This window comes from Methylobacterium sp. P1-11 (assembly GCF_008329595.1).
In the GTDB taxonomy this organism is placed as follows: domain Bacteria; phylum Pseudomonadota; class Alphaproteobacteria; order Rhizobiales; family Beijerinckiaceae; genus Methylobacterium.
Window position 1 is genome coordinate 1 of record NZ_NPKS01000011.1, and the last position, 55,438, is coordinate 55,438.

Consider the following 55,438-nt stretch of genomic DNA (forward strand, 5'->3'; position numbering starts at 1 on the left):
CTGGTCGAAGACCCGGGTCGGCAAGGCCAAGACCGACGGCCAGTTCGAGATCGTCTACACCAGCCCCGAGCTGATCAAGCCCGACCCGTTCCCGAAGGGCTATCAGTGATCTTGATGACCGATCATCCTGGCGAGGACGGGAAGGCCTCCCCTTCCCCCATCCCAGCTCCTGCCCCGTCGACCGCCCGATGCAGAACTCAACGACCGGGATGCGCGAGCGCCCGGTGCGGATGGTGCTGAAGGACCGGCTCGACGCCGGGGAGGCGCGGAGCGGGGCGGCGGCGGGACGTCCGCGTCGCGCGGAGACCGGGTCTCGCAGGCGCTGACGCGACCGATCGGTCGCTCCTGTCAGCTCTGCTCCGCGCGGTCCGCTCCGTCGCACGATTCGGCCTCCCGGCGGGCCGCGCGGGCCTGGGCGATCAGGTCGACGGCCGTCAGCGCGGCGTTCGTCCCCGCACCGCCGGCCAGCAGCAAGCCCGGCGGGACGGTCCGGATCTGGGTGCGGGCGCCACGCAGGCCGCGGCGCCCGGTTCTGCGATCCGTCGCGTTCGTCATGACGCCGCGCCGCCTGTCAGCGCGGGCCTGATTGCGGACGAGGCCTCGGTACCGCGATGGTGACCAGCTCGCCGGTGATCGGATCGAGGATCGTCATGGGCCCTCCCGTGATTGAACCCCCATGGCGAACCCGAATTGTGGTTTAACATGGGCCAAGCGGGGCATGTGCACAGATTTGGAGGCCGATGATCTGAATGGCCGCTCTCTGATTGCTGAGTATCCACCCCAATATATGTGTTAAGGGGCCGCATTCCCGGAGCGGGGCGTTGCGGCGGTCGCGCCCTAAACCGACATCCACCGGAGCACGTCGGCCTCGACCATCCCGGCCCGGGGGCCGGCCAGCACCACCTGCCCGCGATCCATCACCGCGTAGGAATCGCAGAGGTCGCGGGCCCAGGCGAAATACTGCTCGACCAGCACGATTCCCATCTCGCCCTTGCCGCGCAGGTAGGTGATCGCCCGGCCGATATCCTTGATGATCGAGGGCTGGATGCCCTCGGTGGGCTCGTCGAGCACGAGGAGCTTCGGCCGCGTCACCAGAGCCCGGGCGATGGCGAGCTGCTGCTGCTGGCCGCCCGAGAGGTCGCCGCCGCGCCGGTGCAGCATGTCCTTGAGCACCGGGAACAGGTCGTAGATCTCCCCGGGGATGTGGCGGTCCCGGCGCTTCAGCGGCGCGAAGCCGGTCTCCAGGTTCTCCTTGACGGTGAGCAGCGGAAAGATCTCGCGGCCCTGGGGCACGAAGGCGATCCCGGCGCGCGCTCGGTCGTAGGGGGCAAGCCCCTGGATCGGGCGGCCGTCGAGGCGGATCGCGCCGCCGCGCACAGGCTGCTGGCCGACGATCGCCCGCATCAGCGAGGTCTTGCCGACGCCGTTGCGGCCCAGCACCGTCGTGACCTGCCCGGCCTCGGCGGTCAGGGAGACGCCGCGGAGCGCCTGCGCGGCGCCGTAATACAGGTCGATGCCCTCGACGCTCAGCATGGTCATCGGCCCAGATACACTTCGACCACCCGCGGGTCGGCCGAGACCGCGTCGATCGAGCCCTCGGCCAGCACCGCGCCCTCGTGCAGGCAGGTGACCCGGCAGCCGAGGTCGCGGACGAAGTGCATGTCGTGCTCCACCACCAGGACGGCGTGCTCGCCCGCGATCCGCCGGAGCAGGCGGGCGGTCTCGGCGGTCTCGGCATCGGTCATGCCGGCCACCGGCTCGTCGACCAGCAGGAGCTTCGGGTCCTGCGCGAGCAGCATGCCGATCTCCAGCCACTGCTTCTGGCCGTGGCTGAGATCGGCCGCAGGGCGGTCGCGATGGGCCAGGAGGCCGACGGTCTCCAGGAGGGCGTCGATCCGCTCCCGCGCCACCCGGTTGCGCCAGCCGAACAGGGACGCGAAGGCGGCCCGCGGCCCCTTGAGGGCCAGCAGGATGTTGTCGGCCACCGTGTGGCTCTCGAACACCGTCGGTTTCTGGAACTTGCGGCCGATGCCGAGGTCCGCGATCGCCGGCTCGTCGCTCTTCAGGAGGTCGTGGGTGCCGTCGAACAGGGCGATACCGCTATCCGGCCGGGTCTTGCCGGTGATGCAGTCCATCATGGTGGTCTTGCCGGCGCCGTTCGGGCCGATGATCGCCCGCAACTCGCCGCGGGCCAGCGTCAGCGACAGGCCGCGCAGGGCCTTGTAGCCGTCGAATGTCACCCGCAGGTCGTCGACATAGAGGAGTGCGTCCGTCTCGCGCTTCCGGTTGGCGGGGCCGCGGGCATCCGGGTGTTCGAGGAGGTCGGTGCTCACGAGCCCTGCCCTTCTTCCGCGAGTTTCGGGGCGATCTCGGGCTCCGGCGGCAGCTTGGCGGCCGCGCGCCGGCCGCCGAACCGCTCGATCGCGGTGCCGACGAGGCCGCGGGGCAGGAACAGCGTCACGACCACGAACAGGCCGCCGAGCGCGAACAGCCACGCGTCGGGCATCGCGCCGGTGAGCACGGTCTTGGCGTAGTTGACCAGCACGGCGCCGAGCGCCGCGCCGACCAGCGTGCCGCGGCCGCCCACCGCCACCCAGATCACCGTCTCGATGGAGTTGGTGGGGGCGAACTCCCCCGGGTTGATGATGCCGACCTGCGGCACGTAGAGGGCGCCGGCGACGCCCGCCATCATGGCCGAGACCGTGAAGGCCAGCGTCTTGAAGTGCTCCGGCCGGTAGCCGAGGAAGCGCGTGCGGCTCTCGGCATCGCGCACCGCGATCAGGATCTTTCCGTAGGCCGACACGGTCATGATCCGGGCGATCAGGTAGCCGAGCGCCAGCGCGATTCCGGTGGCGACGAAGATGCCGACGCGGAAGCCCTGTGCCTGGACGGAAAAACCCAGGAGATCTTTGAAGTCGGTGAGCCCGTTGTTGCCGCCGAGGCCCATGTCGTTGCGGAAGAAGGCGAGCATCAGCGCGTAGGTCAGCGCCTGGGTGATGATCGACAGGTAGACGCCCGTGACCCGGGACCGGAAGGCGAGCCAGCCGAACACGAAGGCGAGAAGCCCCGGCACCAGCAGCACCATCAGGGCCGCGAAGGCGAAGTGGTCGAAGCCGTACCAGTACCAGGGCAGGGCCTTGTAGTTCAGGAACACCATGAAGTCGGGCAGGATCGGGTTTCCGTAGACGCCGCGCGAGCCGATCTGGCGCATCAGGTACATGCCCATCGCGTAGCCGCCGAGCGCGAAGAACGCCCCGTGACCGAGCGAGAGGATGCCGCAATAACCCCAGACCAAGTCGAGGCTGACGGCGAGCAGCGCGTAGGCGAGATATTTTCCGAAGAGCGAGACGAGGTAGGTGGGCACGTGCAGGCCGGAGCCTTCCGGTACGGCGAGGTTCAGCACCGGCACGGCGAGGCAGAACGCTGCCAGCACGGCGAGGAAGATCCAGCCCTTCAGGTCGATGAGGGGGGTGCGGGGAGTCATAGGACAGATCCGTACACGCGGACGCGCATCCCCTCCCCCTTGCGGGGAGGGGTGGGTGTGGGGGTGGTCCCGGATCGGGCGCGGCGGTGCCTTCTGCGCCACCCCCACCCTCGGTTCCTCCCCGCAAGGCGGAGGGAAGGACGCTGGTCCCTCACGATTCCACCGCCCGGCCCTTGAGCGCGAAGAGGCCGCGCGGGCGCTTCTGGATGAACAGGATGATGAAGATCAGCAGGCCGATCTTGGCGAGCACCGCGCCGATATACGGCTCGGCGAGCTTGTTCACGACGCCGAGCGTCAGCGCCGCCACCAGCGTCCCCCAGAGATTGCCGACGCCGCCGAACACCACCACGAGGAACGAGTCGATGATGTAGCCCTGGCCGAGATTGGGCGAGACGTTGTCGATCTGCGACAGCGCGACTCCCGCTATCCCGGCGATGCCGGAGCCGAGCCCGAAGGTCAGCGCGTCGACATAGGGCGTGCGGATGCCCATGGCGGCGGCCATGCGCCGGTTCTGGGTGACCGCGCGGGTCTTCAGGCCGAAGGACGTCCTGCGCAGCACGAACAGGAGGCCCAGGAACACGGCCAGCGCGAACACGATGATCCAGAGCCGGCCCCAGGTGATCGACAGGCCGTAAAAATCGAAGGCGCCGCTCATGAAGGCGGGGGCGCCGACCTCGCGGTTGGTCGGGCCGAAGAGCGAGCGCACCCCCTGCTGCAAGGCGAGGCTGACCCCGAAGGTGGCGAGCAGCGTCTCCAGGGGACGCCCGTACAGGAAGCGGATGATGAACCGCTCGATCAGCACGCCCATCAACCCGGCCACCAGGAACGCGCAGGGGATGCTGATCGCGAGCGACCAGCCGAACAGGGCCGGCGCCTTGGTGCGGATCAGCTCCTGCACGCCGTAGGTCGTGTAGGCGCCGAGCATCACCATCTCGCCGTGGGCCATGTTGATCACGCCCATCACCCCGAAGGTGATAGCAAGCCCGATGGCGGCGAGGAGCAGGACCGAGCCGAGCGAGATGCCGTACCAGACGTTCTGGAGGGCGCCGAGGATCGCCAGCCGCGTCTCGATCGCCGCGACGCCCCGGCCGGCCGCCGCCCGCACCGCCTCGCTCGGATCCGCCGCGAGACCGCGCAGGATGCCCATCGCGTCGCCATCGCCCCGGGCCTGGAGGGCGGAAATTGCGGCAATCCGGTCGGCCTCCGCGGTTCCGGGCTTGGCGAGCAGCACGGCGGCGCGCGCCTCGGTCAGCGCCCGCCGGATCCCGGCCTGCGTCTCGCGCGCCAGGGCCGCGTCGAGGGCTGCGAGCGCTGCCGCGTCCCGGGCCTTGAACACCGCGTCGGTGGCGGCGCGGCGCTTGGCGGGATCGGGGCTCGCGAGGTCGAGCTGGCCGCGGGCGGCCTCGATCGCTCGGCGGACCCGGTTGTTGGCCCGCACCGGCTTGAGATCGGAGCCGTCGGCGGCGGGAGAGCCGGTCCGGGCATCCACGACGGCGTTGCCCTGCCGGATCAGCAGGGTCTTGTCCGGGCCCACCAGCAGCCGTCCGTCCGCCAGGGCCGCGAGGATCGCGTCGGCGCGCGGATCGCCGGAGGCGGCGAGGCCGGCGACGCCCGCCTCGATCTCGGCATAGCCGTCGCCGGCGAGCTGGCCGTAGGGATCGGGCGCCTGGGCCAGCGCAGGGGCGGCCAGCAGCAGGACCAGGAGGGTGAGGAGACGGAGCATCGAGACTTTCGTTGCGCCTGGAAACTGGGACGGGGACGCATGCAGCACCCGGGGTCGCGGTCCGGCGGCTGCGGCCTGTACGGACCGTTCAATGTTTGGCGCGCCAGGCCCCCTCTCCCGAACGGGAGAGGGGGCCCGCGCTGATCCTGAGCCGGGAGAGTGACCGCTTAGGCGCCGCCGCAGGTCTTGGTCTTGGTGTTGTAGTTGCCGCACTTGAGCTTGACCCAGTCGGCCTCGAGGTCCTTCGAGCCTTCCAGCTGCTTCGACCACGCCTCGCCGGGGATCAGGCCCTCGGTTTTCCACACCACGTCGAACTGGCCGTTCGACTCGATCTCGCCGATGAAGACCGGCTTGGTGATGTGGTGGTTCGGCAGCATCGTGGCGGTGCCGCCGGTGAGGTTCTTCTGCTCGATACCCGGGAGGGCGGCGATGACCTTGCCGGGGTCGGTGGTGCCGGCCTTCTCGACCGCCTTCACCCACATGTTGAAGCCGATGTAGTGGGCCTCCATCGGGTCATTGGTGACGGCTTTGGGGTTCTTCTTGAACGCCTGCCACTTCTTGATGAACTCCTCGTTCTCCGGCGTCTTGATCGACTCGAAGTAGTTCCAGGCGGCGAGGTGGCCGACCAGCGGCTTGGCGTCGATACCGGCGAGTTCCTCCTCGCCCACCGAGAAGGCGACGACCGGGATGTCGGTGGCCTTGATGCCCTGGTTCCCGAGTTCCTTGTAGAACGGCACGTTGGCGTCGCCGTTGATGGTCGAGACCACGGCGGTCTTCTTGCCGGCCGAGCCGAACGCCTTGATCTTCGACACCTCCGTCTGCCAGTCGGCGAAGCCGAACGGCGTGTAGTTGATCAGAATGTCCTCGTCCTTGACCCCTTTCGCCTTGAGGTAGGCTTCGAGGATCTTGTTGGTGGTGCGCGGATAAACGTAGTCGGTGCCCTCCAGCACCCAGCGCTTGGCGCCACCGCCCTCCTCCGACATCAGGTAGTCCACTGCCGGGATGGCCTGCTGGTTCGGGGCGGCTCCGGTGTAGAACACGTTCCGCTCGCTCTCCTCGCCCTCGTACTGGACGGGGTAGAACAGGATGTTGTCGAGTTCCTTGAAGACCGGCAACACCGACTTGCGCGACACGCTGGTCCAGCAGCCGAACACCGCCGCGACCTTGTCCTTGCTGATGAGTTCGCGGGCCTTCTCGGCGAAGAGCGGCCAGTTCGAGGCCGGATCGACCACAACCGGCTCCAGCTTCTTGCCGAGCACGCCACCCTTGGCGTTCTGCTCGGCGATCAGCATCAGCATCGCGTCCTTGAGGGTGGTCTCGGAGATCGCCATCGTGCCCGACAGCGAGTGAAGGATGCCGACCTTGATGGTCTCCTGCGCCCGCGCGGCCCCCGCCCCGAGGGCGCCCATCGCGAGTCCGGCGGCCAGCGCGGCGGCCGAGGCCCAAGTTCCAAATGCCTTCATGGCGGTCCCCTGCGTCGTCTTCCTTGCGACGGGTCGGAGCTTTGCAAATCACGTGCCAATTATTTAGGCAGGTCGGGTCGGACGGCTGTTTCGTGGCAGTCGACGCATAGAAGGGCGGCGTTTCGCCTTTCATGCCGGCAGATGCACGAGGCAGTTGGATCAACCGATGGGCATCGCGACCGGAAATGCGCCGGCACGTTGATCAGGCACCGATCGGTGCCACTTACCTCAGCCCGCGGCGCGAGCGGAGACGTCGCCCGACGGGCGGCATCCATGCGGCGTGTCGAAGTCGGGTCGGGGCCCGGTGCAGCAGGATAATATGGCAGAGCGCTACTATTTTCGCCTGAGCCGCGATGGCGAGACGATCGAGGACGAGGCGGGAGTCCCGGCCGCATCGCTCGCGCATGCGGAAGCGGAAGCGCTGGTGCTGATCGAAGAGTTCCGGCGCTCTGGCGAACTCCCGGACCCCGCGGCGGGCTGGCGCATGGAGATCCATGACGGGAACGGCACCGTCCTGCGGACGCTTCAGCTCTCCTGATGCGCCCGCCTCATCTTCCGACGGCCCGACCGGGCGCATCCCGACGGTCCTGAGCGGCTGCCGGCAGGGACGTCAATCCGCGTCCCGGCATCCCTTGCGGTGTCCGCCGCGATCCGGGGCATTCTGGCTCTGGGCGGGTTCCGCCGGACGTCCCTTGGGGCGCCGACACGGGTGATCGTCGCATGTTTCCGCGGATGAGGGCCGTCGGAAGATGGGGCGGGACGAGGCGGTAATTTGATGACCCCGAGGAGTAAGGATAGACGGTCGCGCGTTAAGCTTGCGCGGCTCCGTGCGCGGGGCGGTACCTGCGGGAGATCCCTTGAACCCCTTCCTTCGCAAGTTGGCGCTGCGCGCATCTTTGGACGACGGTGATGTGGCCGCGCTGGACGCCGCGACGCGCGATGTCGCGCAGGTCGATGCCGGCCGCGACCTGGTCTCGGAGGGCGAGCGGCCCGAAGCCGCCTACGTGATCCTCGACGGGTTCGCCTGCCGCTACAAGCTCCTGCCCGACGGTGGGCGATCGATCCTCGCCTACCTCGTTCCCGGCGACGGCTGCGATCTGCACGCATCCCTGCTCGACCGGGCGATCCACTCCGTGGCAACGCTGACGCCCTGCACCGTCGCCTCCGTGCCCTACCGGACGATCAAGCAACTTGCCGCTGTCCGGCCCAACATCTACCGCGCCCTGTGGTGGTCGATTCTGGTCGACGAGGCCGTGCTGCAGGAATGGCTGGTCGGGGTGGGGCGCCGGTCCGCCGACAGACAGGTCGCCCACATCATCTGCGAACTTTTCGCCCGCCTGAACGCCGTCGGCCTCGGCCTGGAGCCCGACTATCGGCTTCCGCTGGCGCAGTCGGAACTGGCCGACACCGCGGGACTCTCGAACGTCCATCTCTCGCGGGTCCTCTCGGATCTGCGCCGGGCCGGGCTGATCGAGAGCGGACGCAAGAGCGTGCGCGTGCCGAATCTCGAGCGTCTGCAGGAATTTGCCGGCTTCACGCTCGACTATCTGCTCCTGCCCGGCCCGAACCGGGCCATGGAGGCACTCGGTGCGCTGCCCCAGATGACCGGACAGGTGCGGGCGGCGTCGGCATCGTGAGGGCGCCGGCGGGCGCGCGGGGCGCGTTTCGTGCCGGATCGCGCCGGACCTCACCGGGTATCGCTGTCCCAGGCCGTCTCCGGCTCCTCAGCCACGTGGCATCCGATCCGAGCGGTGAGCGGCAGGCGGATCGTGCAGCGCAGCCCGTCCGGCTCGTAGTGCAGGTCGACCGCCGCGCCGAGATCGTCGGCCAGCATCTCCGTCAGCACGTCCGTGCCGAAGCCGCGCCGGTCCGATGCCCGGATGCCGCTGCCGCCGGTCTCGGCCCAGTCGAGGGTGAGGACGGGCGGTTCGGCCTCCCGGCTCACCCGCCACGCGGCGCGGATCCGGCCCTGCGGGAGCGCCAGGGATCCGTGTTCGACGGCGTTGCTGGTCAGCTCGTGCAGGGCCAGCGCGACGACCTGGGCGGCCTTGGGGCGGAGGCGCACCCGCGGGCCGGCGAGGGTGGCCTGCTCGCCCTCGCGCGCGAGGTGGAACATCAGCTCGTCCGAGATCAGCGTGTGCAGGTCGGCCTCGCCGAACGCGTCCGTGGCGGCCTGCACGCGCATCACCGCTCCGAACCGGCCGTCGAGATGCGCCACGTAGCTCTCGACATCCGCGGTGCGCTCGGCGGACCGGTGCATGACGGTGCGCATCATCGCCATCGTGTTGCGCATTCCGTGGCGCAGGCCGTCCGGCAGGCCCGCGGCGTCGAGCTGCCGGCGCAGGCGTGCATTGTCGGCCTCAAGGGCCGCGAGGCGCTCCGCCGGATCGCGAGGGTCTGTCATGCCGGGCCACTCCGGATGTCGTTCAACCTGGCTCAATCGCCACGGGGCGGGCAGGGTTCAGCGCGCGGCGGCGCGCTCGGTCTCCGTGAGGTGGAGATAGGCGATGTCGAAATGCGCGAGCCGGGCGAGCGCGACCGGATCGTGGATGGTCAGGCGCCGGCTGCGCAGGGTGATCAGCCCCATGCCGCGCAGCTCCTGAAGCGTCCGGTTGATGTGCACGCTGGTCTGGCCCATTGCGTCGCCGAGATCATTCTGCGTCATCGGCATCGCGCAGGTGTTCCCGTCCGTCAGCCCGATCGCCGCCAGCCGCGCATGGAGCTCGCAGAACAAGTGGGCGAGGCGCTCGATCCCGGTGCGGCTGCCGAGGCTGACCGTCCACTCGCGCTGGATCGCCGCGGTGGCCAGGGCCTCGCGATGGAAGGCCAGATCGAGCCGCGGGTTTCGGGCGGTCAGATCCTGCATCGCCGTGCCGGAGATCTGGCCGAGGAGCACCGGCGTGATCGCGCCGATCGCGTGATCCATCGCGTCGAGGAGGAAGACATGCGGATCGCACGGATCGCCCGGAAGCAGGAGCGAGACGATCTGGCGGCGCCCATTGGCGAATTGGCGGTACCGGCAGGCCCAGCCGTCGAGGATCACGTTGATGGCGCGCGGATCCTCGCCCTCGTGGATGATGTCGGTGCGCGCGGCGACCATGCGGCTCGGGCTCATGATATCGGCCAAGCACATCCGGTCGTCTTCGGAGAGCCGAACGTAGCGATTTAGCTTGTGCGCGAGCGGGTTTGGCATGGCGGCTTCTCCACGACGGCGTGGGAGCGCGAGCCTACATTTAGTTTCGCTCCAATAATACTTATGTAGATTAGTTTGCGCTACCGCAAGGTGTCCTTCGGCCCTCATTGCCCGCCTGACGGGCCTGAATCCGGATCCGGATTGAAGCCGCGCCGCCACGCCTGACCGGCACGATCCGGCAGTGCCGAACGGCCCGTCGGCGCGGCGGTGGAAGTGATTTCGTCACCCCGCCATGTGACGGGATAATGTTCGCGTGTCGTCTCGAAATTGGAAAGACTGTGCTTTTGACTTCAATGCTGCCCCAGAGCAGGATTTGACGAACGGGAGCAGCAAGATATCCGTTCAAGGCGGGTTCTCGTCCTGCGTATCATCTTTTCTCAACGGGGCCCGTCGGTTCGCGCCGATCCGGGCGGCCTATCCTGGACGGAGTCCGGATCATGCAGCCTGCGCTGCGCCCTGTTCGACCGGGTCGGGAGGGGCTACGTCCCCTCCCCCGTTCCGCCGCCCGCCCGGCCGCGGTCCCTGTCGCCGGCGGCAGCCCGCGTGGCGACCGGGCGGGGCTGGTCCTGTCGATCGAGGGATTGTCCCTCGCCTTCGGCGGCACGGTGGCCTTCGCGGAGATCGATCTCGCGGTCGGCGCCGGCGAGATCCATGCGGTGATCGGGCCGAACGGCGCCGGGAAATCCTCGCTGATCAACGCGGTCACCGGCCTCTACGCGCCGCAGGCCGGGCGGGTGCGGATCGGCGCAGAGGCTTTCGCCCGGGTGCCCGCCGGGCGGCTCGCCGCGCTCGGCGTCGCCCGGACCTTCCAGAACCTCGCCCTGTTCGCGGGCCTCAGCGTCCGCGATAACGTCCTGTCGGGGCTCGCGGCGGCGCGGCGCGCCGGGCTCGGGGCTCAGATCCTGGGCCTGCGCTCGGCCCGGCGAGAGGCGCTGGCGCATCGCGACGCCGCCGAGGCGGTGATCGGGCGCCTCGGACTCGGGGCCGTGGCAGACCGTCCGGCCGGCCGCCTCCCCTACGGGCTCCAGAAGCGGGTCGAACTCGGCCGGGCGCTGGTGGCCCGGCCGCGGCTCCTGCTCCTCGACGAGCCGATGGCCGGCATGACCGCTACCGAGAAGGCCGAGATGACCGGCTTCATCCGGGCGGCGCGGGAGACGTCCGGGGCCGCGATCGTGCTGATCGAGCACGATATCGGCGTCGTCATGCGCCTCTCCGACCGGGTGACCGTGCTCGACCACGGCCGCCGCATCGCCACCGGCACGCCGGCGCAGGTGCAGGCGGACCCGGCCGTCATCGCCGCCTATCTGGGGCTCGCGGACGGAGATGCCGCCATGGATGCCGCATGAGCCCGGATCTCGCCTTCCTGATCGAGGTCGTGGTCGGCGGCCTCCTGTCGGGGATCATGTTCGCCCTCGTGGCGATCGGCTTCGTGCTGATCTACAAGACTTCGGGCGTGCTGAACTTCGCGCAGGGCGCGATGGTGCTGTTCGCCGCCCTCACCTTCGTGAGCCTGACCGAGCGCGGCCTGCCCTTTCCCGCAGCGCTCGCCGCAACCCTCGCCGCGATGGTGGTGGTCGGGCTCGGCGTGGAGCGCTTGGTGCTGCGGCCGCTGGTCAACCAGCCGCCGATCACCCTGTTCATGGCGACGCTGGGGGTCGCCTACGTGATCGAGGGCGCGGCCCAGCTCGCCTGGGGCACCCAGGTCCACGGGCTCGACCTCGGCATCGACGACACGCCGCTCGATCTCGGCGGCGTTCTGGTGAGCCGGTTCGACCTGTTCGCCGCCGCGACCGCCGGCCTGATGGTGGCGCTGCTCTCCGCCTTCTTCCGCTACACTCGCACGGGCCTCGCCTTCCGGGCGGTGGCGGACGATCCGCTGGCCGCCCTCAATACCGGCCTGCGCCTGCCCCGGATCTGGTCGGCGGTCTGGATCGCCGCCGGGATCGTCGCGCTGGTGGCGGGGCTGCTCTGGGGCGCGCGGCTCGGCGTGCAGTTCTCCCTGTCGCTGGTGGTGCTGAAGGCGCTGCCGGTGCTCGTGCTCGGCGGCTTCGATTCCATCGCCGGGGCGATCGTGGCCGGGCTGATCGTCGGCGCGGTGGAGAAGCTGTCCGAGGTCTATCTCGGGCCGGTCATCGGCGGCGGGATCGAGGGCTGGATCGCCTACGTGGCGGCGCTCGGGTTCCTGCTGGCGCGGCCCTCGGGCCTGTTCGGCCTGCGCGCCGTCGAGCGGGTCTGAGCCGCCATGGTCGCCCGCCCCCGCGCCGCACCGCGCCTCCGCCCGTCCGCCGGGGCCCTCGGCCTCGGCGCCCTGCTGGTGCTGGCCTACGGGATCGTGCCGCTCACCGGTACGAGCTACCTGTTCGAGGCGCTGCTGACGCCGTTCCTGGCGCTGGCGCTGGCCGGCCTCGGGCTCAACCTGCTCACCGGCTATGCCGGGCTGCTCTCGCTGGGCTCGGCCGCCTTCATGGCGGTGGGGGCCTACGCGGCCTTCAACCTGTCGCTGCGCCTGCCCGGCCTGCCCCTGCCGGGGTCGCTCCTGTTCGCCGGCCTCGTGGCGGCGCTCGCCGGGCTGGTGGCGGGGCTGCCGGCCCTGCGGCTGCGCGGCTTCTACCTCGCGGTCTCGACGCTCGCCGTACAGTTCTTCGTCGCCTGGGCGCTGAACCGGATCGGCTGGATCTCCAACGACAGCCCCTCGGGCATCATCACCGCCCCCCGGCTGGTGGTGGCCGGCCTGTCCTTCGACGATCCGCGCGGGCGCTACTTGGTCTCGCTCACGGTGGTCACGCTGCTGACCGCCCTCGCGTGGCGCCTCGTGACCTCCCCCACGGGCCGCAACCTCGTGGCGATCCGCGACAACGAGACCGCCGCCCGCCTCGTCGGCGTGAAGGTCGCCCGGACCAAGCTCCTGGCCTTCGCGGTCTCGTCCTTCGTGATCGGCATCGCCGGGGCGCTGTGGGCCTTCGCGTATCTGCGCACCGTCGAGCCGGCGGGGTTCAACCTCGACCGCTCCTTCCAGATCCTGTTCATCGTCATCATCGGCGGCCTGGGCACCCTGCGCGGCGCCTTCCTGGGCGCGGGCTTCATCGCGGTGCTGCCCCTGCTCCTTTCCCGCCTCGGCGCGGCGGTCCTGGGCGACGGGTTCGATTCCGGCGCATGGTGCTCGGCGCCCTGATCGTCGCCGTGCTGATCCGCGAGCCCGCCGGCCTCGCCGCGCTCCTCGACCGGGCGGGCCGCCGCCTCGGCCGTCGCGCTGCCTGATCCCCTCCCCGTCTGACCAACCCCAGGACGATTATGCCCCTGACGACCCGTCTCCGCGCCGCGCTCCTCGCCGGCACCGTCGTGCTCGCCGGCGCGGCCCCCAGGCCGGGTGGGCCGACGAGCAGTATTTCCCGCTCCAGAGCTACCGGGTCGGCCCCTATGCGGCCGGTGGGACCGGCTTCTTCGGCGGCTTCATCGACTATCTCAACCTGATCAACGCCCGGGACGGAGGCGTGAACGGCGTCAAGCTCATCTGGAGCGAGGGTGAGACCCAGTACGAGGTCGAGCGCGGCGTCGAGGTCTACGAGCGGCTCAAATCCCGGCCCGGCATCGCCGCCTGGAACCCGCTCTCCGTGGGCATCGCCTACGCGATGATCGACCGCATCAGCGCCGACAAGGTGCCGCTGATCACGATCAATCACGGCCGCACCGATTCCACCGACGGGCGCGTCTTCCCCTACGTGTTCCCGCTGCTGCTCAATCCCTACAGCGAGACGAGCGGCATCATCCAGTATCTCGGCACCCGCGCGGGCGGCCTCGACAAGCTCAAGGGCAAGACCGTCGCGGTGCTCTACCACGGCTCGCCCTACGGCAAGGAGACGATCCCGATCTACGCGCAGCTCGCCAGGCAGTACGGCTTCACCGTCGAGCAGATCGAGGTCCCCCATCCCGGCAACGAGCAGCAATCGCAATGGCTGACGATCCGGCGGCTGCGGCCCGATTTCGTGGTGCTGCGCGGCTGGGGCGTGATGAACCCGGTGGCCCTCAAGACTGCCCAGAAGACCGGCTTCCCGGCCGACCGGATCGTCGGCAATGTCTGGTCGAACTCGGAGGAGGACGTCGTCCCGGCGGGCGACGCCGCCAAGGGCTACGTCGCCATCACCACCCAGGCGTCGGGCACCGCCTACCCGGTGATCCAGGAGGTCGTCGGCAAGGTCTACGGGGCCGGCAACGGCAACCTCGCCGACCGGAAACGGATCGGCAGCGTCTACCACAATCTCGGGGTGCTGAACGGCATCCTCAACGTCGAGGCGGTGCGGATCGCGCAAGGCAAGTTCGGCCAGCGCACGCTGACCGGCGACGAGGTGCGCTGGGGCTTCGAGCACCTGCGCCTCGACGAGGCCCGGGTGGCGGCGCTCGGCGCCAAGGGGCTGTTCCACTCGATCACCGTCACCTGCGCCAACCACGAGGGCGAGGGCCGCGTCACCTTCCAGCAATGGGACGGGGCGCGGTGGAACGTGGTGTCCGACTGGATCGCCCCCGACTGGGCGAGCCTGCGCCCGATCATCGAGGCGTCCTCGACCGCCTACGCCAAGGAGCACGGCATCACCCCGCGCGACTGCGCGGCCGAGGAGGCCGCTGACAACCAGGGCGGCCAGCAGGCCGCCGCGGCGGGCCGATGAGCGACGGCGCCGGTCCGCCGCTCCTGCAGGTCGAGGCGCTGGAGGCCGTCTATGGCGGGGCCGTGCACGCTCTGCACGGCGTCGATCTCGCGGTCCGGGCGGGGGAGATCGTCGCCCTGGTCGGCGCCAACGGCGCCGGCAAGACGACCCTGCTGCGGGCGGTGTCGAACCTGCTCCCGGCCCTGCGCGGGCAGGTCACGGCCGGGCGCCTCACCTATGACGGACGGGACGTGACGCGGACCCGGACCGATAATCTGGTCCGTGCCGGGCTCGTGGGCGTGCTGGAGGGGCGCCACTGCTTCCGGGGCTTGAGCGTCCAGGAGAACCTCGTCGCGGGCGGCCTCGGGCGCGGCTCGAGCCGCGGAACCGTGCGTGCCGACCTGGAGCGGGTCTACGGCCTGTTCCCGCGCCTCGCAGCGAAGCGGGGAGTCGCCGCCGGCCTGCTCTCGGGCGGCGAGCAGCAGATGGCGGCGATCGGCCGGGCGCTGATGGGGCGGCCCCGGCTGCTCGTCCTCGACGAGCCGTCCACGGGACTCGCCCCCCAGGTTGTGGAAGAGATCTACAGGATTCTGGCGGGCCTGAACCAGGCCGAGGGCCTGACCCTGCTGGTGGCGGAGCAGAATGTCCGCCTCGCCCTGCGCCATGCCCACCACGCCGTCGTGCTGGAGAACGGACGGAGCGCGCTGGCCGGCAACGCCGCGTCCCTGCGGGCGCGGGATGATGTCCGGTTCCTGTATCTCGGCGGTGCCGAGCGTCCTGGTGCCGAGCGTCCTGTCGCCGCGTCGCCGGAGACGCGCCGCCGCGCGCCGGCCTGACGGCACCGGCTCACCGCAGGGTCCGCGTCAGGACTCGAGGTCGGCCCGGCGCAGGGACCAGAGCAGGGTGCCGTGGGCGTCGACCAGCCACAGGGCGTTCACCGCCTCGTCCTCGATCGCCAGCGAGCGGCTGTTGGCGAGTCGGACCGCCTCCTTCGCGTCCGCGGCCGTGAGTTCCTCATCGACGCGCGGCGCGCCGATCTCCCCATCCGCGCCACGAACCGCCCCGCGCAGGCGATAATCCGGCATCCGGCGACTCCCATCTCCGACCGACCGCTCCGAGGCGTGGCCTTGGGTGCGAAGATAGGCGCCGGCGCGGCAAGTCGAGGGTGCGCGGGCCGCTACGGCCCGGCACGGCTCGCCAGAATCTGCTGCGGCCCAGCGAGGAACAGCGCCCGCAGCGCGGCGGCCGATTCCCGGGGCGGCAGGTCGAGGGCGTGCCGCGTCTCCGCGATCCGGGCGGCGCAATCCGCTGGCGGGGCGGCATCCGGGACCGTGGCGGACGCGTCCGCCCCGTTCGGCCGCGCGGCCTGTGTCCGGGCGAGGAGCGGGGCGAGCCCGTGCGATGCAGGCCCCTCGGCCCGCAGACGCGCGTCCAGCGCCACGAGGTCACCGGCCGCGAGGATGCCGCAGGCCGCCGCATCCTGCGTTTCGGTACGCCGCAGCGTCGCCAGGATCCGGTGTCCCAGGGCCCGGACGACCCCATCATCGGCTGCCCGGAAGCGCCGCTGCAGGTAGCTGGCGGCCATCCGCCTCAGGTCCGCGGCGGCCACCGCCTCCGGCCGACCGGCGACGTAGCCGTCCCGGTACCGACGGGCGATCGGGTCGAGCCCCGCCGCCTCGGCCTGGCGCAAGATCGGCAGGCTCCGCAGGATCGCGGCCCGAGCCCCGGACGCGCTCGGATCCGCGTCCAGGGTCGAATCGGGGAAGCGGTCCGGGCCGACGACCTCGGTGACGATGCCGGCCGCGCGCAGCTCCCCTGCCGTCGGGATCCAGATCCCGGCCGGCGGTACCGCCAGGGCCCGCGTCACGAAGGCGACCGGCAGGCCGGCGGCCCGGTAGGCCGCCCGCTCCGGCGCGGAATCCACCGGGCGCATCCGGCCCCGCGCGCCGATCTCGTAGGGGGCGTGGAAGCCGAGCCGGCCGCCGGTCGCGAGGTAGCGCGTCCGGCCGCGGACGAAGATCAGCGTGCAGGCCGAGGCACAGGCATCGGGAACGTAGGTGGAAAGCCCCCGCGCCGCCACGAGCGCCCCGATCGCCGCGCCCTCCTCCACGAGGCCGCCGTCGCTGGTGAGATGGAGGCGCGCGATCTGCGGGTGCGCGGCGAGGATGGCGGCGACCCGCACGGCCACGCCCTCGGTGAGATCGCCCGCGAGGCGCAGGTCCCGGCCGCCCGGCCCGACCGTGAGCCGGGCCGGGACCTCCGGCCTGTCGGCCAAAGACGCCGCTTGGCGGCCCTTCGGCGGGTGCCCGGCGGCCGGGCCGGCGGCACCCAGCGCCAGGGCGAGGGCGCAGGCAGCCGTCCCCGTCCGGCGCTTCCACCCGCGGGGGAGGCCCGACATGATAGGTTTCCGTCGTTCGTGTTCGGGGAGGCCGGCGCGGCCGGACGCGGCGCGCCTACTGGAGGTAGGCGACGAACATCTCGGATACGGCCCTAGACGCGTAGGCTTCCGGGCTCTCGCCCCAGCGGATCGGGAAGGCCTCGGCCACCGGGCGGCCGGCGAGGATCCGGGCGACCTCGTCGGGCATCAGGCCGTCGCCGAGGGCGCTCGCGAGGGCGGCGCGTTCGTGGGAGGGATGGGAGCGGATGCTCCGGGACAGGGCCCGGCCGAGGGCCAGGGCCGGCTCGGCGCCCAGGCCGGAACGGGTGTTGCGGGTCGTGTCATAGGTCAGCATCGGTGGTCGCCTTTCGTGTCTGATGTCGTGCGCTCTCCTCCTCCTGGACGCGGCAACACGGCAGACACGGCGCAGTCATCAGGGCGATCCGTTTGTTGCTGGCGATCACGGCAAACCTCCATCCGGCTCTGCGCCGACTGCGCGTCGACCCCTTCAATCTAGAGGCCGGGCCTGAGAATGTGCTGCCAAATTGACGAAGACTTGCAGCGCAGGTCGTTCGTCGAAGGCGCATCCCGGAGCAGAAGCACGGGCCGGCCGGCATGGACCGGCGTCGCGGCCGCGATCGGTCGCGCTCCCGTCGGCCGGGCGCTGAGCTTGCCAAATGCGGGGCGATGCGTAAACATCGTGTTATAACAAGAACTTAGCGAAAATGATGCTCCGGCTTCGGCCGTGCACGGTCGAAACCTTCTCCGCCGGACCGGGGCATCCGGAAAAGACTTCTCGCCATCAGCGCCGATCCTGGTTCGGGCGTCGGCGGCGGTAGAATCGGGCCGCCGCGACCGGCCGATCCAAGGGGGACCACACTATGGCCTCAGCGACGATGATGCAGGGCGACGAGGTCGTGTTCGCGCGGCTCGACCTCGCCGAGATCCTGGGGATCTGGCGGCATGCCCGGGGCCGGGTGGTGGGCATCCACCGCTCGGGCGAGGCACCGGCCACCGTGGACGTGAAGTTCCAGGGGCACGACACCCTGGAGCGCTACCTGCCCGACCTGTTCCGCTCCGCCGCGTGATCGGCGGCGGCCGATGCATCACTCTGCCGTGCCCGCCGCGGGTGCCACGATGGCCGTGGTCCAGCCGCCCCTGCGCATCACGAGCCGCAGCACCGCGGAGGCCGAGGTTTGGGCGGCCCTGCGCGCCGAGGCCGCGGCGGCCCTGATCGAGGAGCCGCTCTATGCCGGCATCATCCAGGCGACGATTCTCGACCAGCCCACCCTGGCGCGGGCCCTCGCCTACCGCCTCGCTCACCGGCTCGGCGACGGCGACCTCGCCCGGCTGTCGATGCGCGACCTGTGCCTCTCGGCCTTCGAGGCGGATCCGCAGGCCGGGGCCCACGCGGTGCGCGACCTCGTGGCAATCCGCGAGCGCGACCCGACCTGCCGCCGCTATCTCGATCCGTTCCTGTTCTACAAGGGCCTGGCGGCGCTGGAGGCCTACCGTGTCGGCCACTGGCTCTGGCACCAGGGCCGGGCGACCCTGGCACTGCACGTCCAGAGCCGCATCTCGGAAGTGTTCGGCTGCGACATCCATCCGGCGGCCCGGATCGGCTCGGGAGTGTTCATCGACCACGCCACCGGGGTGGTGATCGGCGAGACCACGGTGATCGCCGACGACGTCTCGATCCTCCAGTCGGTGACGCTCGGCGGCAACGGCAAGGAGAGTGGCGACCGGCATCCCAAGATCGAGCGCGGGGTGCTGCTCAGCGTCGGCGCCAAGGTTCTGGGCAACATCCGGGTCGGGGCGGGCGCCAAGGTCGCGGCCGCCGCGGTGGTGCTGCAGGACGTCCCGCCCCACACGACCGTTGCCGGTGTACCCGCCCGGGTCGTCTCGCGCCTGCCCGCCGGCGAGGAGCCGGCGCTCAGCATGGACCAATCCTTCGGCTACGGGGATGGGATCTGAGACGAGACGAAAAAATCTTCCCGTGAAACAAAGTCGTCCGGATCCCGGCACGTGTGCCGATCTGATGAAATTAAATTCTCTGATCCGGCAACGTGGCTGCTGACTTCTCCTATGCGTTGTGCATGCCAGAGGTTCTATTTCCAAGAAATGGCATCAAATAGGGAGATCGTTTCGTTGACCCTCGGCCGAATCGGACGTTATCCAGAACTTGCCGGTCTCGGATGCGCTGCGGCTGTCTGAGCGGCAGACGATGATCGTCTAATTGCCGGAAAATACATCATCCGACCGACGATAATGCGATCTCTTGGTCTGCTATCGTCGTGAAATATTGATCAATACGTGTTGCGCCCGCCCCGTGCACGCTGCGGGGCGAACCATCATCTGCGGATTGATGCGGCGTGCCTGCAACCCTGGATGGAGTGAGGACGAACGATGAGCGGACCGGGTCTGAGCGTGAGCGCCACGGCGGCACGCAATCTTGCGACGGCGACCGTCACCTCGGTCCAGAACGCGGCGAACACGCCGCGCTGGCTGCTCCGGCTCCTGCCGTTCGTGGACGTGGCGGGCGGGGTCTACCGCGTCAACCGCCGCGCCGTCGTGCTGGCGCGCCCCGGCCGGATCGATCTCGCCGCCGAGGACAAGGGGGACAGCAAGGGCCGGGCGATCCGTCCGGCCTCTCTCCGCGCCGTGCCGCTCTTCAGCCGGCTGGGCGATGCCGAACTGGCGACACTGGCGGCCAAGTTCACCGAGAGCCGGCACAAGGCCGGCGCAGTGATCCACGAGGAGGGCTCCTCCGGCCGTAGCCTCACGGTGGTGGCCGACGGCACCGTCGAGCTGACCTTCTCGGGTCCCTACAAGGGCCGCCTGCGCCAGGGGCTGGCCACGAAGGGCGACTATTTCGGCGATGCGGGTCTCGCCGGTGAGAGCGCGCCCGCCCCGGCCGTGAAGGCCCTGTCGGCCGTGACCCTCCTGACCCTCGACGCCGCCGCGGTGGAGAGCGAGGAGATTCGCGCCAAGATCGCGCAGTACCGCGAGGAGCGCGACCGCCTCAAGGGCCACACCAACTCCTACGGCGAGCAGGGGATCGAGCTGCTGGCGGTCCATACCGGCGAGCCGCGCCTGCCCACGACCTTCGTCGACTACGAGGTCGACCCGCGCGAGTACCACCTCTCGACCATCCAGACGATCCTCAACACCCATACCCGCGTCACCGACCTCTACTCCAACGAGATCGACCAGCTCCGCGAGCAGATCCGCCTCACGGTCGACGCCGTGAAGGAGCGTGAGGAGTGGGAGCTCCTGAACAACGCGCAGTTCGGCCTGCTGGGCGAGGTCGGCCCGCGCCAGCGCATCCCCACCCGCGGCGGCCCGCCCACCCCGGACGACCTCGACGAGCTGCTGACCATGGTCTGGAAGAAGCCGGCCTTCTTCGTGGCGCATCCCCGCGCCATCGCGGCCTTCGGCCGGGAGGCGACCCGCCGCGGCGTGCCGCCGGTCGTCGTCCACCTGTTCGGCGCACCCTTCATCACTTGGCGCGGCGTGCCGCTGGTGCCGAGCGACAAGCTGCCGGTCGACATCGACCCGGTGACCGGCGCCGAGACCACCTCCATCCTGCTCCTGCGCGTCGGCGAGGGCGAGCAGGGTGTGGTCGGCCTGCAGAAGTCGGGCGTGACCGGCGAGATCGAGCCCGGCCTGTCGGTGCGCTACATGGGCACCAACGACCACTCGATCGCCTCGCACCTCGTGACCCGCTACTTCTCGGCCGCCGTGCTGGTCGAGGACGCGATCGCCCGTCTCGATAACGTGCTGCTGGGCAATTACCATGACTACGCCTGAGGCCTTCGCCTGCGGGCTGCCCGGGGCGAGCCCGGGCGAGCTGGCGCATGCCGATCTCGTCGGGCGCCTCGCCCGGGAGATCTACGGGCAGGGGCAGGCCGCGAGCCAGCCCTTCGCGCCGGCGATCCCCGCCGGCCCCCAGGTCCCGCAGGCTCTCGAGAGCCTGACCCAGGCCCCGGGTGGCGCGCCGCTGCCGAGCGCGCCCCTCGGCGTCCCCTCGGCCCCCTCGGGCGGTCAGCCCGCCGGCTTTCAGCCGGACGCGTCGGCGCTGGCGGCGCACGCCTTCGGGGCGCCGCCGGTCGGCCTGCCGGGCCTCTCCGGCCCGACCGTGCCGAACCTCGCGCCCGCGAGCCCGGCCTTCGCAGACGTGGCGGCGATCCCGCCGGTCCACCCGGCGAGCCCGCGCCCCGTCCTGCCGGACTTCTCCTTCGCCGGCGCCCCCGAGCTGGCGGCCGCCCTCCCCGGCGGTCCGGAGCTGCACCGGCAGATCGCCGCGGACCACCCGCGCGCCAACGCCTTCGCGCACGCCCTCGCCCCGCACCTCGTCCCGGCCGACCCGTCGAAGGCCGGCGTCGACGAGGCGCAGGAGAGCTTCGCCCGAACCGGAAAGCTGTCCCGGGCGCCCGAGGCGCCGGCTGGCGACTACTACTTCCTGAACCTCGGCCCCGGGCCGGCCCGCAAGGCGCCGGCGAGCCCCCGGTTGGAGCCAGCCCGCACCCCGGGCCTGGCGCCGCGGGTGACGTCGCGCGGGTCGAGTCCGGTGGCGGCGCCCTTCGACGTGGAGCATGTCCGCCGGGACTTCCCGGCCCTGCACCAGAGCGTCAACGGCCACCCGCTGGTCTGGCTCGACAACGCCGCCACCACCCACAAGCCGCAGGCCGTGATCGACGCGACCTCGGACTTCTACGGGCGGCACAACTCGAACATCCACCGGGCCGCCCACACCCTGGCGGCGCGCGCCACCGACCTGTTCGAGGGCGGCCGCGAGGCGGTGCGCCGCTTCCTCAACGCCCCGTCGAAGGACGACATCGTCTTCCTGCGCGGCACCACGGAGGCGATCAACCTCGTCGCCAACTCCTACGGCCGGGCCCATATCGGCCCGGGCGACGAGATCATCGTCTCGACCATCGAGCACCACGCCAATATCGTGCCCTGGCAATTGCTGGCGCAGCAGACCGGGGCGACGCTCCGGGTGATCCCGGTCAACGATCGCGGCGAGATCATCTTCGAGCAATACGCGGCGCGTCTGTCGGGCCGCACCAAGATCGTCTCGGTCACGCAGGTGGCCAACGCGCTGGGCACCGTGAACCCGGTGCGGGAGATCATCCAGCTCGCCCACGCCTACGGGGTGCCGGTGCTGGTCGACGCGGCGCAATCCTCGCCGCACATGCCGCTGGACGTGCAATCCCTCGACGCCGACTTCCTCGTCTTTTCCGGCCACAAGGTGTTCGGACCGACCGGGATCGGCGCGCTCTACGGCAAGACGCACCTGCTCGCCGCGATGCCGCCCTGGCAGGGCGGCGGCCACATGATCGAGGACGTCACCTTCGCGAAGACGGTCTACAAGGGCGCGCCCGAGAAATTCGAGGCGGGCACGCCCGACATTGCCGGGGCGGTGGGTCTCGGGGCGGCGCTCGACTACCTCGCGGGGATCGGCATGCCGGCCATCGCCGCCTACGAGCACGACCTCCTCGCGTATGCGCAGGGCGGGCTTGCCGACGTGAAGGGCCTGCGCCTGATCGGCACGGCCCGGGAGAAGGCGAGCGTGATGTCCTTCGTGATCGAGGGGCAGGAGAACGAGGCGGTGGCCCACCACCTCGATGCGCACGGCATCGCGGTGCGCTCGGGCCATCACTGCGCCCTTCCAGCCCTGCGCCGGTTCGGGGTCGACCAATCGGTGCGCGCGTCGCTGGCCTTCTACAACACCCGCGCGGAGGTCGACGCCTTCCTGAGGGCGCTGCACACCCTGCCGCGGCATTGAGCCGGGGGCGCCGGCCGCGTGCCGGCGCCTCGCCGCAGGCCGGATGATGAGCCTGGGATTCCAAAGGGCTTGAGCCCTTTGGCGGGTTGTCAGGGCAGAGCCCTGATGGCGCGTCTCAGCAGGGCTCTGCCCTGCACCCGCACAAGGTCCCGGACCTTTTGGATCGGGGTCTTCACCCCGCCGGACGGAGGTGCCGCGTCCGGACCGTGCCGTCGATGGCCCGCAGCGCGCGGAGCACCGCTTCCGCCTCGCCCGACGGCACCGACGCATCGACCACGACATAGCCGAACTCGCCGTCCGTCTGCAGGTACTGCGCGTCGATGTTGAGCGACCGGCCCGAGAAGATCGCGTTGATCTGCCCGAGCACGCCGGGCACGTTCCGGTGCACGTGGAGGAAGCGCGCGCCGGACAGGCGCGGCGGCAGCTGGACCTGCGGGAAATTCACGGCGCCGAGCGTCGAGCCGGTCTGGATGTAGTCGACCAGCTTGCGGGCCACCTCCGCGCCGATGCGGTCCTGGGCCTCCTCGGTCGAGCCGCCGACATGGGGGGTGAGGATGACGTTCGGCAGGCCCTGCAGGGGCGACACGAAGCGCTCGGCGTTGGACGTGGGCTCCACGGGAAAGACGTCGATCGCGGCCCCGGCGAGATGCCCGTCGCGCAGCGCCGCCGCCAGGGCGTCCAGATCCACGACCGTGCCGCGGCTGTTGTTGATCAGGTAGGCACCGGGCTTCATCGCGCGGATCCGCTCCGCGCCCATCAGCCCGTGGGTCAAGGGCGTTTCCGGGACATGGAGGCTGACGACGTCGCTGGCGGCAAGCAGCGCCTCGAGGCTCTCGGCCGGTTCGGTGTTGCCGTGGCGCAGCCTGTCGGTGAGATCGTAGAAGATGACGCGCATGCCCATCGCCTCGGCGAGGTTCGAGAGCTGCGCGCCGATATTCCCGTAGCCGACGATACCCAGCGTCTTGCCGCGCACCTCGAAGGCGCCGGAGGCCGACTTGTCCCAGCCGCCTTCATGTGCCGCGATCGACCGCGGCACGATGCGCCGGAGCAGCATCACGATCTCGCCGATCGTGAGTTCGGCGACGCTGCGGGTATTCGAGAACGGCGCGTTGAAGACGGGCAATCCCCGGGCGCGCGCCGTCTCGAGGTCGACCTGGTTGGTGCCGACGCTGAAGCAGCCGATGGCGGTCAGATCCGGCAGGGCGTCGAGAAGCGCGGCGGTGACCTGCGTGCGCGAACGGATGCCGAGGACGGTGACATCGGCAAGATCGCCGGTGTCATCGGGGCTGACGGCGCGAGGCAATTGCCGGATGTCGCCGATCCCGGCTTGCGTGAAGATCTTGGACGCTGTCGGCGCTATGCTTTCGGTCAGAACGACGCGCTCGGTCGACACGGTCGGGCCTCCTTCCACGAACGGGCTGTGATCCGTGACCTAGCCGCCGCTGCCGCGCAGCGGCAAGGGCGCGCGGCGCATGCGCGCCGATCCGGGCCGGAACATCCCGCCCCGGCTGCCCTCGCCGCCCCGGCGGACGGGGCGGCCCTCGACGTTGGCGGCGCTGCCTGTCAGTGTCCGCCCCCCGGCGGCCGAGGCCGCGGAGCGACAGGTGCGTCATGACCGGATCGACAGCACGGGCCGTGATCGTCCAGCCGGGCGGCGGATTCGACAAGGTCGGCTTCGGCGAGCGGCCGGTGCCGGAGCCCGGGCCCGGCGCGATCACCGTCCGCCTGCGGGCGAGTTCTCTCAATTATCACGATTACGCCGTGGTCAGCGGCCTCTGGGGGCCGAGCGAGCCGCGCATCCCGATGTCCGACGGCGCCGGCGAGGTCGAGGCCGTGGGGCCGGGCGTGACCGAATTCACCGTGGGCGACCGGGTGGTCAGCACGTTCTTCCCGACCTGGGCCGAGGGCACACCGCTGGTCGAGGGTTTCGCCACCGTCCCGGGCGACGGAATCGATGGCTATGCCCGCGAGCGGGTGACCGCGCCGGCCGCCGCCTTCACCCATGCGCCCCGGGGCTGGGACCACGCCGAGGCGGCGACGCTCACCACCGCCGCGCTGACCGCGTGGCGGGCGCTCCATGCCGATGCCGGATTGAAGAGCGGCGACGTCGTGCTGGTGCAGGGCACCGGCGGCGTCTCGCTGTTCGGCCTGCAATTCGCCAAGGCGGCGGGCGCCACCGTCATCGCCACCTCCTCCAGCGACGACAAGCTGGAGCGCCTGCGCGGCCTCGGCGCCGACCACGTCATCAATTACCGCGCCGATCCGGCCTGGGGCGAGACCGCCCGGCGCCTGACAGACGGGCGCGGCGTCGACCACGTCCTCGACGTCGGCGGGCCGGGGACGCTGGAGCAGTCCATGGCCGCGGTGCGGGTCGCCGGCCACATCTCGGTGATCGGCATCCTCTCGGGCGTGGCGGGGGAGCTGCCGCTGGTGCCGGCACTCCTGAAGCAGATCCGCCTGCAGGGCGTGCTGGTCGGCAGCCGGCGGCATCAGATCGAGATGATCCGCGGCATCGAGGCCTGCGGGCTGCGGCCGGTCATCGACCGCCGCTACCCCCTCGACGATCTCGTCGCGGCGTTCCGCCACCAGGAGAGCAACCGCCACTTCGGCAAGATCTGCATCGCGATCTGAACGTCCCGGTCGGGTCCGGGGCACCTCAGCGGAAGGCGATCCCCAGCGTCCCGGGCATCACGACTGCCCGGGGCGCCTCGGCCTGGCTCGGCGGGGGCGGCACGTGCGAGCAGCCGTTCTCGCAGAAGGCGCGGAACGTGCGCCGGTGGAGCCCGATATCGCTCAGCATCTCGTCGTCGAGCGCCGACAGGATTCGGAGATTTCGCGCCGCGATGCGGTTTTTCCGAGCATATTCCAGGACCGAGAGGATCATGATTCAGGCTCCGCCTCGCCGAAGGATCCGTGGCTCGTCCACGATCGGCCGGATCAGCGTCGTTTTATTTTAGAATATTCGCATCACCTGTTTGGACTACTGGAGAAAACCGGAGCGAATATTTATTACGTGCCGGGCTGGGCTCCGACGATCGGTTGCGGGCACAGCAGGAGCAGGCGCATCAGCTCGGCCTGGCGGCGCGTCCCCGTCTTCTCGAAGAGGTGGCGCAGATGCACGCGCGCCGTGTTCCGGGTGATCCGGCGGCGTGTCGCGCTCGCCGCGAGGTCGTTCCCGGCCAGGATGTCGACGGCCAGGGCCGCCTCCGCGGGCGTGAAGCCGAACAGGTCCTGCAGAACGCCGGGATCCGGCAGGTTCGGGGCTGCGGGATCGATGAGGCGCAGGAGAACGGCGCCCTCGGCAATCGGGCAGAGGGATCTTGGGATCGCGCAGGCGGCGACCAGGAGCGTCCCGTCCGCACTCTCCAGGCGCAGCGAGCCGCCGCGATCCCCGGCGGTGCAGCGGGCGATGATCCGGCGCAGCGCCGCGCTGTCCTCAGGGGTCGCGCCGCGCAGGCCGCCCTGCTCCAGGCGCAGGAGGCCCTGCTCGATGAAGGCCCGCGCGGCGTGGTTCAGGAAATGAGCCCGCCCGCACCGGTCGGTCACCGCGAGCCCCTGCTCGAGATGCTCCGCCAGGAGGTGGAGCGCCGCCTCCACGAGGGACGGGTCCGGGATCGTCGGAGCGCCGACGGCCTGATGCCGCCACGCCCGGGCGAGGTCGGCCTCGGATGGATTTTCGGCTCTGCGGGTCTTCAGTTGCGATTGACTGATCACGCTGGGATCCTCGCCGGATCGACATCACGATATCAGCAATAACCCGACTCGGAGAGCCGTTATTCCCGCCTCAACCCGGCTTGGCCCCCGGTGCGGGTCCGGAACAGGTCGGCGAAGGCACGCAGGTCGCGCAGATTGAGATCCGACACCGCCCAGTAGGTGAGGTCGCCGAGGTGCCAGCGCTCGATCGTGGATCCGTCCCGCCGCTCTTCGCCGGCGGCGCCGTCGGTGGCGGAGATCACCGTGACGCTGATCACGTGCCGGTCGCGGCGATAGACCAGGGTCGGCACGGAGATGCCGGCCACGATGTCGACCCGTCCGCCGACCAGCGGGAAACCCTGGTCGGACAGGTCGGGGGCATCGGGCGCGATGGTGGTCCGGCCGTTGAACCAGGGCTTCACCACGTGCCGGTCCGAGGAGGCGATGTCGAAGGGTTGAGGAGCCGCGAGACCGCGGAGATGGCCGGCGAGCACGGCCTCACCGGTATCCGGGGCGCCGCCGGTGCGATCGAGATAGGCAGCTCCGCCGCCGAGCGCGGCCCCGCCGACGAGACCCACGAGCAGGGTCGCGGCCAGCGCCCGCCAGGATCCGAGCCAGGACCGAAGTCCGACGCGGGACGGGTGCGGGTCGGAGAAGCCGATCTGCGCGATGACGCGCGCCCGCAGGGATTCCGGGGCGGGGGCTCCGGCCAGCGTTCCGCGCAGGGTGTTCGAGAGGCCGCGGAGGCGCTCCACCATCGCCCGCGCGTCGGGGTCCGCAGCGAGACGGCGCTCCATGGCCAGGACTTCGCCGGGAGACAATTCGCCGTCCGCGTAGGCGCTGAGGAGCAGGAGGGTCTCGTCGTCGGTCATCGCCCTTCCTTCGCGAGCCGTACAAGCAGGTGCTGCCGCGCGCGGCCGAGGCGCGACATCACGGTCCCGATCGGGACGCCGGTCACACCGGCGATCTCCCGGTAGCTGAGGCCGTGGTATTCCCGCAGGACCAGCGCCTCGCGGAACGCCACCGGCAGGGCCTCGACCGCCCGGGCGAGCTGCCCCGCATCGTCGCGGGCGATGAGGGTCGCTTCGGGCGTCTCCGCGGCCTCGGTCAGGGCGCCCCCGATTTCCAGTTCGGCGCGGGCCGCGGGGGCGAGGTCGTCGGCGAAGACCACCGTCCGCGGCCGGTGCCGCTGCAGCCAGGAATAGCCGGTGTTGCGGACGATGGTCAGGAACCACGCCCGGGCATTGCCTTCGGCAAATCCCTCGATCGCCCGGTAGGCGCGCAGACACGCCTCCTGCATCACATCCTCGGCGTCGGTGGCGTTGCCGGTCAGCCAATGCGCGAGCCGGTAGCCTTCATCGAGGCGCGGAAGAACGAGCTGGCTGAAACGCGCCCGCGCCAGGGTCGTCATGTCGGCGGCCGGTCCGGGGCCGTCGCGTCGATAGCCTGCGAAGCCATGGGATCCCTGCCCTGGTGCTCCAGCCTGCAGCCTTGTGCCACACGATCAGGAACCGCCCGGCGGCAGGGTTTATTCCCGCGCCCGCGCAAGGACCTTCGGGCCCATGGAGCGCGGCTCTACGGGCCGAACCGAAGGCGTCCTTTGGCCGGAGGAGGCCGGCTCCGGTGCCGCGATGCCGCACGCGTGCTCGGCCGGATCGCGCGGGTCGGGCACCGGCTCCGGGCAGCCGTCCGAACCAAGACGCTTGCGGGCGACGCGCTCGGCCGCCGCACGTTCTGCCGCGGAGGGATTCGCGCCGCCGCTCTGATCCTGGGCCATCGGTACTTCCAACCGGAGCGGAACCGCCTGCGGTCCCGATCGTGACATCTCCGGCATCGCCCGAGGCCCGAATGGGCGGATGGGCCGGATGTCCGATTCCGCCCCGATCCGTCCGCGTCACCAACGGGACGGGGCAGGCCGCCGCCTCCTCGGAGGCGGGACCTGCCCCTGTCTCAACCCACGGCTCGTGTCACGGTTCGGCGCCAGGCCGTCGCGTCACTAGCGGCAGACGCGCCGCGGTCCCCACGGGGTCGGACGGAAGAAGCAGCGCGGGCCGTAGAAGCGCGGCCGCCGGTAGATCGGCCGGCAGCGCCCGTATGGGCCGGGTGCCCAGCCGGGACCACAGCCGAAAGCGACGGTGCTGACCGCGGCGGGACCGCTGATCGTATCGGCGCCGGCGACCGCCAGGGGCGCCGCGCCGGCGGAGGCCAGGCCGAGGCCGCCGACGACAGCCGCGGCGGCCGCGATCATCTTCACGTGCATCATCATCAGACCTTCTGTTCGGTTCCGCGCCTGTTCGGCCCGGCGCAAGGCCTGGGTAGAATGGTCATCGGTCCTGAATATGGGCTGACCTCCCCCATAACCGTCGAGAAACAAACATTCCGACCGAGGCCTGCGCGGGAGCCCGCTCCGCCGAGCGGGGGGCAGCTCCGGCGGAGCGGGCGTCGCAGCAGGGCACTAACGGCGGTCGGCTCGACCCAGGAGCGAGGCCGCGGCCGCGGTGGCGCCAGCCAGCAGGATCCCGGTCAGGACCGGGTTGATCGAGGCCCGCGTGTAGACGCTGCGCATTACATGGTGGGGCGAGCTGCCGCGCACGGCCCCGTCGCGGCCAGCCGCGCGGAGGGCGCCGTCCCGGTCCTTGCCGGCCACGCCGCCCTTCTGGGTCTTCGCCACCATCTGGGCCCCCATCCAGTCGGTCACCGCAGGGGCACGCTTGCGCAGCGAACTCATCAGCTTGCCGCCGCCGCCGACATAAAGGTCCCGCGGCCCGTGTTCCGCGGCGTACAGGATCGCCTCCGCGACGTCCGCGGGGTCGTAGACCGGCGGCGGCAGCTTCGGAGCCTGCGCCATGTAGTTCTTGGCATGTTCCGGGAACGGCGTGTCGATCGAGGCCGGCTTGATGAGCGTCACCGAGACCGGGGCACCCTCTTCCTGGAGTTCCATCCGGAGCGCGTCCGTGAAGCCTTTGATCGCGTGCTTCGAGGCGGAGTACATGCCCTGGATCGGGAGGGCGAGGTCGGAGGCGACCGAGCCCAGGTTGATCAGCGCGCCGCCCGAGCGCTTCAGGTGCTGCAGGGCCGCCGTCGACCCGTAGACGATGCCCCAGAAATTGACGTCGAACAGGCGGCGATGATCCGCGTCCGAGACCTCCTCAAGGCGGCCGAAGATCGAGAGGCCGGCATTGTTGACCCAGGTATCGAAGCCGCCATAGGCGCGCAGGGTCTCGGCGGCCAGGGCCTCGACGTCCTCGCGACGGGACACGTCGGTCACCACGGCCCGAGCCTCGCCACCCTGCTCCTGGATGTCGCGGACGATGTCATTGAGGACGGCGCCGTTCCGGGCCGCCAAGACGACACGGGCCCCGCGGCGCGCGGCCGCCCGGGCCGTGGCGAGGCCGATCCCACTGGAGGCGCCGGTGATGACGATGACCTGCTCGCGCAGGGGCTTGTGCCGGATCTGCATGCTGCGTCTTCCTCTTTCGTGCGCGCGCTCAGCCCTGGCCGCCGCTCGGCCGGTCGCGCTCCGCCCCGAGGCTGGTCCCGCCGCGGCGGGCTTCCTCCTTCTCGGTGCCCGCCCTCTCCATCAGGCCGTCCAGCGGCTTGACCGTGCCGGTGGCGGTGTCGAGGGGAGTGTTGGCCAGTCCCGCGCTCTCCGGCTTGCCGTGGGGCTGCCGCTGAGCCTGGGTGTCGTTGGGCGCGTCGGCCATGCTGCATCCCTCGCGATAATTCGGATCTACGGGCGCCGCCGCCTGCCGCGATCGGGCCCCTCGGCGGATCGCGCCAAGCGGCCGATCCTTGAAGGCCAACCCATCAAGCGGCGGGCGGGTCCAGCGATACCAGCCGGGGCGACGGAGGCCGTCTGGCGTGGGTGGGGCGAACGCGCCGCAGGAACACAGCCTCCGGGCTCGTGTTGTCCGCCAAATCTTTTTCGCGAGGCGCGACGATGTCAGGAACCGCCAAGAAGACCGACCCCAAACTGTGGGGCAAGGTCAAGACGCAGGTCACGAAGTCTGAGAAGGGCGGGAAGTCGGGTCAATGGTCGGCGCGCAAGGCGCAGATCGCGACTGCCGAATACAAGAAGGAGGGTGGCGGCTACGCCGGCAAAAAGACGGCTGACAACCATCTCCAGCAATGGACCGACGAGGAATGGGGCACCAAGTCGGGCAAAGCGAGCGGCAAGACCGGTGAGCGCTACCTGCCCAAGAAGGCCCGCGAGACTCTGACCGACACGGAATACGCCGCCAGCACGGCCAAGAAGCGGGCCGACACCCGCAAGGGTAAGCAGTTCTCGAAGCAGCCGAAGGCCGCCGCCGAGAAGGCCGCCGCGGCGCGCAAGGCCAGCGCGGCATCCGGCACGTCGGAGACGACGAAGACCGAGCTGATGCGCAAGGCCCGGGCGCAGAACGTGCCCGGCCGCTCGCGGATGTCGAAGGCGCAACTGGCGCGCGCGGTCCACGCCTGAGGCGCGACGCGCGAGGCCGTCGGCCCAACGCAAGACGTCCCGGGAATGGCTCCCGGGACGCTCCTCGGCTCAAGCGGCCAGTTTGATCGGGCTGGGGATGCTCAGGTCGAGAGACGATTCGGCCCGTCCGCGGACAGGACCTCGCGCTATCCGGTCGCCGGGACGCAGCCCCCCGCGAGTGCGGGGGGCGCGATCGGACGTGGATCTTAGTACGAGCCGAACTTGTAGTTCAGGCCGGCGCGGACGACGGCGAACTCGTCGTCGCGGCGACCGATGTTGTTGTAGGCCACCGGGAAGTTGTTGGCAGCGTTGATGACGAACGCGCCCTGGTTGCGGGTGTTGCGGTCGAGGTTGACGTACAGGCCTTCGACCTTGAGCGTCACGGCCGAGGAGCGGAAGAAGTTCAGGAACGAGTCGGTGGGCAGGGCGTACTCGATGCCGCCGCCGACGGCGTAGCCGGTGCGGAAGCTGTCGTTGCCGGCAAAGCCGCCGAAGGAACGGTCGGCGCTGCCCGAGCCGTAGGCGAAGCCGCCGGTGCCGTAGAACAGCACGCGGTCGAAAGCGTAGCCGATGCGACCGCGGACGGTGCCGAAGAAGTCGAGGCTGGAGAGGCCGCGCGGATCGGTGACGTAGTAGCCGGGCGCCAGCGGGCCGACGAGGAACGCGCTGTTCCGGCTGCGGCCGAAGTCGAGGTACTGGGCGTCGGCCTCGATGCCGACCACCACGCCCGAGCCCGGGGTGAACTGGAAGTTGTAGCCGACCTGGCCACCGCCGGAGAAGCCTTCCTGGTTGCGCTGGCTGAAGAAGGCGGTGGTGCCGTTGCCATACGGGGCGGGCACGCCGAAGCTGTTGGTGTTGTTGCTGCTGGCGTCGAAGGCGTAGCCGGCGTTGATACCGAAATAGGCGCCGGTCCAGGTGAAGACCGGGACGGGGGTGAAGACCGGCGGGGGGGCGGCGCGACGCGGCAGGTCGGCGGCCGAGGCGGCGCCGGTCAGGAGGGCCGTGGCGGCGCTCGCGAGAAGAAGCTTCTTGATCATCTGGTCCTCTGTCTCCCGTTGGACGGGATGTTTACCCGGCGACAGAACGACAGGACGCGGCGGGGCGATAGTGCATCGCTGCAACAGCCCGGAATCGCGCTTTTCAGCCCCCAACAGCCAGGTGCGCTGGAGCACATCCCAAGACGGATTGTTCAAAGCCAAGACGACGAAGTGTATCCGAGCGTTTCGGGAAACAAAATGCCCCGCCGCACGGATGCGGACGGGGCTGCAGTTTGGTGGTGAACGTTCCCAGGACCAACCAGGAAGCTTCGGGCTTGAATAGATCCTACCGACGGGCAGCCCGCAAGCCCGCCGGCACCCCGCAGAGCAGTTAACATTAATTTACGACCGACCGCCGCCGACGTCCCGGCGCGTGCGCGGGCGCGGCGCTGCAGATGTTCAGCGATCCAGGATCGTATCGGTCCGTTGCTCGGTGGCTCGCCGCGACCGCGGCCCGGACATTCCGGCATCCGGCGACCGTTTCGGGCAATCGAATAGTGATCCGGGCTCGATCCGGGTCTTGGGCTGGCGCGCGTGTTTCTTTCGGCGGTCGCCGCGGCCACTGGATCTGCTGGGGATCGGAAGATCTCGCGCGGCGGCCCGTCGTCGGAAGATCGGTCCGACTCCGCTCCGGCCGGCCTGTGGAGAAAAGGACGCCACGTCCGCAGGGGCACGGCGGCCGCGACTTCCCCGGCGCGCATCAGGACCCTATCTGCTGCCGTCGTCATCCGTGGAGATTTCAGGAAACGCGCATGGCTCCCGTCGCGCTGCCTTCGATGCCGGTCCGGACCGGGACCGGAGACGTCTGCCTCGCTCCCTCCGTGAGGCTTCGGTGACCGATACGCCGGCCCCCTACATCGCGGTCGCATTCCTCTCGGCGCTGTTCCTTCTCGTGGCCGGGCTGCAGGCGGAAGGTCTCCTGTGGTGATCCGCCCGGTCCAGGGCCATTTTCGCGTCGGCGCGTCCGTCCGGGCCGGTGCCCGGCTCTGCCGGGACGTGACGCGGTTGCGAGCGTAGCGCGCCGATGTTCGGCTTCTCCCTCAACGCGACCGAGCCCGACAGCATCGCCCACATCATCCAGGTGGCGCTCGCACCCGCCTTCCTGCTCTCGGCGCTGGCGACGCTGCTCAACGTGTTCTCGACCCGCCTCGGCCGGATCTCCGACAAGGTCGACGGCCTCTCGGCGGAAGCTGCCCGGGCGACGGAAGCCGAGGCCGCCCGCCTCACCCGCCGCCTGACCTTCCTGCGGCGGCGCTCCTTCGTGCTGGACGTGGCGGTGGTCCTGGCCTCGCTGGGGGGCGGGCTGATCGGTCTGGCCGTGCTGACCCTGTTCGTCGGGGCGTTGCGCGATGCGGCGACCGCCTCCGTCCTGTTCGCCTGCTTCGGGGCCGCGCTGGTCTGCACCGTGGCGGCGATCGCGGCCTTCATGACCGAGATCCTCATGGCCGGCCGCGGCATCCGCGACGAGGTCGATCACCAGAAGGACAAGGTGCCGGGGCCGCGGTGAGGCAAGCGCGAATCACCCGGGGCGGTTTTCGCGGCCCGGGCCGCATGGCGCCCCGCCCGGCCTGCTCGGACGCGCGGGCGGAGGCGCTCGGGAGGGGGTCCCGGGGCGTCCGAGGTGGCGATCGGGCGATCCATCATCGCGCGCGAGGCGATTTCGATTGCGGCGTGCCCGAGCCCGGCCTTAGTCTTCCGACGGCCTGAGGCAGCCGCCGGCTGCGCCCGAGTGTTCCGTCATGAGCATCGCGATCCTGGTTGCTTTCGTTGCCGGCGCACTCTGCCTCGGAATTCTGTCCGCGCTGATGCCGTTCGGGCGGCGGGAGACCGAGGAGCTGGAAGAGGTGCTCCCCTATGAGGACGACTTCTTCGACGTGGGCGGCCCGGTGATCGATCTGGAGCCGCGCCACCTCACCTGACAGCACGCGCCCGAGGAATCCTAGGGGCGCAGGGATCCTGCCGTGCCGGGCGGCGCGTTCTGCCGGGCCGACCAGACGACCCGACCGAGGGGATCCCGCAAAGCCGCCGAGCCCGCCCGGCCGGCCAGCAGATGCGCGAATCGGGCCTTCGCGGCATCGATCGCCGCCGCTTCGACGGGACCGGGGATCTGTTCGTCGTGGATGATGATGCCGCCGGCGCTCTCGCGGTGCACGATGCATTGAAGCCGGTAGGGGGCCGGGGTCCCGGACGGCGCCATGGCGATCTCCCGCCCGGTCACGGGGCCGGCGCGCCGCCGGAGCGGCGAAGCAGGGTCCCGGGCGCGGGCTGGAGGCCGGTCCGGATTGTGGGAACCCCGCGGGACATCCAAGCCTCCTCGATTCGGTGTGTGGGGCGCAATCCTAGCCGATTCATCCGATCCGGCGACGGCCGCATGGCGGCCCCCTGCTTGCCTCGGCGTAATTGGGGGCCGCCCGAGCGGGATTCGCAAAGGCGGCCACCGGTGTTGCGGTCAGGATCTGCGACCGGGCGAGGAGCTGAGCGGACGCAGCGTCGGCTGGCCGATGCGGGTCCGCTTCAGGTCTGCTCAGGCGGCCTCACCCTCCGCGTCGTCGGCATCCAGGATCGTCTCCAGGTCGCCCACGAGGGCGTCGAGCTGATCGGCGGTCGCAACGAGCTTGAGCTTGGTGCCGTCCTGGGCCTCGATCGCGATCTCGATATGGTCGGCGACCTGGGCCGCCAGGGCTTGCTTCACCGTATAGGTCGTCACGTCGGACTTGTCGGCCATGCTGATCTCCTGAGTGGCTGCGGGCAACGCAGGGAGACCGGGATCGGGGGTGCGGCAGAAGCTCGCGACCGGCGCCCTATCCGCGCTTGCGCGTGTAGCGTTCGACCACGCGCTGCCGATGCGTCGGCACTTCCAGCAGGCGGGAGGCGCCCGGCCGAGCGCGATCGCTGTTCACCGGTCGGGGTGCGGGCAGCAGCTCCGGCATGGACCGGGGCGTCTCGACGATAACCGCCTCCAGCACGACCGGGCGCATCGCCCGCGCGGGCCGCGCCGGGCGTCCCGGCCGTGCCGCGAGCGTGCCCAGAGCCCAGAGGCCGACGCAGAACAGGCCGATCAGGATGCCGTCCCAGGACGGCTCGGTCCGGCACATCAGGATCCCGGCGCCGGTAAGGGCGGCCGTGGCCGCGAACAGGCGCGGTGTCGGATCGGCGGAATTCATACCCCACCCTCGATGCACAGCCCTGAGGCCGCGTGAATGACATCGCTCCAATTGTCGGCAAACGTCCGATTTCCCCCGATGCACCCGGCGGTCATGGCGGTCGGTCCTGCGGAACGCGCCTCAGCCCGCCAGACTCGAGGGGGGTTGCCACGTGACGCCGGGATGCTCGCGGATATCTCCGGCCCGGGATCCGGTATCGGCATCGCTCGTCCAGTCGCCAGGCTCGGCGACGTGGGCGATCTCGGCGTCCGGGTAGGCCGCCGCCAGGAACAGGCGCGCCTCGCCCTCGGCCTCGGCGCGGATCGTCACGAGCGGCCGCTCGCCCCCCGCGTCGCGCACCTGCGCGATGAACAGCTTGGTCATGATCCTCCTCCGGACTCGTTGGCGGGCGCGGTGCGGATCAGGCCTCCAGTTCCTCGACGTGGAGGCCTCCGGCCCGCAGGTGGCTCGGGATCCGGGTGCGGTCGCCGAAGCCGGCGGCGCACGCCATCGCGTCGAGAGCCGCCAGGGCATCGAGAGCCGAACCGATCCAGAAAATCGCGCCCGTCGCCGCCTGCATGATCCGGAACACCTTCACGCCCCGCTCCCGGTCTCGACCTTCGGACAAGCTTGGGGGGCTGGCGGGTGTTCCCGGTGGAAAACTCGCGGCGCATGGCCCGCGCCGCCGGGCCGAGCCCAACGGCTGCCCGATCCACGATCGCGGCAGCGCGGCTTCCCGCAGGGGCCGGATGCGCCCGCGCGAACATCTGTGGGCTGCGGCCGATTCGCCCCGGCCCCACCCGAGCGGGAACGGAGGGTGCCGGGCGTCGGTTCTCCAGCCCATGCCGGCATGGGCCGGCGCGTCGCGAACCCGATCGGGATTCAGGAGAGCCATGACCAGCCGCACCGTTCAATCCGCTCTGCTCGCCCTCGCCCTCGTCGCCGGCAGCGCCGGGATGGCCGCCGCGCAGAGCACGCCCAACGGTAACACCTCCTCCCCCGGCGCCCCCGCGGGCGACAACAGCACCGGCAACGGCGCCACCGGCAGCGGTGCGGCCCCGAGCGGGCGGTAACCTCGGGTTAACCATAAGGGTCGAAGCCCTCGATCCTCACAACCGTGCAACTTCCCGTCCCGCGGCCACCCGGCCTGCGGGACGTCCTTTTTCCTCGCCTAGTCTGGGCCCCTGGTTGGTGCCGCTACTTGGCGCCCTAGCCCGGCGGGCCGGGATGCGGTCCAGAGTCCGGTGTTTGGAACGCAGTGCCACTTTTCTAAGCAGGTAGAATCGCCATACTAAAGCTGTGGCCGGCGCTGCGCGCGGTCCGGACTTATGCAGGCGATGCGAACCAAACCGATCCTGCAGCTCATCGGCGAGAGCCCGGGCCATCGTCAGGCCGACGCGTGGCGCGACGCCGTTGCGCCGTTCTGGGATTTCACGATCCGCCGGGAGGATCTGTCCGATTTCCGCGGGCAGTCCCAGGTTCGGCATCTCGGCACCGCGATCGTCTGCAGTGCCCGCGCCTCCGGCCTCCGGTTCGTGCGCGAGCGAGCCCTCGCGGCCCGGATGGGCATCGATCACATCGTCGCCCATATGCGCGTCTCCGGGCAGTCCAGGGTCACGATCGGCGGCAAGGAGCGGGAGTGCGCCCCGGGCGACATCTGCCTGCTCGACCTGTCGCAGCCGCTCTCCGCCTGCTCCACCGATTACCAAGCCATCACGGTGGTGCTGCCGCGTCCGCTCTTCGGCTCCCGCCAGAGCGTGCTGGACTCGCTGCACGGAGCGGTGATCCGCGGTGCGACCCCGTTCGGCCGGATGCTCAACGACCACCTGCGCTCCCTCAGCGCGCATGCGACCGGGTTCTCTGACCCGGAGGCCGCGGCGGCGGCCGAGGCGACCGCCGCGTTGCTCGGTGCGGCGACCTTGGGCCTGCCGCAGGACGAGGGGGGCGCCGGGTCAGCCGAGCTGGCGCCCCTGCTCGTCGCCATCCGGCGTTTCATCGAGGCCGAATTGGCCTCCACGGATCTGACCGCCGAGACGATCGGGCGGCGGTTCGGCGTCTCGCGCAGCGCCCTGTACCGGCTGTTCGTCCCCCTCGGAGGTGTGTCCGGCTATATCCGGCAGCGCCGGCTCGCCCGCGCCTATCGTGACCTCGCCACCGGCGACGGGCGCTTCGCCCGCATCTCCGAGGTGGCGTATCGCTGGCGGTTCGAGAGTCCCGCCCATTTTACCCAGGCCTTCCGCGCCGAGTTCGGCTGCGCTCCCCGGGATGTCCGCGCCCAGGCCGCGGCCGAGCCGGAGAGATCGTCGGCCGCGGCGCCACCGGCCCCGGCCGAGACCTGGGCCGACTTCTACGACTGGGTCCTGAAGCTGGCGGCCTGAGCGGGCCTGGTCTGGCGATCCCCGACCTTGTGCCCTCGGCCTCGGATGGACCATAAGGGCGGCGATGACCTTCGGGGTTCGGCATAGGCGTCCGGCCGGGGCGCGGGGCTGGTGGGCGCTCGTCGCCCGCATGCTCGCGCTCGTCCTGGCCCTGGCCGTCGCCACCCCCCCCGCCGGCCTCGCGGCGGATCTCGCCTTCCATGCGGGCGGCCATCACAGCCGGAGCCAGGGGCTGGTCCTCGACGCGCCGGTCGCGCCCGCGAATGTCGATCCGGGCCTCTCGGAGCACATCCATTGCGGCTGCCATCAGGCGGCCCGCCTGGAGGCGGCCGATGTCGCGCCCCCCGCGGTCCCAGGCCGGCCGCTGCCCGCCGCCCTCGCCCAGGGCCGCCCCTCCATCAGTCCCGACCGGCTGCCGCGGCCTCCGCGCGTGAGCTGACGCCGCCCGCTTGCGGCGCCCCGCCCGGACGCCGAACCGGCCTCCGGGTTCAGCCTCACGACACCTGAACGGGACCGTCCGGGGCCGCTGCGCGGCCTGCCGGCGTCCCGGCCGAGCAGTTTTCCCATGCGCATTGTCCTGTCCGTGGCCGTCGCCGCGGTGCTCCTGGCCGCCGGCATCGCACTCGGCGTCGCCGTTCCCGCCCTGCCCGACCTCCTCCGGCAGACCCTCGCGGCCGTCGGGCGCGCACGCGCGCCGGACGGCAGCCACGATCATCAATACGCCGCCGCCGCACCGGACCGGCCGAAGGCCACGCCCGACGATCACGCGGGCGACGGTCCCGCGCATGGCGACCACCCAGACGCCGACCACGCGCATCGTGACGGTGAGGCCCACGACGAGGGCGCGATCCGGATGCGGCCCGATCAGGTCGCGGGCCAGGACATCACCACCCGGACGGTCACGGGCGGCACGCTGGCGCGCCACCTCCTCGTGCCCGGCACCATCACCCCCGACACCGACCGGGTCGCCCGGGTTCCGGCCCGGGTGGTCGGCACCGTCGCCGAGATGCGCAAGCGCCTCGGCGACGCCGTGCAGACGAACGAGGTCGTCGCCATCCTCGACAGCCGCGAGGTCGCCGACGCCAAGAGCGAGTATCTCACCGCCCTGGTCCAGGCCGAGCTGCAGACGATCAACTTCGAGCGCCAGCAGAAGCTGCTCGCCTCGCGCAGCGCCTCGGAGGCCGCCTTCGAGACCGCTCGTGCCGCCTATCTGGAGAACCGGCTCCGGGTCGACCTCGCCCGACAGAAGCTCTCCGCCCTGGGCCTCGACGCCGCCGAAGTCGCCGCCGCCCAGAAGCGCGACGAGGCCACGCCGAACCAGTCGAGCCTGCGCCGCTACCCCCTCCGGGCGCCGATCGCCGGCCGCATCGTCGAGCGCAAGGTCGATGTCGGCACGGCGGTCGGCAAGGAGGGCGATCCGGCGGACCTCTACACGGTGGCGGATCTCTCGACCGTCTGGATCGAGCTGTCGGTGCCGACCCTCGACCTCGCCCAGGTGCGCGAGGGCGCCCGCGTCACGGTCACGCCCGGCCGGGCAGGGGAGACGGAGCGCCGGGCGGAAGGCCGGGTGATCTTCGTCAGCCCCTTCCTCAACCCCGACACGCGCTCGGCCCGCGTGGTCGTCGCCCTGCCGAATGCCGACCTCGCCTGGCGGCCCGGCACCTTCGTCACCGCCGAGATCGAGATCGCGCAGGATGCGGTCCCGGTCCGGATCCCCAAGGCAGCCGTGCAGACGATCGAGGGCCGAAGCGTCGTCTTCGTGCGCAATCCGGACGGGTTCGAGAAGCGGCCGATCACCCTCGGCCGGTCCGACGACGATTCCTACGAGGTCACCGCCGGGCTCGCGGCCGGGGCCGAGATCGCGGTCGGCAACTCCTTCCTTCTGAAGGCCGAGCTCGGCAAGGCCGACGCCGACCACGATCATTGAGGAATTGGGCCGATGATCAGCCGCATCCTCGCCGTCTCGGTCCGCCAGCGCTGGCTGGTGCTGCTCCTCGTGCTGCTGGCGTCGGGCTTCGGCGCCGCCGCGCTCACGAAGCTGCCCATCGACGCGGTGCCCGACATCACCAACAACCAGGTCCAGATCAACACCCTGGCCCCGTCCCTGTCGCCGGCCGACGTCGAGCGGCAGGTCACCTACCCGGTCGAGACGGCGCTCGCCGGCATCAAGGGGCTCGAGTACACCCGCTCGCTCTCGCGCAACGGCTTCTCGCAGATCACCGCGGTCTTCGCCGAATCCGTCGACATCTACTTCGCCCGCCAGCAGGTCGCCGAGCGCATCGCCCAGGTGCGGGAGGACCTGCCCTCCGGGCTCGAACCGCGGATGGGCCCGATCTCCACGGGCTTGGGCGAGATCACCATGTGGTCGGTCCAGTACGCGCCGCTCCCTGAGCGGAACGTCGTGCCGGCGGGCCGGCCGGGCTGGCAGCCGGACGGGAGCTACCGGACCCCGGAGGGACAGGACCTCCGCACGGAGCTGGAGCAGGTCGCCTACCTGCGCACGGTCCAGGACTGGATCATCCGACCGCAAATCAAGGCGGTCCCGGGGGTCGCCGGCGTCGATGGGATCGGCGGGTTCGAGAAGCAGTACCACGTCCAGCCCGACCCGACGAAGCTCACCGCTCTCGACCTCTCCTTCGCGGACATCGCCCGGGCGCTCCAGGCCAACAACGCCAATCAGGGCGCGCGCTACCTGGAGGACAATGGCGAGAGCTACGTGGTGCGCGCCGCCGGCCGCCTGGAGAGCCCGGAGGCGATCGCCGACGTGGTGGTGGCGAGCCGCGGCGGCGTGCCGGTGCGGATCCGCGACGTCGCCGCGGTGCGGATCGGGCGCGATCTGCGCACCGGCTCGGCCAGCGAGAACGGCCAGGAGACCGTCATCGGCACCGCCCTGATGCGCATCGGCGAGAACAGCCGCACGGTGGCGGCCGCCGTCGACGCCCGCCTGGATCAGATCCGGCGCGCCCTGCCCCCGGGCATCGCCGTCCAGACGATCCTCGACCGGAGGCAACTCGTCGAGGCGACGATCCGGACTGTCGCCAGGAACCTTGCGGAAGGCGCGGGTCTGGTCGTCGTCGTCCTGTTCCTGCTGCTGGGCAACATCCGGGCGGCGCTGATCGCGGCCCTCGTCATCCCGGTCGCCATGCTGATGACCGTGACCGGCATGGTCGAGGGAAAAATCTCGGCCAACCTGATGAGCCTCGGGGCGCTCGATTTCGGGCTCATCGTCGACGGGGCGGTGATCATCACCGAGAACGCGCTGCGCCACCTCGCCGAGCGGCAGCACGCCCTCGGGCGCGGGCTCGCTCTGGAGGAGCGCCTGGAGACGGTGCGGGCCTCGGCCGAGGAGATGATCAAGCCGTCCCTCTACGGGCAGGCGATCATCATCCTGGTCTACGTCCCGCTCCTGACCTTCACGGGGGTCGAGGGCAAGATGTTCCAGCCGATGGCGGTGACCGTCATCCTCGCTTTGGCCGCGGCCTTCGTGCTGTCGCTGACCTTCGTGCCGGCCTTGATCGCGATCGCGCTCACCGGTCGCCTTACCGAGGCGGAGAACCCGCTGATGCGCGGCCTGAAGGCGCTCTACCGGCCCCTCCTCGCCGCGGCGATCCGGGCGCCGGCTCCGTTCGTGGGGGCGGCGCTGCTCCTCCTCGTGGGCGCCGGCCTGCTCGCCGCCCGGCTCGGGACCGAGTTCATACCGCAGCTCGACGAGAAGAGCATCGCGCTCAACGCCACCCGGATTCCGTCCACCTCCCTGACGCAGTCCCAGGCGATGCAGCTCAAGGTCGAGCAGGCGATCGCGAAGTTCCCGCAGGTCGCCTACGTCTTCTCGAAGACCGGCACCGCCGAGGTCGCTACCGACCCGATGCCCCCAAACTCCTCCGACACATTCGTGATGCTCAAGCCGCAGGCGGAGTGGCCCGATCCGTCCCTGTCGAAGGCCGCGCTGCAGGAGCAGATCGAGGCGGCCCTGGGCGAGCTCGCCGGCAATGTCTACGAGTTCTCCCAGCCGATCCAGCTGCGCTTCAACGAGCTCTTGGCCGGCACCCGGGGCGACCTCGCCGTCAAGGTGTTCGGCGACGCCTTCGAGCCGATGCTGGAGACCGCCAACCGAATCGCCGCGATCCTGCGCGGGATCCCGGGCGCCGATGACGTGAAGGTCGAGCAGATCGCCGGCCTGCCGGTCTTCGAGATCCGGATCGACCGGACCGAGGCGGCGCGGCTGGGCCTGAGCACAGGCGCGATCCAGGAGGTGATCGGCGCCGCCATGGGCGGCCGGGACGCGGGGGCGGTGTTCGAAGGCGACCGGCGCGTGCCGATCGTGGTGCGCCTGACCGATCAGGTCCGCGAGGACCGGGAGGCCCTGGAGAACCTGCCGGTCCCCCTCCCCCCGGGGCCGAGCGGCAAGGCCGCCTCCGTGCTCTTGCGGCAGGTGGCGCAGTTCTCGGTCAGCGAGGGGCCGAACCAGATCAGCCGCGAGAACGGCCGCCGCCGGGTGGTGGTCACCGCCAATGTCCGCGGGCGCGACATCGGCTCGCTGGTGGCGGAGGCGCAAGGCAAGGTCGCCGCTCAGGTGACCCTGCCGGCAGGCTCCTCCGTGACCTGGGGCGGGCAGTTCGAGAACCTCGCCTCGGCTCAGGCGCGGCTGACCGTGGTGGTGCCGGTCTGCTTCTTCCTGATCTTCCTGCTGCTCACCTCGGCTCTGGGCAGCGCGCGGGACGCGCTCCTCGTGTTCAGCGCGGTGCCGCTGGCGCTCACCGGCGGCGTCGCGGCCCTGTGGCTGCGGGGGATGCCGCTGTCCGTGCCGGCCGCGGTCGGGTTCATCGCTCTCTCGGGCGTGGCGGTGCTGAACGGCCTCGTGATGCTGACCTTCATCAAGCAACTCGTCGCCGAGGGCCGGCCGCTGCGGGCGGCGATCCGCGAGGGCGCGCTCACCCGGCTGCGGCCCGTGGCGATGACCGCGCTCGTCGCCTCCCTGGGCTTCGTGCCGATGGCGCTCGCCACCGGCACCGGGGCGGAGGTGCAACGGCCGCTCGCCACCGTGGTGATCGGCGGCCTGATCAGCGCGACCCTGCTGACGCTGGTGGTGCTGCCGGCGCTCTACGCGCGGTTCGGCCGGGGCGGCGGCGCGGGCTCTCCGGACCGCGCGGCGGATGACGGGATCGGGGCAGGCGCCGCGCTCGTGGAAGCCGATGTTGGCCAATCCAGAACGATTCCTATCTCGTTCCAGAGATAGGATGAGAGAGAGTGGATCATGCAGTTTGATCTGCTGATCGCGACAGCATTGGGCTCCAAAAAGCGATCATGACAGAATGGTGAAATTGCTGATTTTCCAGGCGTGTAATTGACACTTGTACGGGGCGCCGCGGAGGGATTACAGATGGAGCGATTATGATTTGATCTGTGCTCGGAGTGAGATTTTATGAGAATAGGTATTCGAAAGCGCCTCTATATAGGCTTCGCTCTACTTGTTCTGATTGCTGGTTGTATCGGAGGGTACTCGGTCCATCAGCAGGATGTCGTCAGCGAGCAATACGATGTCCGCGGTCGCCTGGAGCAGATCGCGCGGACGATCCTGGTCGTCAACGGTCTCGCCGGGCGCCTCGCCGGTTTCGGCGAGCAGTACCACCTCGCGCCCGCGCCCGAGCGGCTCGTCGTCCTGGAGCAGACGCGGCGCGAGATCGAGGAGACCGCCGAGAAGCTGATCGGGCTCGCGTTCGTCGAAGAGCGCCGCAAGCTCTACGTCGAGATCCGCGACAAAGCCCGCACCTTGAAGCCGGAGCTGGATCGCCTCGCGGCGGCCGGCGTCGCTTTGAGCCAGGCCAAGGCGCGCCTGTTCACGGGCGGCGACGAACTGACCAACGCGACCAACAGCCTGGTGGCCGAGGTGCGCGCGCGCGCCAGCGAGTCGCTGCTCGGCCGTGCCCAGACCGTCGAGAGCGCCGTGCTGCTGGTCCGCGTCGCCAACTGGCGCTTCCTGGCGACCTCTGATCCGAACGGGCCGGCCACCTTCGCGAAGAACGTCGAGAAGGCCGAAGCCGCTCTGAAGACCTTTCTGAATTCCGAGGGCGCCGCCGGCTTCGCCGCCCTGACCAAGGCGGTCATCGAGAGCCTGTCGGCCTACCGCACGAACTTCGAGGTGACCGTGACGGCCCTGGACGGTCTGAAGTCGGTGTTCGAGACCAGCATCAAGCCGATCTCGACCCTGATCGACGCGCGCTGTGACGTCGCGCGCGACATGATCGAGGCTGCGGTCGCGGAGAACGCCCGCACCGTGGACGCCGCGGTGGCACGCGCGCGCAACGTCCAGATCATCCTGGTCGGGCTCGCGCTCGGAGTGGGCGGGGCGCTGGCCGTGCTGATCGCGCGCAGCATCATCGGGCCGATCGCCGGCATGACCGCGGCGATGAAGCGTCTGGCCGAGGGCGACACTGCCGTCGTGGTGCCCTCGCAGGGCGCCACCGACGAGATGGGCGCCATGGCCAAGGCCATCGAGGTATTCCGCCAGAGCGCCCTTGCCCGGGCCGAGTTGGAGGCCGTCCAGGCCGCCGACCAGGCGGCCCGCCAGCGTCGGGCCGACCGTGTCGAGCAGCTCGTCCGTACCTTTCAGCAGAAGATCGCCCAGGCGCTGGACATCGTTACCTCGGCGGCCACGGAACTCGACGCCACCGCCCGCTCCATGACCCGGGTGGCCGACGACACCAACAGCCAGGCGGTGGCCTCCAGCGCCGCCGCCGAGCAGACCGCTTCCAACGTCCAGACGGTGGCGGCCGCGGCCGAGGAGATGGTGTCGTCGCTCCAGGAGATCGAGCGGCAGGTGGTCCGCTCCAACGCGGTCGCCACCCATGCCGCCCAGGAGGCGGAGGCGACCAATGCCGCCATGGCGAGCCTGCGCGCGGCCGCCGAGCAGATCGGCGCGGCGGTGACGACGATCACCGGCATCGCCGATCAGACGAACCTGCTGGCGCTCAACGCGACCATCGAGGCGGCCAGGGCCGGCGAGGCGGGCCGGGGCTTCGCGGTGGTGGCCGCCGAGGTGAAGGCGCTGGCGGGCCAGACCGCCAAGGCGACCGACGAGATCGGCGGGCAGATCGCGGCGATCCAGGCGGCGACCGGTCAGGCTGCGGAGGCGATGGCGCAGATCGCGCAGACGATCGCGAGCGTGAGCGAGATCAGCGGCTCGATCGCCTCGACGGTGGTGGAGCAGACGGCGGCCACGGGCGAGATCTCGCGCAATGCCGGCGAGGCGGCCAAGGGCACGCAGGACGTTTCGGCCACGGTAGCCCGGGTCCGGGCGGCGGCGGGTGAGACCGGCGGTGCGGCCGCGCAGGTGCTCAACGCAGCCGCCGAGCTGGCCAAGCAGTCGATGGCCGTCAAGCAGGAGGTGGACGGTTTCCTGAGCGACATCCAGGCCGCATGAGGCGGCGGGACCGCCAGGGCGCGCCGGTTCCCCGTCAAGCGGGCAGGATGTGCAGCATCCCGCCGATCATGCCGAGGGCCCCGAAGCCGATCAGCCCTGCGGCGATGTACAACCGCATCCGGCTCCCATCGGCGGAGGACGGCAGGTGGGAATCGTCAGGCGGGTCGAACCAATCCATCGGGTAAATGCATCCAGCGATCGCTTCGGGTGGCTTCGGAAGGCGCCGCCCTAGGCCAGCCCGATGACAGCGGGATGACCAATCCGCCGAAGCGGAGGGGGCCGTGCGGCCCGCCGATGCACATTCCGTGCTGCCCCTACGGCTTCACGAGCGGCATGTTCACCGCCTTGGTGTGCACCTGGACGCTGGCGCCTGCCCCGGGGCGCAGCTCCTCCAGCGCGGCTCCCGCCAGCGCCGAGGCCGTGCGGGAGGCGGTACCGACCCGCTCCGCCTCGATCTCGGCCAGCACAGGATGCGCTTGATCGCCGTCACCGTGGCGGGGATGTCGTGGTGCGCGCCGTGCACCCTGGGGCGTCCCCATTAAGCCGCCCGTCCGGCTGCCGCCCCGGCCCTTCGCGGCCGAGGCTCCGGCTTCGATGCCAGGCTCGCCGACCGGCCCCGTATCGCGCCGCGGCGGGACGCGAATCAGCGGCGGTCCGGGGTCCCGGCCGAGCCGCCGGCCTTATCGCCGCCCGGCTGGAAGCCGGCCGCATTCGGCGGCCCCTTCATCCGTCCGTCCTGCTTCGGCATCTCCGAGCCCGGAGATCCGGTCGTGCCAGTCGTGTCGCTCTTGCCGACATCGCTCTTGCCGGGAAAGCCGGCCGCGTTGGGGATCCCTGCATGCGGGTACCGTGCGGTGCCTGGCCGCCGGCGGCACCGGGATTTTCCGCGGCCGTGGCGGCCGCACCCGTCGCCAGGAGGCCGACGGCGGTCAGGGTGATCAACGTCTTCATGCGCAAATCCTCGAACGTTTCCCAGGACGCCTCTTCGGGCGTCCTGGGAAACGCGGCCGGACGGATCCCGTTCACGGCCCGCCGGACTGGGCCGCGGGACATAACCTGCTGCGATGCAATATTTCTGCATCGGTTTTGGCGAGACGGTGCGATCCTGATGACGATGTACTGATTTACATTCAATTGGGCGTCGAGACGAACAATTGCAATCTGACGAAGAATCTGATTGAATATTCGGATACGTTGCAGTCCATCGTTGGGATTGAATTCACCTGCGGCCTATCGGCTCCGCGAGGAGGTCGAACATGTACGCTTTGGCCAAGTCCAAAGAGAGGACCGACTGGGAGCTGGTCGGTGTCTTCGGCGGCTGGATCGTCTTCGAGATCGTGATCCTGATGCTGTGCTTGGTCTCGATGTAAGCAGTATCGGAAATACAGCGTTTTGAATCGCCTGATGCCGCGCAGCCGGACTGGATGACCGCGCCGGGCCACCACCTGAACCGCCGATGCTTGGAGAGGCTCGGGGGCGCTTGAGAGATGCGCCCGTGCCGGGGCATGGTCTGCCGATCGCAGGAGGCGTCGGCAGGGCCGGCGCGACGGCAGGGGATGGGTGCATGGCGAAGGCGGTGCGGGCGGGCGGTGATCGCGAGGCGCGTCAGAGACCCCCGGCCGAGGACGTCCACGCCGCGGAACTCGCGCGCCTGCGCGCCGAGGATTCGGCGCCGCGACCGCCCGGATGGCAGCTCTCGCTCCAGGCCGTCCGGCGCTTCATCTGCGGTGACGGCGCGACCCCCGCCAAGGTGGTCTGCGCGCCCGCGCTGGTGGAGCGGGCCATGGTCACCCTCGCCACCTCCCGGGCCCTCATGCTGATCGGCGAGCCTGGGACCGCCAAGAGCCTGCTCTCGGAGCTCCTCGCGGCGGCGATCAGCGGGTGCTCGACCCTGACGATCCAGGGCGGCGCGTCGCTGACCGAGGACCAGATCCGCTACGGCTGGAACTACGCGCTGCTCGTCGCCGAGGGGCCGAGCCCGCGCGCCCTGGTGCCGGGCGCCCTCCATACCGGCCTCAGCGAGGGGCGGATCGTCCGCTTCGAGGAGCTGACCCGCTGCCCGCTGGAAGTGCAGGACAGCCTGCTCTCGGTCCTGTCCGACCGGGTGCTCGCCGTGCCCGAACTCACCGGCGCGGACGGGATGGTCTACGCCCGGGAGGGCTTCAACCTGATCGCCACGGCCAACACCCGCGACCGGGGCGTCAACGAGATGTCGGCGGCCCTCAAGCGCCGGTTCGGCTTCGAGACCGTGTTCCCGATCGCCGATCTCGAGGCCGAACTCGCCCTGGTGCAGCGCGAGGCCACCGCGCTGCTGACCCGCTCCGGCGTGCCCCGCAGCCCGGATCCGGAGGTGCTCGAACTCCTCGTGACCTGCTTCCGGGAGCTGCGCGAGGCCGTGGACACGGAGGGCACGGGCATGGAGCGGCTCTCGTCCGTGATGAGCACCGCGGAGGCGGTCAGCGTCGCCCACGCCATCGGGGTGAAGGGCCATTTCCTGCGGGGCGATGCCGGCCAGCCGGAGGACATCGTCGCCTGCCTCGCCGGCACCGCGGCCAAGGACGACGCCGAGGATCTCGCCCGCCTGCGCCGCTATCTCGACCAGCGCGTCAGCCGCCGCTCCGGCGCGGCGTGGCGCCAGCTCTACGCGGCGCGGCACCTCCTCACCCCGCAATGAGCGGTGCCGCGCCGGATCCCGGACGCCTGACTGTCATCGGCGTGCGCCACCATTCCCCGGCCTGCGCCGGGCTCGTCCGGCGCACCGTCGAGGCTTTGCGGCCGGCCTTCGTGCTGATCGAGGGGCCGGTCGACTTCAACCCGCACCTGCCGGACCTCGCCCTTGGCCACGACCTGCCGGTGGCGATCTTCTCGTTCCGGGCGGATTCGGCGGGCAGCGCCGCCTCCTACACGCCGTTCTGCGCGTTCTCGCCGGAATGGCAGGCCCTGGAGGCGGGCCGGGCGGTGGGTGCCGAGACGCTGTTCTGCGATCTGCCGGCCTGGGATCCGGCCTTCGGGCGCCGCGCCAACCGCTACGCCGATCCGCACGGGGCCCGCGCGGAGGCGGCCGAGCGGGTGTTGGCGACCGCCCTCGGCGTCGCCGACCAGGACGCCCTCTGGGACGTCCTCGCCGAGGCGGCGCCCGAGGCGGAGCTGCCGACCCGGCTCGACCGCTACTTCGCCCTGCTGCGCCCGCCGGGCACAGACGATCCCGCCGAAGAGGCCCGCGAGCGCTTCATGGGCGCCTACGCGGCCCACGCCCTGCGTGCGGCCGGCGACCGGCCGGTCGTCCTTGTCTGCGGCGGCTGGCACGCGGACGCCGTCCGGCGCCATGCCGCGCGGGCGGACGGGACCCGGCCCGAGCCGGCGCCGCCGGAGCCGGACCTGCGCACCGGCAGCTACGTGGTGCCCTACGCCTATCCCCGCCTCGACCGGTTCTCGGGCTACGCGGCCGGCATGCCGGCCCCAGGCTACTACGAGCGCGTCGCCGCTGCCGGCCTCGCCCCCGCGGCCGACTGGGCGATGACGGCGATCACCGCGGCCCTGCGCGAGGCCGGGCAGGTCGTCTCCACCGCCGACCGCGTCGCCTGGCGGGTCCACGCCGAGGCCCTCGCCCGGCTGCGCGCCCATCCGGCGATCCTGCGCGCCGACCTGATCGACGCGGCCCTCGCCGCCCTGGTGAAGGATGCCCTCGACCGCCCGCCCGCCTGGGCGGCCGGCGGCGCCGCGCCCGGCCACCCCGCGCTCGCCGCGATGCTGCGGGCGCTCACCGGGCGGCGCGAGGGACGCCTCGCCCCCGGCACCCGTCAGCCGCCCCTCGTGGCCGACGTCGCCGAGCGCCTCCGCGCCGCCGACCTGGAACCGGGGCCGGCGCGCCGCCGAATCGATCTCGACTGGGCCGAGCCGGGCGACCGGGCGCGGGCGCACCTGCTCCACCGGCTGGTGCTGCTCGGGCTGCCGGGGATCGCCCGAGAGGGGCCGGACCGGGCCGAGCCCGGCCTGCCGCGGGAGCGCTTCACGCTCATGCGCCACCCACACTGGCTCGGCGCCCTGATCGAGGCCTCGGTCTGGGGCGGGACCCTGGAGATGGCCGCGTCCGCCCGGATCACCGCCCGGGTCGAGGCGGAGCCCGACTCCCTCCGCGTCCTCACCCGGGCCCTGTCCGACGCGCTGTTCGCCGGCCTGACCCTGGAGGGGGAGCTGCTGGCCCGCCTGAGCGCGGGCATCGCGGCGGCGCACGATGCCGCCGCCCTGGGCGCCGCCGGGGCCGGGATCGTGCGGCTGTACCGGTTCGGCGACGCCTTCGCGTCGGCCCGGCCGGCCCTCGCCCGCCTCTGCGCCGCCCTGGCCGCCCGGGCGCTGTTCGTCGTCGAGGGCATCCGGGAGCCCCGCGCGGGGCTCGGCGCCATTCCCCTGGTCCTCGCCTGCCGCGACCTGTTCCGCGAGGCTGGCGCGGACGTTCCGGGCCTCGACAACCTGCGCGGGCCCTTCGCCGCGATGCTCGGCCGGCGCCTCGCCGATCCGGAGACACCCCCGGCCCTCGCCGGGGCGGCGCTCGGCTTCCGGGTCGCCTGCGGCGCGGCCGGATCGGACCCGGAGGCCGCCCTGGTCCGGCTGCGCCGCTTCGGCCTGCCGGCGACGCTGGGCGACTTCCTCGCCGGCCTGTTCGCCCTTGCCCGCGAGGAGATCGCCGCCGACGCCACCCTGGCGTCCGTCGAGGGGCTGGTGGCCGCCTGGGGCGACGCGGATTTTCTGCGGGCGCTGCCGTCTCTGCGGATGGCCTTCTCGTGGTTCCCGCCGCGGGAGCGCGAGCGTATCGCCGTCGCGATCCTGCGCCGGAGCGGCCTCGGTGCGGCCCGGGCCGAGGTCGAGGCCCTGGCCTGGATGCGCCAGCGCGCGCGCCCGGCCGACCAGGCGGAGGCCCTGGCCCGCGAGGCGCGGGTGGCCGCGCGGCTCGCCCGCTATGGGTTGACCTGAGACCCGACAAGGAAAATTTTACCGCTGCGTCACGGGGAGAGGACTGCATGCAGCGTTACGAGCTGGCGGCGGGATCATCGGCGAAGTTCTGGGAGGCCGGAACCGAGGACAGCGTTCTCATCGTGAGATTCGGTCGGATCGGTACGCAGGGGCAGTCCAAGACCAAGCGTTTCCCGAGCGCGCAGGCGGCTCGGGTCGAACTCGACCGGCTGGTGCGCGAGAAGACCGGCAAGGGCTATCGCCCGGCCGGCGACCCGGCGCCTGCCGCGCCGGACCCGGCCGCCGGGGACGGCGCCGCGGCGACAGCCCGGGGAGCCGATGCCGAGACCGTCGAGGCCCCGCCCACCCCCGCCGCCCGGTCGGAGGCGGGCCGCGCCGCGGCAACCGGCCAGGCCCCGATCTTCTCCGCCACGCCCCTGCCCACGCGCGGCCGTCCCGGCGCGCCCCTCGACGCCGCGGCCGACTGGGCCGCCTTCACGGCGCGAATCCGCCCGCTGCTGGCGGCCGCCCCGGACGAGGCCCGCGCCCAGGCCGAGGCCCTCGCCGCGCGGCTCGACGGCGCGCCGCCGGAACCCGACCGGGCCGAGGCCCGGCACTGGCTGGAGCAGCTCGAGGCGGCCTGCCCGGCGCTGAGACAGCGCCCCTGGGGTGACAAGCCCGAACCGAACGGGCCGGTGGCTCGGGCGGCGTTCACGCATTTCGCCCGCTGGCTCGTGGCCCGCTCCGGCACCGGGACGCTCGTGGCCCTGTTCGACCGGCTGCGGCCCCGCCCCTCAGGCCGCTACGGCTCCCTGCCGGTCTCGGCCTGGGACCTGCCCACCGCCTGCGGCGTCCGGGCCGCCCTGGCCGCCGCCCCCGAGGCGGAGTACGCGGAGGCCCTGGAGGCCGCCCTCCGGCTCGCCGCGGCGGAGCCGGAGCCCACCCTCGCGCGCTGGCTCGCTACGGTCTTCGCGGACGACCGGTCCGGCGCCGACCACGCGCTGTGCGCCCGCGCGGTGCTGGCGCGCTGCGACCCGCCGGATCCCAAGGCCTACGGCACGTCCCACGCGGCCCTGCCGCTGATCGTCGACCTGCCGCCCGCGCAGGCCGCACCCTGGTACGCCGCGCCGTACCACCGGGCGACGCTGGCGACCTGCGACGTGGCGGCCGACGAGGCCGCGGCCACAGCGATCGCCGCCGCCGACGCGGCCGGCGAGCCGGCCACCCCCGCCCTCGTCTGGCTCCTGGAGGGGGCGGTCGGTCCCGAGCGCACAATCATCGCCCGGGCCCTGCTGGAGACCCGCGCCGCCGACGCCCTCGACGCGCTCCTGCCCTTCGTGGGCACCAAGCTGGTCCGCGACGCCCTCGATGCCGCGGACGCGGCCTTCCCCGACTGGATGATGCGGGCCTATCTGGGCGCGCTCCACGGCAAGGGCGAACCCGCCTACGGCCCGCGGGCCGTGACGCTCGCCGAGCGCCACGGGCACGAGGCCGCCCGCGCCTGGGCGGCGGCCGACGGGGCGCGGGGCGCGGGGCGCCTGGACCGGCTGCTCGCCGCCGGCAGCGCGCCGCAGGCGGCGCCGGAGGCCCTGCCGCCCGTGCTCCGGGACCCGCCCTGGCGGCGGCGCGGGGCCGCGCGCGCCCGGCCGGAACGGGCGGTGGCGCCGATCCCGACGCCCTTCGCGCACGGCTTCGACCCCGACGAGGCTCTCGACCGCAGCACCTTCTACTTCCAGGCCGGAACGCTGGTGGAGTCCATGACGGACCTCGCGGCGCGGATCCGCGCCACCGAGGCGGAATCCCTGTACGACATGCCGATCCCGCCGCCGGCCGAGCCCGTCCCCGCCGCCGACGCGGATCCCGCGGTGGCCCTGGCGTGGCTCGACCGCCGGCTCGACCTCACCCGAGAGCAGTTCACGGGCTTCTTCTACTTCAACTACGGGCCCTGGTTCCGGATGGTCGGGTGGCAGCCCGAGCCCCTGGCGCTGATGCTGTGGGAGAAGACCGGGCCGCAGCGCGCCCATTACGTCGCGTGGCGGCGCACCATCGCGGTGATGCTGTCGCGCTTCGGCGCGCGGGCCGTGCCCAGCCTCGTCCGCCTCGTCGCGGCGGATCCGGCGCAGCTCCTGCCTGAGGTCGAGCCGGTGGACGCCGCCGACCTCGCCCCGGTCGCCGCCCGGGCCTTTCACCGCACCCGCAAGCTGCGGCCGGCCGCGGCCGCGTGGCTGCGCGCCCATCCCCGCACCGCCGCGCTGCGGCTCCTGCCCGAGACCCTCGGGCCCGCCGGCCCGGACCGTGACGCCGCCGACGCGGCCCTGCGCTTCCTCGCCGCCGAGCCCGCGGGGCGCGCCGCCCTCGACGCCGCCGTCGCGGCCTACGCGGAGCGGGATCCCGGCGTGCCCGAGGCCGTGGCCGCCGGCGTCGACAGCGACCCGCTGGAGCAGGTGCCGTCCAAGCCGCCGAAGCTCCCCGACTGGGTGGTCCCCGCCGCCCTGCCGCGCCCGGTCCTGCGGAGCGGGGGCGCCCTGCCCGACGCCGCCGTCACCGCCCTGTGCGAGATGCTCGCCTTCTCCGACCCGCTCACGCCCTACGCGGGCGTCGCGCAGGTCCGCGCCGCCTGCACGGCGGAGAGCCTCGACGCCTTCGCGGTCGCGCTGTTCCAGTCCTGGATCGCCGCCGGCGCCAGGGCGACGGGGGAGTGGGCCCTGCAGGCGCTCGCCCTGATCGGCGGCGACCACGCCGCCCGCGACCTCACCCGGCAGATCCGCGCCTGGGGGCAGGCCGGCTTGAAGCCCCGCGGCCGGGCCGGCATCGCCGTGCTCGCTGGGATCGGCACCGACGTGGCGCTGATGAACCTCAGCGCCATCGCCGAGAAGAGCCCGCTGCTGCAGCTGCGCGAGGCCGCCCGCGCCGCCATCGTCGACGCCGCCGAGGCGCGCGGCCTCGACGAGGTCGACCTCGCCGACCGGCTCTCCCCCGATCTCGGCCTCGACGCGCGCGGCGGGCTCGACCTGTCCTTCGGCGAGCGCCGGTTCCGGGTCGGCTTCGACGAGACCCTGAAGCCCGTCCTGCGCGACGCCGAGGGCCGGCGGCTGGCCGCCCTGCCTCGCCCGACCAAGGCGGACGATCCCGATTCCGCCCGGGCGGCGTCCCGGCACTGGGCGGCCCTGCGCAAGGACGCGGAGGCCGCGGCAGGCCTGCAGATCACCCGGCTCGAGGCCATGCTGGCGTCTCAGCGCCGCGTCGCCCCCGCGGTGTTCTGGCTGTTCTTCGCCGCCCACCCGCTGATCCGCCACCTCGCCGGGCGCCTGGTCTGGGGCCTTTACCCGGACGGCGCGCCCGCGACGCCGCCGGACCGCGTTTTCCGCCTCGCGGAGGATCTCTCGCCGACCGACGCCGCAGACGACGCCCTCGTCCTCGACATCGCAGCGGCCGAGGGCGTGGTCGGCCTCGTCCATCCGCTGCACCTCGACCCCGAGGCCCTGGCGGCCTGGAGCGGCCTGTTCGCCGATTACGAGATCGCCCAGCCCTTCCCGCAACTCGCCCGCGAGACCTTCGCGTTCACCGAGGCCGAGCTGGGCAGTGCCGAGATCCGGCGCTTCGACGGAATCCGGGTGGGCGGCCGCCGCCTGCGGGGGCTGCGGCCCCAGGGCTGGTCGACCGAGACGGAGGGCGAGCACGTCCAGGCAGTGCAGCGGCCGGTCGCGCTGCCCGACGGCACCCGCCTCGTCGCGATCCTGCGCTTCGAGGACGGGTTCTGGCACCGGCCGGGCCCGGAGGGCGACGGGATCCAGACGTTGCGGAGCCTGACCCTGTCCGACACCGGCTGGCGCGCAGCGGCCACCCACCGGTTCGGCGACCTCGACCCGGTCACCGCGAGCGAGGTCCTGCGGACGCCGAGCCTGCTCGCCGCCGCCGGCGACGCGTGAGAGGGAGAGAGCCCATGGAACGCTACGAGCTGGTCGAGGGCAGCGCGGCCAAGTTCTGGGAGGTCGGCGTCTCCGGCCCGACGCTCACCGTCCGCTTCGGGCGCCTCGGCACTCAGGGCCAGAGCAAGGACAAGACCTGCGCCGACGCGGCCGCGGCCGTGAAGGAGAAGGACAAGCTCGTCCGCGAGAAGACCGCCAAGGGCTATGTCCGCGCCGACGGGGCGGCCCCCGCGCCGGCTACCGCCTCGGTCGCGGCCCGGAAGCCCGACGCGGCGCAGGCGTCCAGGCCGGTCGGCGAGACAGTTGCCGAGACGGTTGTCGAGACAGCCGCGGAGAGAGCCGCGGAGCCAGCCGTTGAACCGGCCGCCGCGCCGCCGCAGGCCGAGGCCCCGGCCGTCCCGGCGGAGCCAGTCCCGCCCCCTGCCCCGGCCGCAATCTTCGAGGCGGTGCCGCTGCCGACCCGCCTGCGGCCTGGCCCGCGCCCGGACGCAACGGAGGCCTGGCAGGCGATCGCGGCGCCGCTGGCGGCCGCGCTCGGCGACGCCGAGGCCGCGCGGCTCGCCGGAACGCCACCGGATCGGGACGGCCTCGCCGCCTGGCTGGACGCGGTTGTCGACGCCGCGGAGGCGCGCCGACAGGGGAATCCGTCCCGGGCCGCCACCGGCGACGCCGTCCTGCGGCGGGCGCTGGAGGCGATCCTGCGCTACGCCGTGGCCCAGGGCGGCACGGCGGCCGTCGCCCGGCTGGCCGATCGCCGCCGCCCGACCCCGAAGACGCCGCGCGCCTACCAGCGCCTGTCCTGGGCGGAGCCGCTCCACCTCGCCCTGCGGGCGGCCCTCGTGCACGCCCCGGAGGCCGATTACGACGCCGCCGTCGCGTTCCTGAACGCGCGGATCGCCGAGGACCACGACTGGCCGGCGGCCTGCGGCTTCGCGTTCATCCTGGCCGACGACCGGCCCTCTCCGCATCCGCTCCAGCCCGTCGCAGTGCTCGAGGCTGCCGCGTCGGCGGGGATCGACGTGACGGCCGACACGGTCTTCCTGCCGCTCCTCGCCGATGCGCCGCCGGAGGCGGTCGCGGCCTGGCGCGCCAAGCGCAGCTACCACCTCTACTTCGTCTACTGCGCCGTCGACGCGGCGGAGGCGGCCGCGACCCTGCTGGCGGTGGCCCGCGCCGCCGGGCAGCCGGCCCTGCCCTCCCTCGACTGGCTGCTGCACTACGCCCTCGACGAGCAGCGCCGCACGGTCGCCCTGGCGATCCTGTCGACCGGGGAAGCCGGCGCGCTGCCAGCCCTCCTGCCCCATCTCCACGAGAAGCCCGTCGCGGCGGCCCTCGACGCCGCGCTGGAGGACGATCCCGCCGCGATCCTGCCCCGCTGCCTCGCCGCCCTCGCGGGCGGCCGGTCGGAGCCGGCCCTGCGCGCCCGGGTGAACCGCGCGCTGGACGTCCACGGACTCGACCTGGTCCGCGGCTGGCTCGCGGCGTCGGGCGGGCGCGGGGCCGGCATCCTCGACGCCCTGGCGGAGGCCCGTGCGGTGCCTCTCGCGGAGCCCGCCGCCTGGCCGCGGGTGCTGCGCGACCCGCCCTGGCGGACCAAGGGCCGGACCCGGGACGACCTCGTCCTCGCCCTCGCGCCCCTGCCGACGCCGTTCGCGCACGCGGTTCCGGAGGTCGCCCCGAGCTACTGGCGGGAGCGGAACGCCGTCACCCTCGACGGGCTGGAGGCGCTGTCTGCCTTCGTGGCGGCCGCCGAACTGG

The 55,438-nt window shown here is 71.6% G+C and carries 51 protein-coding genes and 2 pseudogenes (1 of these 53 cut by a window edge); 26 read left to right on the plus strand and 27 right to left on the minus strand.

The window, feature by feature from the left end; translation table 11 throughout:
- On the plus strand, window positions 1-109 hold a 109-nt coding region (locus CIW48_RS12790; RefSeq protein WP_149311123.1), incomplete at its 5' end, for a transporter substrate-binding protein.
- 239 nt (window positions 110-348) lie between these two features.
- On the opposite strand, the gene CIW48_RS12795 is transcribed toward CIW48_RS12790, so the two are convergent.
- The 6 genes from CIW48_RS12795 to urtA form a co-directional block, all read right to left on the minus strand.
- A complete protein-coding gene (locus CIW48_RS12795; protein WP_149311124.1) occupies window positions 349-555 on the minus strand; it encodes a hypothetical protein in 207 nt (68 codons plus the stop codon).
- Window positions 556-837: 282 nt separating this feature from the next.
- The gene (gene urtE / locus CIW48_RS12800; protein ID WP_149311252.1) at window positions 838-1,533 is read right to left on the minus strand and encodes an urea ABC transporter ATP-binding subunit UrtE; all 696 of its coding nucleotides are present in this window, start codon (window positions 1,531-1,533) and stop codon (window positions 838-840) included.
- 2 nt (window positions 1,534-1,535) lie between these two features.
- Window positions 1,536-2,333, minus strand: coding sequence for an urea ABC transporter ATP-binding protein UrtD (gene urtD, locus CIW48_RS12805; protein WP_149311125.1), 798 nt, complete (start codon window positions 2,331-2,333; stop codon window positions 1,536-1,538).
- Complete coding sequence (gene urtC / locus CIW48_RS12810; protein ID WP_149311126.1) at window positions 2,330-3,484, minus strand: urea ABC transporter permease subunit UrtC; 1,155 nt, start codon at window positions 3,482-3,484, stop codon at window positions 2,330-2,332. The genes urtD and urtC overlap by 4 nt, the downstream gene beginning before the upstream one ends.
- A 151-nt stretch (window positions 3,485-3,635) precedes the next feature.
- The gene (gene urtB, locus CIW48_RS12815) at window positions 3,636-5,207 is read right to left on the minus strand and encodes an urea ABC transporter permease subunit UrtB (RefSeq protein WP_149311127.1); all 1,572 of its coding nucleotides are present in this window, start codon (window positions 5,205-5,207) and stop codon (window positions 3,636-3,638) included.
- 167 nt (window positions 5,208-5,374) lie between these two features.
- Window positions 5,375-6,670 carry an urea ABC transporter substrate-binding protein gene (gene urtA, locus CIW48_RS12820; RefSeq protein WP_149311128.1) on the minus strand — a complete coding sequence of 432 codons (1,296 nt, stop codon included), beginning with the start codon at window positions 6,668-6,670 and terminating at the stop codon, window positions 5,375-5,377.
- Window positions 6,671-6,989: 319 nt separating this feature from the next.
- On the opposite strand from urtA, the gene CIW48_RS12825 reads away from it, so the two are divergent.
- Both CIW48_RS12825 and CIW48_RS12830 read left to right on the plus strand, forming a co-directional pair.
- Window positions 6,990-7,208 carry a hypothetical protein gene (locus CIW48_RS12825; RefSeq protein WP_149311129.1) on the plus strand — a complete coding sequence of 73 codons (219 nt, stop codon included), beginning with the start codon at window positions 6,990-6,992 and terminating at the stop codon, window positions 7,206-7,208.
- A gap of 319 nt (window positions 7,209-7,527) precedes the next feature.
- Entirely contained in the window at window positions 7,528-8,307 is a 780-nt protein-coding gene (locus tag CIW48_RS12830; protein WP_149311130.1) for a Crp/Fnr family transcriptional regulator, read from the plus strand.
- 50 nt (window positions 8,308-8,357) lie between these two features.
- On the opposite strand, the gene CIW48_RS12835 is transcribed toward CIW48_RS12830, so the two are convergent.
- Entirely contained in the window at window positions 8,358-9,074 is a 717-nt protein-coding gene (locus CIW48_RS12835) for an HWE histidine kinase domain-containing protein (RefSeq protein ID WP_149311131.1), read from the minus strand.
- Between the two features lie 57 nt (window positions 9,075-9,131).
- Window positions 9,132-9,863, minus strand: coding sequence for a Crp/Fnr family transcriptional regulator (locus tag CIW48_RS12840; RefSeq protein ID WP_149311132.1), 732 nt, complete (start codon window positions 9,861-9,863; stop codon window positions 9,132-9,134).
- 437 nt (window positions 9,864-10,300) lie between these two features.
- Between CIW48_RS12840 and CIW48_RS12845 the strand changes: the two genes are divergently transcribed.
- From CIW48_RS12845 to CIW48_RS12865, 5 genes and pseudogenes are all read left to right on the plus strand, one after another.
- Window positions 10,301-11,209, plus strand: coding sequence for an ABC transporter ATP-binding protein (locus CIW48_RS12845; protein WP_149311133.1), 909 nt, complete (start codon window positions 10,301-10,303; stop codon window positions 11,207-11,209).
- The gene (locus tag CIW48_RS12850; RefSeq protein WP_149311134.1) at window positions 11,206-12,099 is read left to right on the plus strand and encodes a branched-chain amino acid ABC transporter permease; all 894 of its coding nucleotides are present in this window, start codon (window positions 11,206-11,208) and stop codon (window positions 12,097-12,099) included. The genes CIW48_RS12845 and CIW48_RS12850 overlap by 4 nt, the downstream gene beginning before the upstream one ends.
- Before the next feature lie 6 nt (window positions 12,100-12,105).
- Window positions 12,106-13,121 (plus strand): annotated as a pseudogene (locus tag CIW48_RS12855) (branched-chain amino acid ABC transporter permease).
- Between the two features lie 33 nt (window positions 13,122-13,154).
- Window positions 13,155-14,524: pseudogene (locus CIW48_RS12860) on the plus strand (ABC transporter substrate-binding protein).
- Complete coding sequence (locus CIW48_RS12865) at window positions 14,521-15,339, plus strand: ABC transporter ATP-binding protein (protein ID WP_149311135.1); 819 nt, start codon at window positions 14,521-14,523, stop codon at window positions 15,337-15,339. The pseudogene CIW48_RS12860 and the gene CIW48_RS12865 overlap by 4 nt, the downstream one beginning before the upstream one ends.
- A 27-nt stretch (window positions 15,340-15,366) precedes the next feature.
- Here the strand turns inward: CIW48_RS12865 and CIW48_RS12870 are convergent, their stop codons facing one another.
- From CIW48_RS12870 to CIW48_RS12880, 3 genes are all read right to left on the minus strand, one after another.
- Complete coding sequence (locus CIW48_RS12870) at window positions 15,367-15,588, minus strand: hypothetical protein (protein ID WP_091780462.1); 222 nt, start codon at window positions 15,586-15,588, stop codon at window positions 15,367-15,369.
- Window positions 15,589-15,680: 92 nt separating this feature from the next.
- On the minus strand, window positions 15,681-16,901 hold the full coding sequence (locus CIW48_RS12875; RefSeq protein ID WP_149311136.1) for a hypothetical protein: 1,221 nt from the start codon (window positions 16,899-16,901) through the stop codon (window positions 15,681-15,683).
- A 55-nt stretch (window positions 16,902-16,956) separates the two neighbouring features.
- A complete protein-coding gene (locus CIW48_RS12880; RefSeq protein ID WP_149311137.1) occupies window positions 16,957-17,235 on the minus strand; it encodes a hypothetical protein in 279 nt (92 codons plus the stop codon).
- 526 nt (window positions 17,236-17,761) lie between these two features.
- Here CIW48_RS12880 and CIW48_RS12885 point away from each other — a divergent pair.
- The 4 genes from CIW48_RS12885 (at window position 17,762) to CIW48_RS12900 (ending at window position 22,671) form a co-directional block, all read left to right on the plus strand.
- Window positions 17,762-17,968: a hypothetical protein gene (locus CIW48_RS12885; protein WP_091780472.1), complete on the plus strand. Its 207-nt coding sequence runs from the start codon at window positions 17,762-17,764 to the stop codon at window positions 17,966-17,968.
- A 13-nt stretch (window positions 17,969-17,981) separates the two neighbouring features.
- Window positions 17,982-18,854 (plus strand): serine O-acetyltransferase, encoded by an 873-nt coding sequence (gene cysE, locus CIW48_RS12890; RefSeq protein WP_149311138.1) that lies wholly within the window; start codon window positions 17,982-17,984, stop codon window positions 18,852-18,854.
- Between the two features lie 432 nt (window positions 18,855-19,286).
- Window positions 19,287-20,690 (plus strand): family 2B encapsulin nanocompartment shell protein, encoded by a 1,404-nt coding sequence (locus tag CIW48_RS34490; RefSeq protein ID WP_149311139.1) that lies wholly within the window; start codon window positions 19,287-19,289, stop codon window positions 20,688-20,690.
- A complete protein-coding gene (locus CIW48_RS12900) occupies window positions 20,677-22,671 on the plus strand; it encodes a family 2A encapsulin nanocompartment cargo protein cysteine desulfurase (RefSeq protein WP_149311140.1) in 1,995 nt (664 codons plus the stop codon). Before CIW48_RS34490 ends, CIW48_RS12900 begins: the two co-directional genes overlap by 14 nt.
- A 172-nt stretch (window positions 22,672-22,843) precedes the next feature.
- On the opposite strand, the gene serA is transcribed toward CIW48_RS12900, so the two are convergent.
- The gene (serA, locus tag CIW48_RS12905) at window positions 22,844-24,064 is read right to left on the minus strand and encodes a phosphoglycerate dehydrogenase (protein WP_149311141.1); all 1,221 of its coding nucleotides are present in this window, start codon (window positions 24,062-24,064) and stop codon (window positions 22,844-22,846) included.
- 218 nt (window positions 24,065-24,282) lie between these two features.
- On the opposite strand from serA, the gene CIW48_RS12910 reads away from it, so the two are divergent.
- Window positions 24,283-25,302 (plus strand): NAD(P)-dependent alcohol dehydrogenase, encoded by a 1,020-nt coding sequence (locus CIW48_RS12910; protein WP_149311142.1) that lies wholly within the window; start codon window positions 24,283-24,285, stop codon window positions 25,300-25,302.
- A 25-nt stretch (window positions 25,303-25,327) separates the two neighbouring features.
- Here CIW48_RS12910 and CIW48_RS12915 read toward each other — a convergent pair whose 3' ends face one another.
- The 7 genes from CIW48_RS12915 to CIW48_RS12950 all read right to left on the minus strand — a co-directional run bounded on the left by CIW48_RS12915 (window position 25,328) and on the right by CIW48_RS12950 (window position 30,068).
- Entirely contained in the window at window positions 25,328-25,555 is a 228-nt protein-coding gene (locus CIW48_RS12915) for a DUF1127 domain-containing protein (protein ID WP_149311143.1), read from the minus strand.
- Window positions 25,556-25,680: 125 nt separating this feature from the next.
- Window positions 25,681-26,385, minus strand: a complete 705-nt coding sequence (locus CIW48_RS12920) for a helix-turn-helix transcriptional regulator (protein WP_149311144.1) — start codon at window positions 26,383-26,385, stop codon at window positions 25,681-25,683.
- Between the two features lie 59 nt (window positions 26,386-26,444).
- Complete coding sequence (locus CIW48_RS12925; RefSeq protein ID WP_149311145.1) at window positions 26,445-27,236, minus strand: anti-sigma factor; 792 nt, start codon at window positions 27,234-27,236, stop codon at window positions 26,445-26,447.
- Complete coding sequence (locus CIW48_RS12930; RefSeq protein WP_149311146.1) at window positions 27,233-27,775, minus strand: sigma-70 family RNA polymerase sigma factor; 543 nt, start codon at window positions 27,773-27,775, stop codon at window positions 27,233-27,235. The genes CIW48_RS12925 and CIW48_RS12930 overlap by 4 nt, the downstream gene beginning before the upstream one ends.
- Before the next feature lie 585 nt (window positions 27,776-28,360).
- Window positions 28,361-28,627, minus strand: coding sequence for a hypothetical protein (locus CIW48_RS12940; protein WP_091780835.1), 267 nt, complete (start codon window positions 28,625-28,627; stop codon window positions 28,361-28,363).
- Window positions 28,628-28,819: 192 nt separating this feature from the next.
- Complete coding sequence (locus CIW48_RS12945; RefSeq protein WP_149311148.1) at window positions 28,820-29,824, minus strand: SDR family oxidoreductase; 1,005 nt, start codon at window positions 29,822-29,824, stop codon at window positions 28,820-28,822.
- A gap of 28 nt (window positions 29,825-29,852) precedes the next feature.
- Window positions 29,853-30,068, minus strand: a complete 216-nt coding sequence (locus CIW48_RS12950) for a hypothetical protein (protein ID WP_149311149.1) — start codon at window positions 30,066-30,068, stop codon at window positions 29,853-29,855.
- A gap of 236 nt (window positions 30,069-30,304) precedes the next feature.
- Between CIW48_RS12950 and CIW48_RS12955 the strand changes: the two genes are divergently transcribed.
- Window positions 30,305-30,823, plus strand: coding sequence for a hypothetical protein (locus tag CIW48_RS12955; RefSeq protein WP_149311150.1), 519 nt, complete (start codon window positions 30,305-30,307; stop codon window positions 30,821-30,823).
- A gap of 206 nt (window positions 30,824-31,029) precedes the next feature.
- Here CIW48_RS12955 and CIW48_RS12960 read toward each other — a convergent pair whose 3' ends face one another.
- The gene (locus CIW48_RS12960; protein WP_091780519.1) at window positions 31,030-31,860 is read right to left on the minus strand and encodes a porin family protein; all 831 of its coding nucleotides are present in this window, start codon (window positions 31,858-31,860) and stop codon (window positions 31,030-31,032) included.
- Window positions 31,861-32,884: 1,024 nt separating this feature from the next.
- Between CIW48_RS12960 and CIW48_RS12965 the strand changes: the two genes are divergently transcribed.
- Together CIW48_RS12965 and CIW48_RS12970 are read left to right on the plus strand one after the other, a co-directional pair.
- Window positions 32,885-33,367 carry a DUF2721 domain-containing protein gene (locus CIW48_RS12965; protein ID WP_149311151.1) on the plus strand — a complete coding sequence of 161 codons (483 nt, stop codon included), beginning with the start codon at window positions 32,885-32,887 and terminating at the stop codon, window positions 33,365-33,367.
- Window positions 33,368-33,599: 232 nt separating this feature from the next.
- Complete coding sequence (locus CIW48_RS12970; RefSeq protein WP_091780525.1) at window positions 33,600-33,779, plus strand: hypothetical protein; 180 nt, start codon at window positions 33,600-33,602, stop codon at window positions 33,777-33,779.
- A gap of 20 nt (window positions 33,780-33,799) precedes the next feature.
- Here CIW48_RS12970 and CIW48_RS12975 read toward each other — a convergent pair whose 3' ends face one another.
- The 5 genes from CIW48_RS12975 to CIW48_RS33235 all read right to left on the minus strand — a co-directional run bounded on the left by CIW48_RS12975 (window position 33,800) and on the right by CIW48_RS33235 (window position 35,601).
- Window positions 33,800-34,057, minus strand: coding sequence for a hypothetical protein (locus tag CIW48_RS12975; protein ID WP_149311152.1), 258 nt, complete (start codon window positions 34,055-34,057; stop codon window positions 33,800-33,802).
- Window positions 34,058-34,384: 327 nt separating this feature from the next.
- Window positions 34,385-34,585, minus strand: coding sequence for a hypothetical protein (locus CIW48_RS12980; protein ID WP_149311153.1), 201 nt, complete (start codon window positions 34,583-34,585; stop codon window positions 34,385-34,387).
- A gap of 76 nt (window positions 34,586-34,661) precedes the next feature.
- Window positions 34,662-35,024, minus strand: a complete 363-nt coding sequence (locus tag CIW48_RS12985) for an energy transducer TonB (protein WP_149311154.1) — start codon at window positions 35,022-35,024, stop codon at window positions 34,662-34,664.
- A 120-nt stretch (window positions 35,025-35,144) separates the two neighbouring features.
- Window positions 35,145-35,387, minus strand: a complete 243-nt coding sequence (locus tag CIW48_RS12990) for a hypothetical protein (RefSeq protein WP_091780535.1) — start codon at window positions 35,385-35,387, stop codon at window positions 35,145-35,147.
- A gap of 37 nt (window positions 35,388-35,424) precedes the next feature.
- On the minus strand, window positions 35,425-35,601 hold the full coding sequence (locus CIW48_RS33235; protein WP_173009257.1) for a hypothetical protein: 177 nt from the start codon (window positions 35,599-35,601) through the stop codon (window positions 35,425-35,427).
- A gap of 295 nt (window positions 35,602-35,896) precedes the next feature.
- Between CIW48_RS33235 and CIW48_RS12995 the strand changes: the two genes are divergently transcribed.
- From CIW48_RS12995 to CIW48_RS13020, 6 genes are all read left to right on the plus strand, one after another.
- Entirely contained in the window at window positions 35,897-36,076 is a 180-nt protein-coding gene (locus CIW48_RS12995; RefSeq protein ID WP_020095106.1) for a hypothetical protein, read from the plus strand.
- A gap of 264 nt (window positions 36,077-36,340) precedes the next feature.
- On the plus strand, window positions 36,341-37,381 hold the full coding sequence (locus CIW48_RS13000) for an AraC family transcriptional regulator (RefSeq protein ID WP_149311155.1): 1,041 nt from the start codon (window positions 36,341-36,343) through the stop codon (window positions 37,379-37,381).
- A gap of 64 nt (window positions 37,382-37,445) precedes the next feature.
- Window positions 37,446-37,820: a hypothetical protein gene (locus CIW48_RS13005; protein WP_149311156.1), complete on the plus strand. Its 375-nt coding sequence runs from the start codon at window positions 37,446-37,448 to the stop codon at window positions 37,818-37,820.
- A gap of 126 nt (window positions 37,821-37,946) precedes the next feature.
- Window positions 37,947-39,308, plus strand: a complete 1,362-nt coding sequence (locus CIW48_RS13010; RefSeq protein ID WP_149311157.1) for an efflux RND transporter periplasmic adaptor subunit — start codon at window positions 37,947-37,949, stop codon at window positions 39,306-39,308.
- Between the two features lie 12 nt (window positions 39,309-39,320).
- Window positions 39,321-42,617, plus strand: coding sequence for a CusA/CzcA family heavy metal efflux RND transporter (locus tag CIW48_RS13015; protein WP_149311158.1), 3,297 nt, complete (start codon window positions 39,321-39,323; stop codon window positions 42,615-42,617).
- A gap of 186 nt (window positions 42,618-42,803) precedes the next feature.
- Window positions 42,804-44,801, plus strand: a complete 1,998-nt coding sequence (locus tag CIW48_RS13020; protein WP_149311159.1) for a HAMP domain-containing methyl-accepting chemotaxis protein — start codon at window positions 42,804-42,806, stop codon at window positions 44,799-44,801.
- Window positions 44,802-44,835: 34 nt separating this feature from the next.
- Here CIW48_RS13020 and CIW48_RS33240 read toward each other — a convergent pair whose 3' ends face one another.
- Window positions 44,836-44,979 (minus strand): hypothetical protein, encoded by a 144-nt coding sequence (locus tag CIW48_RS33240; RefSeq protein ID WP_173009258.1) that lies wholly within the window; start codon window positions 44,977-44,979, stop codon window positions 44,836-44,838.
- Between the two features lie 136 nt (window positions 44,980-45,115).
- Entirely contained in the window at window positions 45,116-45,340 is a 225-nt protein-coding gene (locus tag CIW48_RS13025) for a hypothetical protein (protein WP_149311160.1), read from the minus strand.
- Between the two features lie 1,025 nt (window positions 45,341-46,365).
- Here CIW48_RS13025 and CIW48_RS13035 point away from each other — a divergent pair.
- The 4 genes in view from CIW48_RS13035 to CIW48_RS13045 are tightly spaced (at most 47 nt apart) and all read left to right on the plus strand, a layout consistent with a single transcriptional unit that may run on beyond the window.
- Window positions 46,366-47,475 carry an AAA family ATPase gene (locus CIW48_RS13035; protein WP_149311161.1) on the plus strand — a complete coding sequence of 370 codons (1,110 nt, stop codon included), beginning with the start codon at window positions 46,366-46,368 and terminating at the stop codon, window positions 47,473-47,475.
- On the plus strand, window positions 47,472-49,772 hold the full coding sequence (locus CIW48_RS33245) for a DUF5682 family protein (protein ID WP_173009259.1): 2,301 nt from the start codon (window positions 47,472-47,474) through the stop codon (window positions 49,770-49,772). The genes CIW48_RS13035 and CIW48_RS33245 overlap by 4 nt, the downstream gene beginning before the upstream one ends.
- Window positions 49,773-49,819: 47 nt before the next feature.
- Window positions 49,820-53,680, plus strand: a complete 3,861-nt coding sequence (locus CIW48_RS13040) for a DUF4132 domain-containing protein (RefSeq protein ID WP_149311162.1) — start codon at window positions 49,820-49,822, stop codon at window positions 53,678-53,680.
- A 14-nt stretch (window positions 53,681-53,694) separates the two neighbouring features.
- A protein-coding gene (locus tag CIW48_RS13045) for a DUF4132 domain-containing protein (RefSeq protein ID WP_149311163.1) crosses the window boundary here: on the plus strand, window positions 53,695-55,438 show its beginning. Its footprint extends 2,156 nt past the window's final position; the window shows 1,744 of its 3,900 coding nt (coding positions 1-1,744); its start codon is at window positions 53,695-53,697; its stop codon lies beyond the right edge, outside the window.

What these genes read in the sequence shown, in the direction of transcription:
- CIW48_RS33245 (WP_173009259.1), top strand. Translation starts at nt 47,472, where the DNA reads ATGAGCGGTGCCGCGCCGGATCCCGGACGCCTGACTGTCATCGGCGTG.
- CIW48_RS12940 (WP_091780835.1), bottom strand. Translation starts at nt 28,627, where the DNA reads ATGATGCACGTGAAGATGATCGCGGCCGCCGCGGCTGTCGTCGGCGGC.
- CIW48_RS13035 (WP_149311161.1), top strand. Translation starts at nt 46,366, where the DNA reads ATGGCGAAGGCGGTGCGGGCGGGCGGTGATCGCGAGGCGCGTCAGAGA.
- CIW48_RS33240 (WP_173009258.1), bottom strand. Translation starts at nt 44,979, where the DNA reads ATGGATTGGTTCGACCCGCCTGACGATTCCCACCTGCCGTCCTCCGCC.
- CIW48_RS12945 (WP_149311148.1), bottom strand. Translation starts at nt 29,824, where the DNA reads ATGCAGATCCGGCACAAGCCCCTGCGCGAGCAGGTCATCGTCATCACC.
- CIW48_RS12960 (WP_091780519.1), bottom strand. Translation starts at nt 31,860, where the DNA reads ATGATCAAGAAGCTTCTTCTCGCGAGCGCCGCCACGGCCCTCCTGACC.
- CIW48_RS12985 (WP_149311154.1), bottom strand. Translation starts at nt 35,024, where the DNA reads ATGAATTCCGCCGATCCGACACCGCGCCTGTTCGCGGCCACGGCCGCC.
- CIW48_RS12975 (WP_149311152.1), bottom strand. Translation starts at nt 34,057, where the DNA reads ATGGCGCCGTCCGGGACCCCGGCCCCCTACCGGCTTCAATGCATCGTG.
- urtA (WP_149311128.1), bottom strand. Translation starts at nt 6,670, where the DNA reads ATGAAGGCATTTGGAACTTGGGCCTCGGCCGCCGCGCTGGCCGCCGGA.
- CIW48_RS12850 (WP_149311134.1), top strand. Translation starts at nt 11,206, where the DNA reads ATGAGCCCGGATCTCGCCTTCCTGATCGAGGTCGTGGTCGGCGGCCTC.
- CIW48_RS13010 (WP_149311157.1), top strand. Translation starts at nt 37,947, where the DNA reads ATGCGCATTGTCCTGTCCGTGGCCGTCGCCGCGGTGCTCCTGGCCGCC.
- CIW48_RS12995 (WP_020095106.1), top strand. Translation starts at nt 35,897, where the DNA reads ATGACCAGCCGCACCGTTCAATCCGCTCTGCTCGCCCTCGCCCTCGTC.
- CIW48_RS12835 (WP_149311131.1), bottom strand. Translation starts at nt 9,074, where the DNA reads ATGACAGACCCTCGCGATCCGGCGGAGCGCCTCGCGGCCCTTGAGGCC.
- CIW48_RS13025 (WP_149311160.1), bottom strand. Translation starts at nt 45,340, where the DNA reads ATGGGGACGCCCCAGGGTGCACGGCGCGCACCACGACATCCCCGCCAC.
- CIW48_RS12845 (WP_149311133.1), top strand. Translation starts at nt 10,301, where the DNA reads ATGCAGCCTGCGCTGCGCCCTGTTCGACCGGGTCGGGAGGGGCTACGT.
- CIW48_RS12955 (WP_149311150.1), top strand. Translation starts at nt 30,305, where the DNA reads ATGTCAGGAACCGCCAAGAAGACCGACCCCAAACTGTGGGGCAAGGTC.
- CIW48_RS12970 (WP_091780525.1), top strand. Translation starts at nt 33,600, where the DNA reads ATGAGCATCGCGATCCTGGTTGCTTTCGTTGCCGGCGCACTCTGCCTC.
- CIW48_RS12795 (WP_149311124.1), bottom strand. Translation starts at nt 555, where the DNA reads ATGACGAACGCGACGGATCGCAGAACCGGGCGCCGCGGCCTGCGTGGC.
- CIW48_RS12840 (WP_149311132.1), bottom strand. Translation starts at nt 9,863, where the DNA reads ATGCCAAACCCGCTCGCGCACAAGCTAAATCGCTACGTTCGGCTCTCC.
- cysE (WP_149311138.1), top strand. Translation starts at nt 17,982, where the DNA reads ATGCATCACTCTGCCGTGCCCGCCGCGGGTGCCACGATGGCCGTGGTC.
- CIW48_RS34490 (WP_149311139.1), top strand. Translation starts at nt 19,287, where the DNA reads ATGAGCGGACCGGGTCTGAGCGTGAGCGCCACGGCGGCACGCAATCTT.
- CIW48_RS12880 (WP_149311137.1), bottom strand. Translation starts at nt 17,235, where the DNA reads ATGCTGACCTATGACACGACCCGCAACACCCGTTCCGGCCTGGGCGCC.
- CIW48_RS13005 (WP_149311156.1), top strand. Translation starts at nt 37,446, where the DNA reads ATGACCTTCGGGGTTCGGCATAGGCGTCCGGCCGGGGCGCGGGGCTGG.
- CIW48_RS12825 (WP_149311129.1), top strand. Translation starts at nt 6,990, where the DNA reads ATGGCAGAGCGCTACTATTTTCGCCTGAGCCGCGATGGCGAGACGATC.
- CIW48_RS12870 (WP_091780462.1), bottom strand. Translation starts at nt 15,588, where the DNA reads ATGCCGGATTATCGCCTGCGCGGGGCGGTTCGTGGCGCGGATGGGGAG.
- CIW48_RS12885 (WP_091780472.1), top strand. Translation starts at nt 17,762, where the DNA reads ATGGCCTCAGCGACGATGATGCAGGGCGACGAGGTCGTGTTCGCGCGG.
- CIW48_RS12965 (WP_149311151.1), top strand. Translation starts at nt 32,885, where the DNA reads ATGTTCGGCTTCTCCCTCAACGCGACCGAGCCCGACAGCATCGCCCAC.
- CIW48_RS13020 (WP_149311159.1), top strand. Translation starts at nt 42,804, where the DNA reads ATGAGAATAGGTATTCGAAAGCGCCTCTATATAGGCTTCGCTCTACTT.
- CIW48_RS12990 (WP_091780535.1), bottom strand. Translation starts at nt 35,387, where the DNA reads ATGACCAAGCTGTTCATCGCGCAGGTGCGCGACGCGGGGGGCGAGCGG.
- urtC (WP_149311126.1), bottom strand. Translation starts at nt 3,484, where the DNA reads ATGACTCCCCGCACCCCCCTCATCGACCTGAAGGGCTGGATCTTCCTC.
- CIW48_RS12900 (WP_149311140.1), top strand. Translation starts at nt 20,677, where the DNA reads ATGACTACGCCTGAGGCCTTCGCCTGCGGGCTGCCCGGGGCGAGCCCG.
- CIW48_RS13000 (WP_149311155.1), top strand. Translation starts at nt 36,341, where the DNA reads ATGCGAACCAAACCGATCCTGCAGCTCATCGGCGAGAGCCCGGGCCAT.
- urtE (WP_149311252.1), bottom strand. Translation starts at nt 1,533, where the DNA reads ATGCTGAGCGTCGAGGGCATCGACCTGTATTACGGCGCCGCGCAGGCG.
- CIW48_RS12865 (WP_149311135.1), top strand. Translation starts at nt 14,521, where the DNA reads ATGAGCGACGGCGCCGGTCCGCCGCTCCTGCAGGTCGAGGCGCTGGAG.
- CIW48_RS12915 (WP_149311143.1), bottom strand. Translation starts at nt 25,555, where the DNA reads ATGATCCTCTCGGTCCTGGAATATGCTCGGAAAAACCGCATCGCGGCG.
- urtB (WP_149311127.1), bottom strand. Translation starts at nt 5,207, where the DNA reads ATGCTCCGTCTCCTCACCCTCCTGGTCCTGCTGCTGGCCGCCCCTGCG.
- CIW48_RS12930 (WP_149311146.1), bottom strand. Translation starts at nt 27,775, where the DNA reads ATGACGACCCTGGCGCGGGCGCGTTTCAGCCAGCTCGTTCTTCCGCGC.
- CIW48_RS12980 (WP_149311153.1), bottom strand. Translation starts at nt 34,585, where the DNA reads ATGGCCGACAAGTCCGACGTGACGACCTATACGGTGAAGCAAGCCCTG.
- CIW48_RS12875 (WP_149311136.1), bottom strand. Translation starts at nt 16,901, where the DNA reads ATGTCGGGCCTCCCCCGCGGGTGGAAGCGCCGGACGGGGACGGCTGCC.
- CIW48_RS12910 (WP_149311142.1), top strand. Translation starts at nt 24,283, where the DNA reads ATGACCGGATCGACAGCACGGGCCGTGATCGTCCAGCCGGGCGGCGGA.
- CIW48_RS13015 (WP_149311158.1), top strand. Translation starts at nt 39,321, where the DNA reads ATGATCAGCCGCATCCTCGCCGTCTCGGTCCGCCAGCGCTGGCTGGTG.
- CIW48_RS12950 (WP_149311149.1), bottom strand. Translation starts at nt 30,068, where the DNA reads ATGGCCGACGCGCCCAACGACACCCAGGCTCAGCGGCAGCCCCACGGC.
- CIW48_RS12925 (WP_149311145.1), bottom strand. Translation starts at nt 27,236, where the DNA reads ATGACCGACGACGAGACCCTCCTGCTCCTCAGCGCCTACGCGGACGGC.
- CIW48_RS13040 (WP_149311162.1), top strand. Translation starts at nt 49,820, where the DNA reads ATGCAGCGTTACGAGCTGGCGGCGGGATCATCGGCGAAGTTCTGGGAG.